This is a genomic window from Methylobacterium sp. WL119, from assembly GCF_008039875.1.
Classification (GTDB): Bacteria; Pseudomonadota; Alphaproteobacteria; order Rhizobiales; family Beijerinckiaceae; genus Methylobacterium.
On record NZ_VRUU01000045.1, the window covers coordinates 1 to 41,528 of the forward strand.

Here is a 41,528-nt window from a genome sequence, read left to right on the forward strand (position 1 = left end):
CTCCGGATACGGCGCTCCCCTCTCCCCCCCTGCTCCGCAGGGTACCCTCCCCCGCAGAGGGGGGAGGGAGAACGCCTGGCGGCCAAATCGCCGACGGATTTCCTAGCTGATACGATTCGCGAGACGACCGAGGCCGGCGGGGAGATCGAGGTCATCCGCATCATCTCCGCCCGCAAGGCCGATCGTTCGGAAAGGCGACGCTATGAACACGAAGCTGGTTAGCTACGAGATCGACCTCGCCAATCCGCCGACGCTGAGCGAGGCGCAGACGGCGGAGCTGGAGGCCCTTGCGGCGAAGCCGGACGCGGAGATCGACCACAGCGACATCCCGACCCTGACGGAGGCGTTCTGGCAGAACGCCGTGCGCAACCCGTTCTACCGCCCGGTCAAGACCTCGACGACGGTGCGGATCGATGCCGACGTGCTGGGCTGGCTGCGGGCGCCCGGGCGCGGCTACCAGACCCGCATCAACGCGATCCTGCGCCGCGAGATGCTGGCGGCGTTGAGGAAGGGCTGAGGCCCTCACTCCGCCGCCTCGCGCGCGGCCGGCGCCTGGCCGGCGCCGTAGGAGCGGGTCGGCGCGACGAAGCCGCAGGACGTGCCGTCCACGACCTTTACCTGATCCTCCCACGGCAGCCTGTACCGGCCGGCGGCGAGGTCGTGCATGTAGGTGTAGGGGCAGTCCTGCGCGCCGCCCTTCACCGCCGTGTAGCCGCGGTGGCCGAGCTGGTAGATGTTGTTCTCGACGCCCCAGTGGATCCGCGCCTCGCGCACGAGGTCGGGCCGGACCTCGGCGGTGATGATCTCGTCGACGCGGCCGGTGGTGCCGTGGGCGAGGATCGCCCCGTCGAAGTTGCAGACCATGCCCTCGCCCATCGAGTCGAAGGTGCCGTCCGAGCCGCACAGGCAGACGTTGGCGGTGACCATCAGGTTGCAGAAGGCGTTCGACTGGTTGGTGAAGCGCCAGGATTCGCGGATCGGCGCGGTGTAGCCGGCCGTGCGGATCATGATCTCGGCGCCCTTGTAGGCGCATTCGCGCGCCATCTCCGGGAACATCCCGTCGTGGCAGATGATCAGGGCGAGCTTGGCGCCCTTCGGCCCGTCGATCACCGGGATGCCGAGGTCGCCGGGCTCCCACGGCTCCACCGGCACCCAGGGGTGCATCTTGCGATAGTACAGCTTCACGTCGCCGGCATCGTCGATGATCAGGCCGGTGTTGTAGGGCGCGCCGTGCGGGTTGAGCTCCATGATGGAGAAGCAGCCCCAGATCCGGTTGTCGACGCAGGCCTTGCGGAAGGCGGCGACCTCCGGCCCGTCCATCCGGCACATCAGCTCCGGCCGGGTGTCCATCGACAGGCCGTGGAGCGCGTATTCGGGAAACACCACGAGATCCATGCTCGCCATGTTGGCCCGCGCCTTGGCGACCATCGCCACGATCCGGTCGGCCTGCGCGCCCAGGTCGGCCGGCGTCTCGACCTTCGGCAGCTTCAGCTGGACGAGGCCGACGACGACGCCGTTCGGGGATTTGTTCAGCCCACCGAGACCGTTCATGCGAAACCTTATTTCGAGAGGGAGAGCTCGCCCGGCGCGCCGGCCAGCGCCCGGTCGGGCGACGAGGTGGCGATCAGCAGGGCCAGGGTGAGGACGTAGGGTGCGGCGTAGTACAGGTAGTAGCCCTGCGTGACGCCGACCGATTGCAGCGCCGGCCCGAGCGCCCCGGCGCCGCCGAACAGCAGGGCCGCGGCGAAGCACGCGAGCGGGTTCCAGCGGGCGAAGATCACCAGCGCCACCGCCATCAGCCCCTGGCCCGAGGAGATCCCCTCGTTCCACGAGCCCGGATAGTACAGCGACAGGTAGGCGCCGCCGATCCCGGCGAGCACGCCGCCGGCGGCGGTCGCGAAGAGCCTCACGCGGTCGACGTCGTAGCCCATGGCACGCGCCGCGTCGGCGCTGTCGCCGACGACGCGCACGATCAGCCCGGCCTTGGTGTTGCGGAACGCCCACCACAGGAACACCGCGAGCGCGGCGCCGACGAGGAACAGCACGTTGACGCGCAGCGCCGCCTGGATCTGCGGCACGTCCGACCAGAACCCGAACGGGATCGCCGGAAGCGGCGGCGCCGAGGGCTGGATGAAGGCCTTGCCGAAGAAGAAGGCCAGCCCGGTGCCGAACAGCATCAGGGCGATGCCGACCGCCACGTCGTTGACCCGCGGCAGGCGGCAGACGAACCCGTGCAGCAGCCCGAAGGCGCCGCCGGCGAGCCCTGCCACCGCGACGCCGGCCCAGGGCGAGCCGGTGAGCACCGCGGTGGCGTAGGCCGACATCGCGCCGAACACGAGGGTGCCCTCGAGGCCGAGGTTGATCCGCCCCGAGCGCTCGGTGATGGTCTCGCCGAGGCTGACGAACAGGAACGGCGTCGAGACGCGGATCGCGCCGCCGACCACCGCGATCAGGACGCTCCAGAGCCCGAGATCGCCGCTCATCGCCCGCCCTCCGCCGCGCTCATGCGGGAGCTCATGCGGGCGCTCCCGCCGGCAGCGCGGCGGCGGCGCGCTTGGTGGCCCACAGGTGCGGGCTGAACAGGTGCAGGCGCCCGTAGAGCGTCTCGCTGGCGAGCACCACGAGGAACAGCAGCCCCTCCAGCACCAGCACGGTGGCGTCGGGCAGCTGCATCCGGCGCTGGATCAGCCCGCTCGACGCCTCGATCCCGCCGAGCAGGAACGCGACCGGCATGATCGCGATCGGGTTCTGGCGGGCGAGGAAGGCGACGAGGATGCCGGTGTAGCCGTAGCCGGCGGCCAGCGTGCCGTTGGCGGTGCCCTGCACTGCGACCACCTCGAAGAACCCGGCGAGCGCCGCGAAGGCGCCGCCGAGGGCGGTGAAGCCGACGATCAGCCGCCCGACCGGCAAGCCCTGGATCTGGGCGGCGCGCACGTTGCCGCCGGCGATCCGCGCGGCGAAGCCCAGCGTCGTGCGGTCCATCAGCACGTAGGCGACGAGGCAGGACAGGACGCCGACGCCGAGGCCCCAATGCACCCCGATCCCCGGCATCGGCGCGAGCATGAAGGCGTCGCCGACGGGCAGCGTCGAGGGCTTGTTGAGGCTCGCCGGATCGCGCAGCCAGCCCTCGATCAGGTGGTTGGAGAGCGCGATGGCGATGTAGGACAGCAGCAGGCTCGAGATCGTGGCGTTGACGCCGCGATAGGCCTGCAGGAAGCCGACGGCGCCGATCCAGACCGCGCCGACCAGCGCCGCGGCGAGCGCCATCAAGGGGATCGCGAGCGCGGGCGGAAGGGCTGCCAGCGGCTGGGCCGCGGCGGCGGCGCTGAGGCCGCCCAGCACGATCGCCCCCTCCCCGCCGATCACCACGAGGCCGAGGCGGGCGGGCAACGCGACGCAGAGCGCGGCGAACAGCAGGGGCGCGGCGCGCTGCAGGCTGTTGCCGAGCGCGAAGGACGAGCCGAAGCCGCCGCGGTAGACGATGTCGACGAACTGGAGCGGCGACTTGCCCAAAGCCGCCAGGAACAGCCCGAACAGGACGAAGCCCGCGAGCGCCGCGCCGACCGGGATCAGGAACGCCTCCGAGCGCCGCGCCAGCCAGGCCCGGGCCTGAAGGCCGCGCGCCGGCGGATCCGCCGTCTCGACCGGTGCCACAGCGGCGTCCGCGACCATCCCGCACCTCCGAACCGGTTCCACCATCCTGCGACGCGTGCGGCAGGAAGCGTGCCAGCCCCGCAACCGGGCCGGTGCAAGCCTTCGCCGTCCCTTCCCTCCCCCTCTGCGGGGGAGGGAGAGCGTCGAACCGTGCCTCAGACCGAGCCCTTCACGCCCGCGACCAGGTAGTTCGTGCTTTCCAGCTCGGCCGCCTTCTCGGGGTAGCCCTTTCCGGCGGCGAGGATCTCCTTGCCCGCATTGTCCTTGAGCGGTCCCTTGATGATCTGGTAGCCGCCCTTCATCATCTCGGCCTTGACCGCGTCCGCGTTCTTGCGCGCCGCGTCGCTGACGCCCGGGCCGTAGGGGCTCATCTTGACGTAGCCGTCGGCGAGGCCGCCGCGGACGAAGTTCTCCGGCACCTTGCCGGCCTGCATCGCCTCGACGAAGCCCTTGTAGATCGGCAGCCAGTTCCACTCCGCCCCGGTGAGGTACTTCTGCGGCGCCAGCGGCGACTGGTCGACGTGGTAGCCGCAGACGAAGGCGCCCCGGCGGGCGGCGGTCTCCACAGTCACCTTCGGGCTGTCGACGTGGCAGGTGACGACGTCGGCGCCACCGTCGATCAGCGCGTTCGTGGCCTCGGCCTCCTTGACCGCGAGCGACCATTCGCCGGTGAAGATCACCTGGCAGGTGATCGACGGGTCGACGCTCTGCGCGCCGAGCAGGAAGGCGTTGATGTTGTTGAGGACCTGCGGGATCGGCTTGGCGGCGACGAAGCCGAGCTTCTTCGACTTGGTGGCGTGCCCGGCGGCGATGCCGTTGAGGTACTGCCCCTGCGCGATGTAGCCGAAATAGGAGCCGGCGTTCTTCGGGTCCTTGTCGGTCCACAGGCCGCCGCAGTGCCGGAACTGGATCTTGGGGTTCTTCTTGGCCTCGGCGACCATGTAGGGGCTGTAGTGGCCGAACGAGGTCGGGAGCAGCAGCGTCGCCCCGTCGAGGTTGATCATGCTCTCCATGGTCTTCTCGACCGCGTTGGTCTCGGGGACGCGCTCCTCCTCCGTGACCTCCAGGCCGGGCATGCCCTTCAAAGCCTTGGCGGCGAGGGCGTGGGCCTGGTTGTAGCCGTAATCGTCCTTCGGCCCGACATAGATGAAGCCGGCGGTGAGCGTGCCGGCGGCGCGCGCCCGCGAGAGGGGCGTCAGCGCGAGCGCGGCGGCGCCCCCGAGGAGGTGCCTGCGCGAAAGCGAATGATCTGCCAAGGCCGTCTGCTCCGTCCCGAATGCGGGGCGAAGTCTAGGCTTGGCCGCAACACCGGCGAAGCCGAGATTTTCGGCATCGTCGGCGTCGTCGCGGCTCAGCGCGACGCCTGATCGACTTGGATCAGGCGCCTAAAATCGGTCCTGCCACTGCGAATCTTTTCGGCAAAGCTCGTGGCGGCGTTCGGACCGACCTCAGCGGCTGCGATAGGCCCGCGCGTCGCGGCCGTCGCGCAGGGAACCGGTGACGAGGCCGTCGTCGACCCCGTAGACGCTCCGCGCGTCGCCACGCGGGGTGCGGCCCGCGGCGTCGAGGGCGTTCGGGATGGCGGCGCGGCCTTCGAGGCCGCCGGGCGCGAGCGCGGGCGGGATGCCGGCGGGCGCGTTGTAGCTCTGGGCGAAGGCGGTGGTGGACAGGGCGAGCCCGAGGGAGGCGGCGAGGATCAGACGTGCGGTCATGGGAGGCATCCGAGGTTCGATCGGTCGGCGACCCCGTGGTCGCCGACGCTCTCGGATCTAGATTTTCACCAGACCTGCCTTTGGAAAGGGCCGTGAATGCTGAAGTTTTAGCCTGATTTCCAGGGAATACCCGCCGCGGGCGGATCGAACGGGCCGGCTCGGCCGAACTCTAAGATTAAAAGACGCATTGAATCAAATACTTAACAGAGAAATCGGTCGCCGCTGCCCTGTTATTCGGCATCTGGCACGCTTCTTTCGCGGAGCGTGCGGTTCGGCACCCGGCTCGTCGCTGCGGGTGCCGGGCTAGCCCCGGCCGATGGTCGCCACGATCTGCCCGTGCGGCTCGTCGGTCGGCAGGAACACGGTGTTGGCGTTCGCAAGCCCGAACGGCGCCAGGTTGATCGGGATGTAGTGCTTGTTCGGCATGGCGAACCCGATCTCGCCGACCTCGGGAATCGCGGCCAGCACCGTCTCGCCCATCCGGTACATGCTGTCCTGCACGCCAAGGCTGTAGGTGGTGCCGAACACGGTGAGCAGGTGGGTGAGGATGTCGGCGTTGGCGGCGGCGTAATCGGCCGGCGGCCGCGTCCAAGTCCAGGTCGCGTCCATGGCGGTGGCGGCGATGCGGTCGGTGGTGTCGGGCAGGGTGCGGTAGCCGTCGTCGACGAAGTCGGACCAGCCCGATTGCGTGGTCTTCATGAAGGTGAAGTTGCGCAGGCCCGATTGCAGCACGCGCGCGCCCCGGCTCGCGACGAGCCGGACGAAGCCGGTGCCGTTGGCGTCCAGCGTGAAGGTGTGGCCGTGCGGCTCGCCCGCGACGGCGTAGCGGAGCCAGCGCGTCTCCAGCCCCTCGATCGTGACCTCCTCGATCTGGGGATAGGTGTCGAGGAACACCGCCGCGACCGCCTCGACGAAGGCTTCCTTGTCGAGGGACAGGTTCTTGGCCGCGGTGACGTTGACGATGTTCTTGACGCTGTCGGTGGCGACGCAGGCGCGGTTGTCGCCCGCGGTCCAGGCGGCGTCGAAGGCGCCCTTCATCAGCACGGTGAGGGTGAGCTCGCGCGGGGTGTGGTGGTCGCCCTCGCGGGTCAACCGCATGACCCGGACGCGGCCCTTGCCGTAGGTCGAGGCGATGAGCGGCATGGAGGTCTCCGGTTCGGCTGGAGGTTCGTCGGAGCGTCTTCGCCGGATCGCGCGGACGGGCGCGATCCGGCGACGGGCGTCAGTGCTCGGAGGCCGCGGCTTGGCGCAGGGCCGCGTCGCGGGCGTCGGCCGTGCTGCCGAGGCCGTTGAAGAACAGGTTGAGGACCACCGCGGCGATCGCGCAGAGCAGGATGCCGGATTCGAGCAGCGGATGCAGCGCGTGCGGCATCTGCTTGAAGAAGTTCGGCGCGACGAGCGGGATCATCCCGAAGCCGACCGAGACCGCGACGATGAACAGGTTGTTGCGGTTGCGGGCGAAGTCGACCGCGCCGAGGATGCGCGCTCCGGTGGCGCCGACCATGCCGAACATCACGAGGCCGGCGCCGCCGAGCACGCATTGCGGCACCGCCTCGACCAGGGCGGCGAGCTTCGGGATCAACCCGAGCCCGAGCATGATCACGCCGCCGACCACGGCGACGTAGCGGGTGCGCACGCCGGTGACGCCGACGAGGCCGATGTTCTGCGAGAACGAGGTGTAGGGAAACGTGTTGAACACGCCGCCGATGATCGTGCCGAGTCCGTCGCCGCGCAGGCCCTTGGTCAGGCGCCTCTCGTCGACCGGGTCGGCGCAGATCTCGGCGAGCGCCAGGAACATGCCGGTCGACTCGATCATCACCACGATCATCACGATGCACAGCGTCACCACCGAGACCGGATCGAAGGTCGGCAGCCCGAAGGCGAAGGGGCGCACCACGTCGAACCACCCGGCGGTAGCAACGTGCGAAAGGTCGACCAGCCCGAAGAAGCCGGCCGCCAGCGTGCCGACGACGATCCCGATCAGCACCGAGGCGGAGGCGACGAAGCCGGTGCCGTAGCGGGTGATCGCCAGGATCACGCAGAGCACGAAGGCGGCGATCCCGAGGAAGACCGGCGCGCCGTAGCTCGGGTTGCCGACCCCGCCGGCCGCCCAGTTCACGCCGACGCGCATCAGCGAGATGCCGATGACGAGAATGATCGTGCCGGTGACCACCGGCGGGAATAGCGGCAGCAGCCGCCCGACGAGCGGCGCCACCAGGAACGCGACCAGCCCGGCAGCGATCACCGCGCCGTAGATGCCGGTGAGCCCGATCTCCGGGCTCGCGCCCATGGCGATCATCGGCGTGACGGCGGCGAAGGTCACGCCCATCATCACCGGCATGCGGATGCCGATGCCGGGCAGGCCCCAGCTCTGCACCAGGGTGGCGAGGCCGCCGGCGAACAGGTCGGCGCTCACCAGCATCGCCACCTGCTCCGGCGCCAGCTTCAGGGCGCGCCCGACGATCAGCGGCACCGCGACGGCGCCGGCATACATCACCAGCACGTGCTGGAGGCCGAGGAGCCCGAGCGCGAGGGCGCCGACCCGGGCGACCGGCGCGGTGGCGGGCCCGAGCGGCACCGGACCGCTCTCGGGCAGGACATCCGGGTGGGCCGTGTTCGACATCGGCGAACGCTCCAGCAGGCCGCCGGATCGGTCCGGCTGCCGAGGACAGATCCTCGCGCAAGGCATGTGCCAGCGCAGGCCCCGCAGGGGCGGGCGATCGCGCGGCCGACGCGCCCGACGGACGCGCCGCTTGGCCCGTTGCCTGCTACCCTCGGCCGCGAGACCCGACGCGCGAGGCCCGATGACGATTCCCCTGGCCGACCTGAACGCGATGGCGGAGGCCGACTTCGTCGCCGCCCTCGGCGCGGTGTTCGAGCACGCGCCCTGGGTGGCGCAGCGGGCGGCCGCCGCGCGCCCTTTCGCCACCGTCGACGCGCTGTACGGCGCGATGCGCGCCGCGGTGGAGACGGCGCCCGACACGGCGCGCCTCGCGCTGCTGGCGGGCCATCCCGAGCTGGCGGGCCGCGCGGCGCGCGACGGCGCCATCGCCCCCGATTCGATCGCCGAGCAGGCGGCGGCCGGGCTCGACCGGATGTCGGACGCGGAATACGCGCGCTTCGAAGCGCTCAACGCGGCCTACCGCGCGAAATTCGGCCTGCCCTTCATCCTGTGCGTCAAGCGGCACGGGCGCGCCGCGCTGCTCTCCGCCTTCGCGACGCGTCTCGACTCCGACGCCGCGACCGAGCGGCGGACCGCCGAGGCCGAGGTCCTCCGCATCGCCGCGATCCGCCTGAACGCGCTGGTCTCCGGCGAGGGGCCGCTCAGGACGATGGGGCGGATCTCGACGCACGTGCTCGATACGGTGAGCGGGCGCCCGGCGGCCGGCGTCGCGGTGAGCCTCCACGAGATCGTCTCGGAGACCGAGACGGCCCTGGTGGCGCGGGCCGTGACCAATGCCGACGGGCGCACCGACGCGCCGCTCGTCGGCGGCCGGCCGGTGCCGATCGCGGTCTACGAGCTGCGCTTCGCCCTCGGCGACCATTACCGCCGGCTCGGGCTTTCGCTCGCCGAGCCGCCCTTCCTCGACGTCGTGCCGCTGCGCTTCGGCGTCGCGGAGCCGGAGGGGCACTACCACGTGCCGCTGGTGGCGACGCCGTGGAGCTTCCAGACCTATCGCGGAAGTTGAGCCGCACCGCGGAAAATCGTCTTCCTGGGGCGCACCGCGGCGGGGTTCGCGCGTTGTCGGCGCAGATCCCACGAGGAGCCGCCATGCTGCGTTCCGCCCAAGTCCTGATCTTCTCGCTCTGCCTCGGCTGCGGCTTGGCCGGCGCGGCCTCGGCCCAGTCCGTCGGCGCCCCCGCCGGGCGCGTCGCCGCGACCGCCCCGGGCGGCACGGTCGGCAAGGCCGGGGCGCGCAACCGGATGGAGGCGATCCGCAGCGGCGACGCCTACGGCCGGCGCCGGATGCGCCACCACCGCCGCCACCGGCGCTGAGCCGCCCGCGCCCCTCACGCGATCACGGAGAACCCATCGATGCGCCTCGCCACCCTCACGGCCCTGACCCTCGCCGCCGGCCTCGGCCTCGGCGGCTCCGCCTTCGCCCAGTCGACGGGCGCCCCTGCGGGGCTCGACCCCGCGACGGCGCCCGGCGGCACCGAAGGCCGCGCGGGCCCGCAGAACGAGATGAACGCCGTCCGCGACGGCGACGCGGTGGCGGTTCCGCCGCCGGCGGGCGGCGTCACGACGGAGGCGCCGCCGCGCCGGGACGACGTGCCGCCGCGGCCCCGCTACTGAACCGGACGCGCGGGCGGCCCCCCGCTCGCGCGCCGGAGACGGCGGCCCGCTACTGCGGCAGCTTGTCGTCGATGCCCTTCACGTACCAGTTCATGCCGAGGATCATCGGGTCGGGCGCGTCCTCGCCCGCCTTCACCGCGACCGTGCCGTCCTGCTTCGTCACCGGGCCGGCGAAGGGGTGGACCTTGCCCGACGCGATGCCGGCCTTGGTCTCCTCGGCCATCGCCTTCACGTTGTCCGGCATGTTGGTGAAGGGCGCGAGCACGACCATGCCGTCCTTGATGCCGCCCCAGGTGTCGTGGCTCTTCCACGAGCCGTCGAGCACCGCCTTGGCCTCGCCGATCACGTAGCCGTCCCAGTCGTCGGTGATCGAGGTCAGCTGCGCCTTCGGGGCGAAGCGGAACTGGTCCGAGGACTGGCCGAAGGCGAGCTTGCCGGCCTTCTCGGCCTCCTGCAGCGGGGCCGCGGAATCGGTGTGCTGGGTCAGGATGTCGGCGCCCTGCGCGAGCAGGGCCTTGGCGGCCTCCGCCTCCTTGCCCGGGTCGAACCAGGTGTTCACCCAGACGATCTTGAGCTTGACGTTGGGGTTCACCGACTGGGCGCCCAGCATGAAGGCGTTGATGCCGCTCACCACCTCGGGGATCGGGAACGAGGCGATGTAGCCGACCGTGCCGGACTTCGAGAGCGTGCCGGCGATCTTTCCGCAGACGTAGCGGCCCTCGTAGAAGCGGGCCGAGTAGGTCGAGACGTTGGCGCTGCGCTTGTATCCCGTGGCGTGCTCGAACTTCACGGTGGGGAATTTCTTGGCGACCTTCAGGGTCGGCTCCATGAAGCCGAACGAGGTGGTGAAGATCAGCTTGGCGCCCGAGCGCGCCAGCTTCTCGATCGAGCGCTCGCTGTCGGCCTCGGGCACGCTCTCGAGAAACATGGTCTCGACCTTGCCGGGCATCGCCGCCTCGAGCGCCTTGCGGCTGAGGTCGTGCTGGTAGGAATAGCCGTAATCGGCCACCGGGCCGACATAGACGAAGCCGACCTTGAGCTTGTCGTCGGCCCGCGCGGCGGGTGCGAGCAGGAGAGCAGCCAGGATGGCGCCGGTGATCGTCCGCATGGTCGTCGATGTCCCCAAGGTCGATACCCCCAACATGGCCCCCGCCTTCTAGCGGTGGGGCGTGAATTCGCGGCCCAGGGCGGCGGGCGCCAGCGAGCCGCCCTGGCGCCGCCCGAGGGACAGCAAGACCAGGGCCAGGATCGTCGCAACGTAGGGCAGCGCCGACAGCGCCTGCCCCGGCAGGCCGAGGCCCGCGGCCTGGGCGTGGAGCTGGAGCACCGTCGCGCCGCCGAACAGCAGCGCCCCGGCGGCCACCCGCAGCGGGCGCCACGAGGCGAACACCACCAGCGCCAGGGCGATCCAGCCGCGCCCGGCGGTCATCCCCGGCGACCAGAACGGGGTGTAGGCGAGCGACAGGTAGGCGCCGGCGAGCCCGGCGCAGGCGCCGCCGAACAGGACCGCGAGGACGCGGACCTTGCGCACCGGCAGGCCGAGCGCGTGCGTCGCGGTGTGGTCGTCGCCGATGGCGCGCAGCACCAGCCCGGCGCGGCTCCGGCCGAGGAACCACCACACCCCGAGCACCAGGGCGACCGCGACGTAGACGAAGGCGTCCTGCCCGAAGAGCAGGTCGCCGACGAGCGGCAGGTCGCTCAGCCCCGCCAGGTGGAGGTGGGGCGCCGGATCGCGCTTCATCCCGACGTAGCCGGTGCCGACGAGGCCCGAGAGCCCGAGGCCGAGGATCGTCAGGGCGAGGCCCGAGGCGACCTGGTTGGCGGCGAGCCCGACCGTGAGGATCGCGAACAGCCCCGACAGCGCGAGCCCGGCGCCGGCGCCGCCGAGCGCGCCGGCGAGCGTCGAGCCCGTCTCGGTGGCGACCGCGAAGCCGGCGGCGGCGCCGAGCACCATCATCCCCTCGGTGCCGAGGTTGAGCACCCCGGAGCGCTCCGCCACCAGCTCGCCGATCGCGGCCAGTATCAGGGGCGTGGCCGCGGTCAGCACGGTGACGAGCACCATCTGGACGATGTCGAGGGTCATGGCCGCCTTCTCACCATGCCCGGCGCCTCACGCGGTCCGCCGGGGGCCGCCCGGCACGAGCCGGACGCGGTAGCGGGCGAGCACGTCCGCCCCGAGCACGAAGGCGAGCAGCAGCCCCTGGAACGCGCGGGTGAGGTCGAGCGGCAGCTTCAGGTCGATCTGGGCCGACTCGCCGCCGATCGTGGTCAGCGCGATCACCCCGGCGGCGACCAGGATTCCGGGGGGGGACAGCCGCCCGAGGAAGGCGACGATGATCGCGGTGAAGCCGTAGCCCGGCGAGATCGTCGGCTGCAGCTGGCCGATCTTGCCGGCCACCTCGCAGATGCCGGCGAGCCCGGCCGCCGCCCCCGAGATCGCGAAGACGGCGAGCGTCAGGCGGGCGTCGCTGAAGCCCGCGAACCGCGCCGCGCGCGGCGCGGCGCCGACGACGCGAACCTCGAAGCCGAACAGCGTCCGGGCGAGGACGAGCGTCGCGACGATCACGGCGGCGAGCGCGATCAGCACGCCGGCATGCAGCGTGTCGCCCTCCATCAGGTAGGGCAGCCGCGCCGCCGGATCGAACGGCACGCTCTGCGGGAAGTTGAAGCCCGCCGGATCGCGCAACGGCCCGCGGGCCATGTAGTCGAGCAGCAGCTCCGCGACGTAGACCAGCATTAGGCTGGTCAGGATCTCCGAAACGCCGAGGCGGACCTTCAGGAGCGCCGGGATCATCGCGTAGGCGAGGCCCGCCAGCGTGCCGGCGGCCAGCATCGTCGGCAGGATCCAGGCCGTGAAGCCCTCCGCCCCTTGCGTCGCGACGCCGATCCAGCCGCCGGCCAGGCCGCCGACCACGAACTGGCCCTCGGCGCCGATGTTCCACAGGCTCGCCCGGAAGCAGAAGGCCAGCCCCGTGGCGACCAGCGCCAGCGGCGCCGCCTTCAGCGCCACCTCCTGCAGCGACCACACCTCGCTCAGCGGGATGACGAAGTAGGTCGTGAACGCGGCCCCCGGCGCGACGCCGAGCAAAGCCACCGCGATCCCGCCGACGAGCACGGCGCCGGCGAAGGCGATGACCGGCGACAGCGCCGAGAGCACGGCCGAGCGCCGGGCGCGCGGGCTCAGATCGAGGCGCATGGGAGGCTCTGAACAGTCGGAAAGAATCGCGGGCGGCTCCTCCCTCCCCCCTTTGCGGGGGAGGGCGGGCCTCGCGTCAGCGAGGGTCGGGAGAGGGGAGCGACGGTGCCGGACGCGGCGCTCCCCTCTCCCCCCCTGCTGCGCAGGGTACCCTCCCCCGCTTCAGGGGGAGGGAACAACGCCGCAGCTTCACGCATGCGATCCGCCCATTAGCAAGCCCACCGCCTCGCGGGTCGTCTCGCCCGCCGGGACCGGCTCGGAGAGGGTGCCGGCATGCAGCACCGCGATCCGGCTCGCGATCTCGAACAGCTCGTCGAGGTCCTGGCTGATCACCAGCAGCGCGGCGCCGCGGGCGGCGAGATCGATCAGCGCCTGGCGGATGCGGGCGGCGGCCGAGGCGTCGACGCCCCAGGTCGGCTGGTTGACCACCAGCACGCCGGGCTCCGCCTGGATCTCGCGCCCGACGACGAACTTCTGCAGGTTCCCGCCCGACAGGGTGCCGGCGGCGGGGTCCGGGCCGGCCTTGCGCACGTCGAAGGCCGCGATCACGGCGGCCGCGAGCGTGCGCGCCGCCCCGCGCCGGAGCAGGCCGAAGCGCGCGAGCGGCGCGGTGGCGTGGCGCGAGAGCACCGCGTTCTCGGACAGGCTCATGCCCGGGGCGGCCGCGTGGCCGTTGCGCTCCTCGGGCACGAAGGCCGCTCCGCGCCGGCGCCGCGCGTTGATGTCGAGCCGCCCGACGGCCGCACCGTCGACGACAACCGCCTCGGCCCGCGCCGCGGCGGTCTCGCCCGAGAGCGCGGAGAAGAACTCCGCCTGCCCGTTGCCGGCGACGCCGGCCACGCCGAGGATCTCGCCGCCCCGGACGGTGAGGCGGATGTCGGCGAGCGCGGTGCCGTGCAGGCCGGGCGCCGGCAGGGACAGGCGATCGAGGACAAGGCGCGGCGGGCCGAGCGCGGCGCCGGCGCGGCCGGTCACCGCGCCGACCTGCGCCCCGACCATCAGGGCCGCGAGCGAGCGGGCGCTCTCCCCCTGCGGATCGCAGGCGCCGACGACGCGCCCGTGGCGCAGGATGGTGGCGCGGGTGCACAGGCGCCGCACCTCGTCGAGCCGGTGCGAGATGTAGAGCAGCGCCCGGCCCTCGTCGCGCAGCCGCTCCAGCACGGAGAACAGCTGCTCCGCCTCGCCCGGCGTCAGCACCGAGGTCGGCTCGTCGAGGATGACGAGGCGCGGGTCCTGCAGCAGGCAGCGCACGATCTCGATGCGCTGGCGCTCCCCGGCCGAGAGCGACCAGACCGGCCGGGCGGGATCGAGGTGCAGGCCGTAGGCCGCCCCGAGCGCGGCGATCCGCTCGGCAAGCGCCCTGCCCGAGAGGGTCTTCGGCATGACGAGGGCGATGTTCTCGGCCACCGTCAGGTTCTCGCAGAGCGAGAAGTGCTGAAACACCATCCCGATGCCGATGGCGCGCGCCGCCTCGGGGTCGGGCAGCTGCACGATGTCGCCCTTGTGGGTGACGACGCCCTCCGTCGGCTCCAGCAGCCCGTAGAGGATCTTCATCAGGGTCGACTTGCCGGCGCCGTTCTCGCCGAGCAGCGCGTGGATCTCGCCGGCGCGGATCTCGAGGTCGACGCCGTCGTTGGCCTTGAAGTCGCCGAAGCGCTTGACGATGCCGTAGGCCCCGTAGAGCGGCGCGGTGCCGGCGGCGGGCGACGGCACGGCCGCCATCAGGCGCCGCCGAGGAGGCTGAGGGCGAGCCGGCCGTGGTCCTCGCGCAGCTTCCGCGTGTCCATGCCGACGGGGTTTCCGTCGACCACCCGCCACCGGCCCGCGACCATCACCCGGTCGGCGCGGTGCGCGCCGCACAGCACGAGCGCGGCCAGCGGATCGTGCGCGCCGGAGAAGCGCAGCGCGTCGAGGGTGAACAGCGCAAGGTCGGCCTCGCGGCCCGGCTCGATCCGGCCGATGTCGTCGCGCCCGAGGCAGCGGGCCGAGCCCTCGGTCGCCCAGCGCAGGGCGTCGAGATGCGTCACCGCTTCGGCGCCGTAGGTCAGGCGGTTGATCATCAGGGCGTGGCGCACGCCCTCCATCAGGTTGGAGCTGTCGTTCGAGGCCGAGCCGTCGACGCCGAGGCCAACCGGCGCGCCCGCCGCCTCCAGCTCGCAGGTGCGGCACTGCCCCGAGGCCAGCGTCATGTTCGAGGTCGGGCAGTGGCAGACGCCGACGCCGGCCTTGCCGAGCCGGCGCACCTCGTCGTCGTTGAAGTGGATGCCGTGCGCGAGCCAGGCCCGCGGGCTCATCCAGCCGACCTCCTCGAGGTAGTCGACCGGCCGCTGGCCGAACATCTCCAGGCAGTAGGCGTCCTCGTCCAGCGTCTCGCCGAGATGGGTGTGGAGCTGGCAGTCGTGGCGGTCGGCGAGCGCCGCGCTCTCGCGCATCAGCCGCTTGGTGACGTTGAAGGGCGAGCACGGCGCCAGCCCGATCCGCACCATCGCGCCGGGCTTCGCGTCGTGGAACAGGTTCAGCACCCGCTCGCTGTCGGCGAGGATGGTGTCGTCGTCCTGCGTCAGGCAGTCGGGCGGCAGGCCGCCGTCCTTCTCCGACAGGCTCATCGAGCCGCGGGTGACGAAGGCGCGGATGCCGAGGCTGCGCGCCTCGTCGACCTGCACGTCGACGGAATCCTCGAGCCCCTTCGGGTAGAGGTAGTGGTGGTCCCCCGCCGTGGTGCAGCCGGAGAGCAGCAGCTCGGTGTAGGCGAGCCGCGTCGCGAGCCGGAACGCGTCGGGGGTGATCTTGTCCCAGACCGTGTAGAGCGCCTTCAGCCACGGGAACAGCGGCTTGTTGATCGCCAGCGGGTGGGCCCGCGTCAGCGTCTGGAAGAAGTGGTGGTGGGTGTTGATCAGCCCGGGGATGACGACGTGGCGCGAAGCGTCGAAGGTCTCGTCCACCGGCGCGGCGGGCTGCGCGCCGGCCGCCACGCGCTCGACGATGCGGCTGCCCTCGACCACGATGCCGCCGCCGGCGTCCTCGGCGAGGATCGCCAGCGGATCGCGAATCCACAGGCGCCGGAGCGTTTCGTCCCCTCGGGGCCTGGCGTCGGATCCCGTCATGCCGTCTCCCATCCCGTCACGGTCGTGCGATCGGCGATCCAACCGGCGATCAGAAGATGTGGAACGCGACGCCGGCGAGGAAGCTCTTCTCTTCCGTGCCCTTGAACGTCGCCGTCTCGACGTTGCCGAACTTGTTCAGCCAGTACTGGAAGCCGATGAAGGCGTCGACCTTGTTGGGCTGGTCGTAGATCAGCTTGCCCACGTCGAGCACCAGGTTCGTGCGCGACAGGAATTCGAGGCCGCGCTTCGGGTTGAAGGCGAAGTCGGCCACGTTCTGCACGCCGCGGCCCTTGGGCAGCACGATGTTGTTGAAGCCGGTCAGGCTCAGCGGCAGGTTGGTGAAGGCGAGGGGGAAATTGTAGACCACCTCGAATTCCGGCACCACGTCGAAGCTCTGGTCGCGATCGGGCTGCAGGTTGAAGCCGTTGCGGTTCCATTCCTTGTAGGCGTGGACCGACAGGTTCAGGAATCCGGCCGGCACGTCGAAGGAGAAGTTGAGGCCGCCGACCACGTCGCGCTTCTTCGAGCCGAACGCGTCGTTCTGCGAGTTCGCGTCGAAGCCGAAGGCGAGGGAGATGTCCTTGACGATGCCCGGCAGCGTGAACGCCTTGGAGTTGGTCAGCGCGTTGAGGCTCAGGGTGCCGCGATAGAGGCCGTAGGCTTCGGTGTTGCCGTAATCGGCGAAGAACGGCGCGCCGACGCTGCCGGGCGGGTTCGTGGTGCCGGCCGGGAATTGCGAGCCCGACTTGAGGATGTCGAGCGAGAAGAAGTTCGTGCCGTAGGCCCAGGCGTCGGCATGCGAGATGTTGTAGATCTGCTTGGGCGCCTCGCGGCTGACGAACGAGCCGTCGGCCTTCTGGATCTGGACGCCCGGCGACACGGTCGGGAACTGGTAGCGATAGCTGAACTGCGTGTCGGCGAAGAGGAAGAACGGCGCCTCCTTGGCCGGAGCCTCGACGGGCGCCTTGTCCTTCTTCGCATCGAGATCGGCCGCCGCGCCGTATCCCACCAGACCGAGCGACATGGCCGCTGCAACGAGTCCCCGAGCGATCATGTCTGCCCTCTCCGTGCCGAAAATCCGGTGAGCAGGCAGCAACCGATATGCCAGCGCGTGCCACCTGGGCGAGAGGCGGCGGCCGAGTCATAATTCGGCAACAGGTTTGCCGGCCGAGCGCAGGCGCCCGCTCCGGCGGGTGCGGCGGCGGCGACCCTGAAACGCGCGACGCGGCGGCCGGGCTCGCACCTCCGGCGGCGCGTCGTCCGCCGACGAACGCGCCACCGCCCATGACGTCGGCAGCATGCGCACAACATTCGAGCAATGTCGGGCAGTATTTGCGGATGCATTCCGCGCCATCGCCCGACATCGTCGCGTCGTGCGCCGCCGAGCCGGCCGCAGGACGGGAGATTCGCGCCGATGGTGACCGTGGATGCCGAGCCGGGCCCGCTGGCGATCGACCTGGCGACGACGGCGCTGGTGATCATCGACATGCAGCGCGACTTCCTGGAGCCCGGCGGCTTCGGCGAGAGCCTCGGCAACGACGTCTCGCTGCTCGCCGCCGCCGTGCCGCCGGCGCGGGCGCTGCTGGCGGCGGCGCGGCGGGCCGGCCTTCTCGTGGTCCACACCCGCGAAGGGCATCGCCCCGACCTGTCGGACGCGCCCGCCGCCAAGATCGCCCGCGGCACGCCGTCCGCCCGCATCGGCGCGCCCGGGCCGATGGGGCGCATCCTGATCCGCGGCGAGCCCGGCCACGACATCGTCGCCGACCTCGCGCCCGCCCCCGGCGAGCCGGTGGTCGACAAGCCGGGCAAGGGCGCGTTCTACGCCACCGACCTGGCCGAGATCCTGGCCGCGCGCAGCGTCGCCACGCTGCTCGTCTGCGGCGTTACCACCGAGGTCTGCGTCCACACCACCGTGCGCGAGGCCAATGACCGCGGCTACCGCTGCCTCGTGGTGTCGGATGCCTGCGGCTCGTACATCCCGGCCTTCCACGCGGCCGGCCTCGCGATGATCGTGGCGCAGGGCAGCATCTTCGGATGGGTGTCGGATTCGCATCGCGTCGTCGCCGCGATCGCCGCCGGCCGCACCGCATGATCGACCACGCCCCGAGCCGCCAAGCTTGGCCCGGTTATTGCCCGGCGAGCGCGACAGATGAAGCAGGAGTTCGTTGGATGCGTACGGTCTTGGCAAGCACCCTGTGTCTCGCGTTGCTGACGACGTCGGGCCTCGCGCAATCCTACACCGCGCCCGCGCCGACCGACGTCCCGTCAAGCGGCACGAAGAGCCTCAACAAGGCCGACCGCAAGATCGCCTGCACCCAGGAAGCCGACCGCCGCAACATGCGCGGCCTGAGCCGGCAGCAATATCGCGCCGCCTGCCGCAACCGCCCGATCCCGCGGGGCTGAGCGGCCGCGCCTTGCCGAGCGGGCGATCGGGTTCTATCCGCGCCGGGCCGTGACCGATCCACGCCCGAAGCGAGTGCCCCGGTGGACGCCCCGACACGCTACGCGCTCTACGTCACGCCGGAGCCCGGATCGGCGCTCGCCGCCTTCGGCGAGGCGGTCCTCGGCGATGCGCCCCTGCCCGGATGGGACGCGGCCGCGCGCGCGGCGCTCGCCGCCGTCACCGCGGCGCCGCGGGTCTACGGCTTCCACGCGACGCTGAAGGCGCCGATGCGCCTCGCCGCGGGCCGGACCGAGGGCGACCTCCTCGCCGCCTGCGCGGCGCTGGCGCAGCCCCGCGCGCCCCTGGCGGTCGGGCCCCTCGCGGTGACCCTGCTCGGGGACTTCGTCGCCCTGGTGCCCACCGCGCCGCCGCCCGGGCTCGGCCTGCTCGCGGCCGAGTGCGTCGCCGCCCTCGACCCGTTCCGGGCCGGTCTCACCCAGGCCGAGCGGGCGCGCCGCCAGCCGGAGCGCCTCGACGCGCGCCGCCGCGCGCTCCTCGACCGCTGGGGCTATCCCCACGTCTTCGAGGCCTTCCGCTTCCACATGACCCTGACCGGCCGCCTCGCCGGCGACGCCCGCGAAACCTGGCGCGCCCGCCTCGCGGCGGCCTGCCCCCCGACGTCGCTGACGATCGACGCGATCACGCTGCTGCGCCAGGACGGCGCGGCGCCGTTCCGCCTCCTGCGCCGGATCCCGTTCGCTGCGTAGCCGCACGGCGCGCCCGTTCACGACGAAACCGCGGGTCGCGGCGCGGCTGTCATCCTATCGTCGCGCGCGACGGGTCTACCGGCGCATCCCTCGCGGCGGACGGCACGCATGCTCATCGTCGATAGCCTCACGCGGCGCTACGGACCGCGCCTCGCGGTCGACCGGATCTCGCTGCGGATCGAGCCGGGCAGCTTCGTCGGGGTGATCGGGCGCTCGGGCGCCGGCAAGTCGACCTTCCTGCGCATGCTCAACCGCCTCGCCGAGCCCTCGGCCGGGCGGATCCTGTTCGACGGGCTCGACGTCACCGCGCTCCGGGGGCGCGACCTGCGCCGCTGGCGCGCCCGCTGCGCCATGGTGTTCCAGCAGTTCAACCTGGTCGGCCGCCTCGACGTGCTGACCAACGTGCTGATGGGGCGCCTCGCCCACGCCCCGAGCCACCGCGCGCTCCTGAAGCTGTGGTCGGCCGAGGACCGGGCGCGGGCGCTCGCGGCGCTCGAGGCGTTCGACATGGCGGGCTTTTCCGCCCACCGCGCCGACCAGCTCTCGGGCGGGCAGCAGCAGCGGGTCGCGATCGCCCGCGCGCTGGTGCAGGAGCCCGACATCATCCTCGCCGACGAGCCGGTGGCCTCGCTGGACCCGCGCAACACCAAGCTGGTGATGGATGCGCTCGCCGACGCCAACCGGCGCCTCGGCATCACCGTGCTGTGCAACCTGCACTCGCTCGACCTCGCCCGCGCCTATTGCGACCGGCTCGTCGGCCTCTCCGACGGCCGCGTGGTGTTCGACGGCGGCGCCTTCGACCTCACCGAGGACGTCGCCAAGCAGCTCTACGGCCTGGAGGCCGGCGAGGTGATGGACCGGGCGCCGCACGCGGTCGAGCCCGCCGCCCTCGTCGCCTGACCCCAGACGAACCCCGTGCCACGCCCCTTCCCGGAGATGATGATGCTCGACCGTCGCACCCTCGTCGGCGCCCTCGCGGGCGGCCTGGCCGCGCTCGCCCTGCAGCCCGCCCTGGCTCAGGATTGGAAGGCGACGGTGCCCGAGATCACCCTCGGCGCGATTCCCGTCGAGAACGCCACCGGCACCACCGACCGCTACGCGCCGCTCGCCGCCTACCTCACCAAGGCGCTCGGGGTGCCGGTGAAGCTGCGGGTCGCCAACGACTACGCCGCGGTGATCGAGGGCCAGCGCGCCGGCAACATCCAGATCGCCTTCTACGGCCCGGCCTCGTTCGCCCGCGCGGTGATGACGGGGGTGAAGGTCGACCCGATCGTCAACCAGAAGCACGATAACGGCGCCTCGGGCTACTACTCGGTGCTCTACGTGCGCGCCGACAGCCCGTACCGGACGATCGCGGACCTGAAGGGCAGGAACCTCGCCCTGGTCGACCCGAACTCGACCTCCGGCAACCAGGCCCCGCGCTTCTTCCTCAACAAGAGCGGCCACGACGTCGACGCGCTGTTCGGCAAGACCGTCTACGCCGGCAGCCACGAGAACGCGGTGCTGGCGCTGACCCAGGGCACGGCCGACGCCGCCGCCAACCTGTGGAACTCCGAGACCGATTCCGTCGTCACCCGCATGGCCGCCAAGGGCATGCTGAAGAAGCCCGACGGCACGCCGCTGAGCCCGTCCGACTTCCGCATCGTCTTCAAGTCCGCGTTCCTGCCCGAGGGCCCGTTCGCGATGCTGTCCAGCCTGCCCGCCGACCTGAAGCGCAAGATCGTCGAGGCCTTCGTCGCGCTGCCGACCGCCGACAAGGCCGCCTTCGACCGCCTCTCCGACGGCAAGGACCTCGGCCTCACCCCGGTGACGCTGGAGGATTACCAGCCGATCATCGAGATGCTGAAGTTCAACGACGCGCAGCGCCGCAAGTCCTGATCCCGGGACCGGACGGGTCGCCGCCGTGAGCGGGCGGATCGCGCCGCTGCCGCCCGAGCGGGCGGCGGCCCTGGCCGAGGCCTACGGGCGCGCGGTCGCGTCGACCCGGCGGCGGAGCCTGGCATTCCTCGCGGTCGTCGCAGGGCTGCTGGTCCTGTCGGGCCTGATGGCCGAGGTGCGCCCGCTGGTGCTCGCCGACAACATCGGCAACCTCACCGCCTATCTCGGCCGCATCCTGCCGCACCTGACGCTCGCCGACCTGCGCGGCGACCTCGCCGAATGGTACTGGGGCCTGCCGAAATGGGCGGCGCTCCTCGGCGAGACCCTGCTGATGGCCTATCTCGGCACGCTGCTCGGCGGCGTCGGCGCCTTCCTGCTGTGCTTCGGCGCGGCCGCGAACCTCGCCCGCACCCGCGCCGGCCGCTTCCTGACGCGCCGCGCCCTCGAGGTCCTGCGCACGGTGCCCGAGATCGTGTTCGCCCTGCTCTTCGTCATCGCCTTCGGCCTCGGCCCGATGGTGGGCGTGCTGGCGCTCGCCCTCCACACCACGGGGGCGCTCGGCAAGCTGTTCTCCGAGGTGGTCGAGAACATCGACATGAGGCCGGTCGAGGGGCTGACCGCATCGGGCGCCTCGCGGATCCAGGCGATCCGCTTCGCGGTGCTGCCGCAGGTGCTGTCGAGCTTCGCCTCCTACGGGCTGCTCCGCTTCGAGATCAACGTGCGCGGCGCCGGGGTGATGGGCTTCGTCGGCGCCGGCGGCATCGGCCAGGAGCTGCTGGTGGCGATCCGCAACTTCTACGACGCGGACGTGAGCGCGATCCTCCTGATGATCGTCGCGACGGTGATGGCGATCGACCTCGGCACCGAGCGGCTGCGCCACCACCTCATCGGGGCGGAGGGCGCGCGATGAGCCGGCCGCCGCGTCCCGTGGACGTCGCCGCCCTGCGCCGGCGCCACCCCGACGCGTTCCGAACCGCGTGGGGCGCGCGGCTCGCGACGCTCGCGACCCTGGCCGCCCTCCTCGGGCTCGCGGCGTTCGCGATGGTGCGCCTCGACTTCTCGGCCACCCGCATCGTGAGCGGCCTCGGGCGGCTCGCCGAGTTCTCGCTGATGATGCTGCCGCCCTCGGCCGGCGGCCGCTTCCCCGATTTCCTGCACGCGCTCGGCGAGACCCTGGCCATCGCCTTCCTCGGGACGCTGGCCGCGGCGCTGGTCGCCTTCCCGCTGGCGCTGCTCGCGGCCCGGAACGTGGTGCCGAACCCGTTCGCGCATTTCGCGGTGCGCCGCGGCCTCGACGTGGTCCGCTCGGTCGACGTGCTGATCTGGGCGCTGGTCTGGATCAACGTCGTCGGGCTCGGGCCGTTCGCCGGTGCGCTGGCCATCGCCTGCTCCGACGTCGGGGCGCTCGGCAAGCTGTTCTCGGAGGCGGTCGAGACCGTCGATCGCTGCGACGGCGAGGGCGTCGCGGCCTCCGGCGGCGGCGCGCTCCACCGCATCCGCTTCGGCCTCGTGCCCGCCGTCCTGCCGGTGCTCGGCAGCCAGGTGCTGTACTTCTTCGAATCGAACACCCGATCGGCGACGATCATCGGCATCGTCGGCGCGGGCGGCATCGGCCAGTACCTGAGCGAGCTGATCCGGGTGCTCGAGCTGCAGCAGGTCGCCTGCCTCGTGCTGATGATCCTCGTCGCCGTGGCGGCGATCGACGCCGTGTCCGGCCGGCTGCGCCGGGCGCTGATCGGCGGGCCGGCGCGGTAGGCCGGGTGCCGCTTCCCTACAGAAAGCGGCCGGGGTCGAACGGCGCCAGCGGGATCTCGGGCGCCTCGCCGCCGACGAGCTGGGCGACGAGGCGCCCGGTGCGCGCCGACCCGACGAGGCCGACATGGCCGTGGCCGAAGGCGTAGACCACGTCCCCGGTGCGGCGGGCGCGGCCGATGCAGGGCCGCCCGTCCGGCATGCTCGGGCGATGGCCGAGCCACATCCGGATCCGCTCGGCCGGCACGGTCGCGGGCAGGTCCGGGAACATGCCGGTCAGGTGGTCGCGCAGGATCTCGGCGCGCTTCCAGTTCGGCGCCGCGTCGAGCCCGGCGAACTCGACCTGGCCCGCCGCGCGCAGGCCGCCGTCCATGGCGTTGACCACCATCTTGGCGTCCGAGGCCATCACCGGGGTGCGCGGCCCCGCCTCGGCACCGGCGATCATCACGTGGTAGCCGCGCTCGCTCTCCAGCGGCAGCCGGTCGCCGAGGCTCGCGGTCAGCGCGCCCGAGCGGGCGCCGGCGGCGACCACCGCCCGGTCGCACGGGATCGCGCCGGCCTCGGTCTCCACCGCGACGAGCCGACCCGCGTCGAGGCGGAACCCGGTGGCGCGGGTGCGGGCGTAGGTCGCGCCGCGGGCGCGGGCGAGGTCGGCGAGCCCGGCGACGTAGCCGCCCGGGTCGCGGCAATGGCCCGCCTCCTCGACCATCACCCCGAAGGTGTAGCGGCGATGCAGGGTCGGCTCGCGCTGGCGCAGCTCGTCGGCCGAGAGCTCGAGCCATCGCACGCCGACCGCGCGGCGGATCGCCCAGGCCGCGGCGTCGGCCGCGAAGGCCGCCCGGTCGGGATAGACGTGCAGCAGGCCGCGCCGCTCGATCAGGTGGCCGAGGCCGGCCTCCTCGGCGAGGCCGGCATGGAGGCGGGGCGCATCCGCCAGCAGGGTGCGCATCGCCCGCGCCGTCTCGGCGATCTGCCGCCCGGTGCGCGCCGCCCAGATGTAGCGCACCAGCCAGGGCAGCACCCGGGGCAGGTAGCGCCAGCGGATGGCCAGCGGCCCGAGCGGGTCGGCGAGGTAGGACGGCACGCGCTTCCAGATGCCGGGCTCCGCCGGCGGGATCACCGAGTGCGACGAGAGCCAGCCGGCATTGCCGTAGCTCGACGCCTGCTCCCCGCCGGGCACGCCCGGATCGACCACCGTGACGCGATGGCCGGCGCGCAGGCATTCGAGCGCGCTCACGGTCCCGACCGCCCCCGAACCGATGATCACGACGTGGCGGGCCGATGGCTCGGTCATGGGTTGCGTATCCTGCCGGGGGGCGCGTGCGCCTCGCATCCGGGGTCAGTAGTCAACCCGGGCACCTGCGAGCAACGCCGCCCTCGGCGGCCCTGCCCATGCCGGGGAGCATAGGGCGTCGCCTTGCGCCGCGACGCGCTTGCTTCGAAGGCTGCCGACGAGGGAAGGGAAATTCCTTACCTCAAGCCGCCGAGGCCGCGATGGGTCCCCTCGTACGAGAGCGCAGCAAGATCACCGCGAAGGGCCAGACGACCGTCCCGAAGGTCGTGTGCCAGGCCCTGGGCGTCAGCTACGGCGGCGAGATCGCCTACGTCGTCGACGAGGGCGGCGTGCGCCTCACCCGCGTCGAGGTCGAGGAGGCGGACCCCGTGATCGAGGGATTCCTGGCCTTCCTCGCCCAGGACATGGCGCGCCGGCCGCAGGCCATCACGCCCTTCCCCGCCGATCTGATGGAGCGCATGTCGGCCCTCGCCGAGGGGATCGACGCCGATCCCGGCGCGGACATCGACGGTCCCGTGGCACTCTGATCGATGACGGTCGTCGGCGCGTGGACGATCTTCGCCCATCCGCTGCTGCTCGACCAGCTCGAGACGCTGACCGCCACCGTGGAGAAGGCCAAGGCCGACGACCCGGACGGGTACCGCAGGACCGCCAACGCGAAGCTGCTCGCGGTCTTGCGGAGATTGATGTTCGAGACCGTCCCGCAGGACCCGTCCCGGGCCGAGTACCGCCAGGGCGACCCCCTCGGCGCGTCCCGAAAGCATTGGTTCCGGGCCAAGTTCGGCAACGGCCGCTTCCGCCCGTTCTTCCGCTACGACAGCCGGACCAGGATCCTGATCTATGCGTGGGTGAACGACGCGGAGACGCTGCGCACCTACGGCGCGAAGACCGACGCCTATGCCGTGTTCGAGCGGATGCTCGACAAGGGCCATCCCCCCGACGATTGGGCGACGTTGCTCGCGGCGGCGTCCGCAGGGCCGCCGAAAGCGCGCCTGAAGACCGCAGCAGCGAAATAGCCGACCGACGGTCCGCAAGGGCGCCCCTGCCGGGCGCTTCGCGCGCAGGAGCGGCACTCAGGCCTGGTTCAGTCCCTCGTCGCGGCCGGCGGCATCGCCGCTAATCCACCACCAGCTCGACCCGGTCGGCGACGAACACGGAGGCCGCGGCCAGGATGCGTTTGCCGGCGGCGTCGACGTTGACGCTGGCGACCGTGAGCAGGGTCCGCCCCGGCGCCACGTCGAGGCGGCTGGCCTCCTCCGCGGTGGCGGTGCGTGCCCCGATCCGCGTCGAGAGGCGGGTGTAGTCGGCGATGCCGAACCCGGCGAAGGCGCGGGTGATCGAGCCGGAGGCGGCGTAGGCCTCGGCGAAGCCGGCGAAGCGCGGCAGCGGCAGGGCGATCCGCGCCGCCGAGATCGGGGCGTCGTCGGCCCGGTGCAGGGTCAGCATCTCGATCACCGGATCGCCGGCCGCGAGCCCCAGGGCCTCCGCCGTCTCGAGGCTCGCTGGCACCGTCGCCGCCGCGACGAGGTCGCCCCAGGCCTGGCGGCCGGCCCGGGTGACGATCTCGGAGAACCGGGTGCGCGGCCCGATCGGATAGGGGATCGGCCCCGGCTCGACGAAGGTGCCGCGCCCCTGCGTCGCCCGCACCAGGCCGCGCTCGGCCAGCGTCCCAAGGGCGCGGCGCACGGTGTGGCGGTTCACCCCGAACCGGGCCGCCAGCGCCGCCTCGGTGGGAAGCTGGCTGCCGGCCGGAAATTCGCCGCCCGCGATCGCGCCGCCGATCGCGTCGGCGATCTGGCGCCACGCGGCCAGGCCCGCGCCGCGCTCGACGGGGCCGGCGCGGGCGGATGTCACCGGGGTGTCGCTCGCCTCGTCCATGACGGATCGCATCGTCCCTTGCGTCCACGATTGGATTTGTCTATATCTATAGACAAATCGGAGGCCTTCGAACGCGAATGCCGCGCGCCAGCCAAACAGCACCCGACCCGGCAACGCCAGAGGTCGAAGCCCGTCGCGCCGCGATGGCGCGTGCCGGGGCGGCCTCGCTCGCCGAGCTCGAGGCCGTTCTCGCCGAGACCGGGCTGTCCTGCGAGGCCGAGGATCTACGCGCGCCCGAGACCGGCCTCGTCATGGCGCGCGGCCGCATCGGCGGCGACGGGCGCGCCTTCAACGTCGGCGAGGCGACGGTGACCCGGGCGGCGGTGCGCCTGTCCGGCGGCGAGACCGGCTTCGCCTACCATCTCGGCCGCGACCGTCCGCGCGCCCGGCTCGCCGCGATCCTCGACGCGCATTGGCAGCACCCGGCGCGGCGCGGGGCGGTCGAGGCCGCCCTGGCGGGGATCGCCGAACGCCGCGCCTCGGAAGCGGCCGCCGCGGCGCGAAAGATCGCGGCGACGCGGGTGAACTTCTTCACCCTGGCGCGGGGCGAGGATTGATGGCGCTCGCCCGCGGCTTCGCCGACCCGGTCCACGACGCGCAAGGGACGTTCCGCACGCTGATGGATGCGCTCGCCCGGCCGGGCCGCATCGGGCGGCTCGCAAGCGACCTTTCTCCGCCCGCCCCCCTCACGCCCGAACTCGCCGCCGTCGCGCTGGCGCTGACCGATGCCGACACGCCGGTCTGGCTCGACGCGCCGCTCGCCGCGAACCCGGCGGTGGCCGCGTTCCTGCGCTTCCACACCGGCGCACCGATCGTCGCCGAGCCCGCCGACGCGGCCTTCGCGCTGATCGCGGATCCTGCCGCCTGCCCGCCCTTCGCGGCGTTCGCGCAGGGCTCGCCCGACTATCCCGACACCTCCGCCACCCTGGTGCTGGCCCTCGACCGCCTGTCCGAGGATGGCGCCGCCTTCAAAGGTCCCGGCATCCGCGGCCGCATCCGGCTCGCCGCCGCGCCGCTGCCGGCGGACTGGCCGGCGCGCCTTGCGGCGAACCACGCCGCCTTCCCGCGCGGGCTCGACCTCGTGCTCACCGCGCCGGGCGTCGTCGCCGGGCTGCCGCGCTCGTCGCGGCCCGTCCCTTCGGCCGCCCCTTCGCCCGTCCCTTCGGAGGCGTAGACCGATGTACGTGGCGGTGAAGGGCGGCGAGGCCGCGATCGACAACGCCCACCGGCTGCTCGCCGAGACGCGCCGGGGCGACCCGTCGGTGCCCGACCTCACCGTGGCGCAGATCCGCGAGCAGATGCGGCTGCTGGTCGACCGGGTGATGACCGAGGGCTCGCTCCACGATCCGGATCTGGCCGCGCTCGCCCTCAAGCAGGCCCGCGGCGACGTCGTCGAGGCGGTGTTCCTGGTCCGCGCCTACCGCACCACCCTGCCGCGCTTCGGTGCCACCCTGCCGGTGGAGACCGCGGCGATGGCGGTGGCGCGCCGGGTCTCGGCGACCTTCAAGGACCTGCCCGGCGGGCAGGTGCTCGGCCCGACCTTCGACTACACCCATCGCCTGATCAATTTCTCGCTCGCCGAGGGCATGGTGCCCGAGCCCGGCGCGGAGGCCGAGCCCGGCCCGGACGCGGCCGCCTGCCCGCGCGTGACCGACTTCCTCGGCGAGGCCGGCCTGATCGAGCCGTCGCCCCGGGACGAGGGCGCCCCCGTCGGCGACCTGACCCGCGAGCCGGTCGACTACCCGGCCGACCGTGCGGTCCGGCTGCAGACGCTGGCGCGGGGCGACGAGGGCTTCGTGCTGGCGCTGGCCTACTCGACGCAGCGCGGCTACGGCCGCACCCATCCCTTCGTCGGCGAGGTCCGCTTCGGCACCGTGGCGCTGGAGCTCGTCCCCGAGGAGCTCGGCTTCCCGGTGCAGCTCGGCGCCGTGGCGATGACCGAGTGCCAGATGCTCGCCCAGTTCCACGGCGGCGGCGACGTCCCGCCCCGGTTCACCCGCGGCTACGGGCTCGTCTTCGGCCAGGGCGAGCGCAAGGCGATGGCGATGGCCCTGGTCGACCGGTCGCTGCGCGCGGCCGAGCTCGGCGAGGCGCTGGTCGCCCCGGCGCAGGACCAGGAATTCGTGCTCGCCCATTGCGACAGCCTGCAGGCGACGGGCTTCGTCGAGCACCTCAAGCTGCCGCACTACGTCGACTTCCAGGCCGAGCTGGAGCTGCTGCGCCGCCTGCGCGCCGAGCACGCCGCGCGGACGGGAGAGTCCGGGCCGGACGAAGCGCTTCGGGAGGCCGCCGAATGAGCACGCCCGCCGCGCGGCCGGAGACCGGCTACAACTTCGCCTACCTCGACGAGGGCACCAAGCGGATGATCCGCCGGGCGATCCTCAAGGCGATCGCGATCCCCGGCTACCAGGTGCCCTTCGCCGCCCGCGAGATGCCGATGCCCTACGGCTGGGGCACCGGCGGGGTCCAGGTCACCGCCGCGATCCTGGGGGCGTCCGACGTGCTCAAGGTGATCGACCAGGGCGCCGACGACACCACGAACGCGGTCTCGATCCGGCGCTTCTTCTCGGCCACCGCCGGCATCGCCACCACCACGCGGACGGTGGAGGCCACGGTGATCCAGACCCGCCACCGTATCCCGGAGGCGCCGCTGAGGGAGGGCCAGGTCTTGGTCTACCAGGTGCCGATCCCGGAGCCCCTGCGCTTCCTCGAGCCGCGCGAGACCGAGACGCGCCAGCTCCACGCGCTCGCCGAGTACGGGCCGATGCACGTCAAGCTCTACGAGGACATCGCCCGCCACGGCCACATCGCCACCACCTACGCCTACCCCGTCGAGGTCGCGGGCCGCTACGTCATGGACCCGTCGCCGACGCCGAAGTTCGACAACCCGAAGATGGACGACTGCCCCGCCCTGCAGCTCTTCGGCGCCGGCCGCGAGAAGCGCATCTACGCGGTGCCGCCCTACACGCGGGTGCGCAGCCTCTACTTCGAGGACCATCCCTTCCAAATCCAACGCTTCGACCGCCCCTGCGCCCTGTGCGGGGCGGACGACGCCTACCTCGACGAGGTCGTCCTCGACGATGCCGGCGGGCGGATGTTCGTCTGCTCCGACACCGATCATTGCGAGGACCGGCGCCGGTGCGGGTTCGGGCCGGCGGCTCCCCCTCCCCCCTCTGCGGGGGAGGGGGAGCCGCGGAGCGGGTCGGGAGAGGGGAGCGCGGTATCCGGCACTGTCGCTCCCCTCTCCCGACCCTCGCTCACGCGAGGCCCACCCTCCCCCGCACCCAAGTCGGGCCTGCCCGACTTGGGCACACGGTGTGCGGATCTCGGGCAAGTCCGAGATCCGCCGGGGGGAGGGAAGAACGGAGCGGAGGAACGATCATGACCGCCCCCCTGCTCACGGTCTCCGGCCTGACCAAGCGCTACGGCGCGCGCACCGCCTGCGACGGCGTCGGCTTCACTTTGGAGGCGGGCGAGGTGCTGGCGGTGGTCGGCGAATCCGGCTCCGGCAAGTCGACCCTGCTCGGCCTGGTCGCCGGCGAGGTCGCGGCGGATGCGGGCTCGGTCGCCTACCGGATGCGCGACGGCGCCAGCCGCGACCTCGCGACCTTGAGCGCGGCCGAGCGCCGGGCGCTGATGCGCACCGACTGGGGCTTCGTGCGCCAGGACGCGTCGCAGGGCCTGCGCATGGCGGTCTCGGCCGGCGGCAACGTCGGCGAGCGGCTGATGGGCGTCGGCGAGCGCCATTACGGCCGCATCCGCGCCACCGCCCTCGACTGGCTCGGCCGCGTCGAGATCGCCGCAGACCGGATCGACGACCCGCCGACGCGGTTCTCCGGCGGCATGCGCCAGCGCCTGCAGATCGCCCGCAACCTCGTGACGAGCCCCCGCCTCGTGCTGATGGACGAGCCGACCTCGGGCCTCGACGTCTCGGTGCAGGCGCGCCTGCTCGACATGGTCCGCGGGCTCGTGGCCGAGCTCGGGCTCGCGGTGATCATCGTCACCCACGACCTCGCCGTCGCCCGCCTGCTCTCGCACCGGGTGCTGGTGATGCGCCACGGCCGGGTGATCGAGACCGGGCTGACCGATCAGGTCCTCGACGACCCGCAGGCCGCCTACACCCAGCTCCTCGTCTCCTCGGTGCTCGCCGCATGACCCCGCCGCTGATCGCCTTCGAGGACGTGGGCAAGCGCTTCACCCTGCACCTGCGCGGCGGCACGATGCTGCCGGTGATCGCGGGCGCGAGCCTCGCCGTCGCGGCGGGCGAGTGCGTGGTGCTCGGCGGCGCGTCCGGCACCGGGAAATCCTCGCTCCTGAAGATGGCCTACGGCAATTACCGCTGCGAGCACGGCGCGATCCGGATCTGGGACGGAGCCCGCACGGTGGACGTCGCCACGGCCGAGCCGCGCGCGATCCTGGCCCTGCGCCGGCACGTCGTCGCCTACGTCTCGCAGTTCCTGCGCGTGATCCCCCGCGTCGGCGCCCGCGCGATCGTCGAGGCGGCGGGCATCGAGGGTGGCCTCGACGCCGATGTGGCGCGCGCGCGCGCCGCGGCGCTGCTCGCGCGCCTCGACCTGCCCGAGCGCCTGTGGGACCTGCCGCCGGCCACCTTCTCGGGCGGCGAGCAGCAGCGGGTGAACATCGCCCGCGGGTTGATCGCCGACCGGCCCCTCGTGCTGATGGACGAGCCGACCGCCTCGCTCGATGCCCGCAACCGCGACGTCGTGATCGCGCTGATCCGCGAGAAGCGGGCGGCGGGCGCGGGCATCCTCGGCATCTTCCACGACGCCGACGTACGCGAGGCGGTGGCGACGCGGATCGTGGACGTGGCGGATTTCCGCGCGCCGATCGCGGCATGAGAGGGCGCGGCATGAACGGGCGCGGCATGAGCGGAGACGGCGGAGCGATGGCGGACCGGGTCGAGATCCTCGAGAACGCGCGCCTCGTCCTGGCCGACCGCGTCGTCGACGGCTGGCTCGCGATCGTGGACGGCCGCATCGCCGAGCACGGCGCGGGCCGGGCGCCGGAGCGCGGCCGGGACCTCCGCGGCGACCACCTCGTCCCCGGCCTGGTCGAGCTGCACACCGACCACCTGGAAAGCCACTACGCGCCGCGCCCCGGCGTGCGCTGGCATCCGCTGGGCGCCGTGCTCGCCTACGATGCGCAGATCGCCGCCTCGGGGATCACCACCGTGTTCGATTCGCTGCGCGCCGGCACCGACCCGGACGGCAGCGGCCTCGGCTCCGAGCTCGACGCGCTGGCGCAGGCCATCGCCGACGCGCGCGCCGCCGACCTGTTCCGGGCCGAGCACCGGACGCACCTGCGCTGCGAGATCCCGTCGGCCGACGTGATCGACACCGTCCGCGCCTTCGTCCGGCGTCATCCCGTCGGCCTGATCTCGCTGATGGACCACACGCCGGGGCAGCGGCAGTTCCGCGACATGGCGAAGTATTATCAATATGCCGGCCGCGGCGGCCGGCCGATCGAGGCGATCCGGGCCGGCACCGAGCGCAAGATCCGCGACGGCGCCGCGCTCAACGCCCGCAACCGCCCGATCCTCGTGGCGCTGGCCCGGGAGCAGGGCATCCCGCTGGCGAGCCACGACGACACGACGCTGGCCGACGTCGCCCAGTCGCGGGCCGAAGCGGTCGCGCTCGCCGAGTTCCCAACCACCCGCGAGGCGGCCGAGGCTTCGCACGCGGCCGGCATCACCGTGATGATGGGCGCGCCCAACCTGATCCGCGGCGGCTCGCATTCCGGCAACGTGGCGGCGCACGCTCTCGCCGAGGCCGGCCTGCTCAGCATCCTGTCCTCCGACTACGTGCCGGCGAGCCTGCTGATGGCGGCGTTCCAGCTGCCCGAGCGCGTGCCCGGCATCGACCTGGCCGCCGCCATCGCCACCGTCACCGCCAACCCGGCCCGCGCCACCGGCCTCGACGACCGCGGCCGGATCGCGCCCGGCCTGCGCGCCGACCTCGTCCGCGTGCGGACGGCGCAAGGGGTGCCCGTCGTCCGCGAGGTCTGGCGCGCCGGCGCGCGGGTGGTGTGATGGCGGGCGGCTTCGTCCTCGTGGTCGGCCCGAGCGGGGCCGGCAAGGACACGGTGATCGCCGCCGCGCGGGCGCAGCTGGCCGGCGACCCGCGCTTCGTCTTCCCGCGCCGCCTGGTGACCCGGCCGCCCTCGGCGCACGAGGACAACGCCGAGATCGCCGAGGCGGAGTTTTCCCGCGCCGCCGCGGCCGGCGCGTTTCCCCTGCATTGGCGCGCGCACGGCCTCGGCTACGCGATCCCGGCCGAGGCGCTGACCGAGGCCGAGCAGGGGCGGGTCGTGGTGTGCAACGTCTCGCGCCGGGTGATCGAGGCGGCGCGCCGGACGCTCCCCGGCGTCCATGTCGTAGCGATCACGGCCGCCCCCGAGATCCTGGCCGCACGGCTTGCCGCCCGCGGCCGCCCCGAGGACGGCGACCTCGCCGCGCGCCTGGCCCGCGCGGTCCCGGCGGAGGCCGACGACACCGTCGCCAACGACGGCGACCGCCGCGTCGCGGCGGCCGGCTTCGTCGCGATCCTGCGCGACCGCGCCGGACGCCGCTGACCGTCTCGACGCGGCGGCCGGCGACGCGCCGTGGCCGCCGGCGAGAGCCTGGACAGGTCTTTCGATGGGCAGGCAACCAAGCGGCGGTCGATCGGTTATTCGGGCCACCATCTGCATTGGGAAAGAAGTCGACGCCATGCCGAACCGTCTCACCCTCACCGCCGGCCTGATCGCCGCCGGCCTGCTCGCCGCTCCGCTCGGCCTGACGCATGCGGCCAGGGCCGAGTCCGACCAGAAGGAGTTCCAGCTCGCCAAGACCACCAAGGTCGGTCTCGCCCAGGCGCTGACCACGGCCGAGGCCCAGGGCGAGAAGGGCCGCGCCATCGACGCGGATTTCGAGAAGGCGGACGGCAAGAACCCGACGCATTACAGCATCAAGGTCGTCTATCCGGACGGCAAGCTCGTCGAGTACGGCATCAATGCCGACAGCGGCGCGCTCTACAAGACCGAGAACCAGCCGATCGAGCGGTACTTCACCCGCCTCAAGCCGGCCGATTTCCAGAACGCCACCACGTCGTTGAAGGACGCGCTGACGATCGCCGAGCAGAAGGCGGGCGGCGGCAAGGCCTACGAGGCCGAGGTCGAGCGCGACGGCAAATCGGTGCAGTACGAGATCAAGGTGGCGCTGGCCGACCGCGAGCAGACCGTGAAGGTCGGCCCGGACGGCAAGGTCGTCGGCGACTGATCGCCCCGGTGCGCGGCGCGGCGCCGATCGGTGCCGCGCCGATCCGCGGATCGTGATACGGGGTCTGCCGGAGGCCGGATCGATGGCGGACCCCGAGCTCAGATCTGAACGGCCGCGAGCCATGCTGCGATGAACCCGACCGCCGTCGCCGTCATGCTCGGCATCGCCACGGGCGCGATCTCCCTGCTAGTGTTCGCGATCGTCGACGGCCACCCGCTGCTCCTGGCCAGCATGGTCGCCGTGTTCATCGCGATGTTCGTGCGCTGGGGCTGACGCGCCCCCTCGTCCCGGCAGCCGTCGGCTTCGAAGACCCCGTCGATCCACCGATCTGTGGGTGCGGCGTCGGCCGCGACAGGGCGGAGCTTCACAAGGCTGTCACGCTGCTATTAGACTAAGCCCCGATGGAGAGGGCCTTTTCGTCACTTCGCGAAGGGCTGGGATCGACCGGATTGGCACCCGGACCCCGCCGCGAGCCGGATGTATCCGCCCCAGCCGGTCGCCGACCGCGCCCGGCGCGCCACGCGTGTCCCATGCCTCCGGCCGAGACGGTGCCGCCGCCGGGCCGCCGGATCCCGCGCCCGGACGCACGAGAGCCCCATCCCCCCGTCGACCCTGTCCTCGGGACAGCGCGCAATGTCGATCTCGCGCGTTGTCCCGTATGGCTTTCGTTCGAAGAGTCGCGCCGATGATGGATCTCCAGACCCTCGTCCTCAACGCGGATTACCGGCCGCTCTCCTACAACCCGCTCTCGTTGTGGAGCTGGAAGGACGCCTTCACCGCCCTGTTCCTCGACCGCGTGACGCTGGTGGCGAGCTACGACGTCGAGGCGCGCAGCCCGAGCCGGGCGCTCCGGGTGCCGAGCGTGGTGGCGCTGAAGAACTACGTGACGCTGGCCCGCAGCCCCGCCTTCACCCGCTACAACATCTACCTGCGCGACAGCTTCTCGTGCCAGTATTGCGGCCTGCGCCTGCCCTCGGGCGGCCTGACCTTCGACCACGTCAACCCGCGCTCCCGCGGCGGGCTCTCCACCTGGGAGAACGTCGTCGCCGCCTGCAGCCCGTGCAACCTGCGCAAGGCGAACCGCACCCCGCACGAGGCCGAGATGCCACTGCTGACTGAGCCGCGCCGCCCGACCCGCTACGAGCTGCACCACCGCCAACCCGAGTTCGACCACCGCGACTACCACCACACCTGGCTCGACTACCTGTACTGGGACAGCGAGCTGGAGAGCTGATCGGGAAAGGAGCGCGCATCCGGTCTCATCGGCACCGGCCGATGGGACCGCGTGGAGCGTGCGTCCTGAGACGCGTTCGGGCCGGTTCCCTGGCCGTGATCGGGCTCCGAGACGGGAGCGCCGAGGCCGATCCGGGCGCCGCGCGGCCATGTCGACTTCACGAGGTCGTCGGTGTAGGGGCCCCGCTCCTGCGCGAAAGCTGTATCGGCACGGCCGAGAACGGCCAGGACGGCAACCCAGCAAAGCCGCTGCACCCGCATCATCCGAGTTTCCTCCGAGGTCGAGGGCGAACCCTGAGCTGACCGGGTTCGGCCGAGCGGATCGGCAGCGGTTCCGTCGCCCCCCGGAGGCCGGGTCCGGTCGCGCACCGAGCGAACCGCGGCGCGGTGGCGCGCGTTCGAGCATCGACCGGACCGATCCGGGACGACCTCGAGGATGGAACCGGCATGGCAGAACCGACCCGCATCGTGATCGTCGGCGGCGGCATCGCCGGGATCACGGTGGCGACCGGCCTCGGCCGCCGCCTCGGCCGGAGCGGGGCGGCGCAGGTCACCCTGGTCGACCGGGCCCTGTCCCATGTCTGGAAGCCGATGCTGCACACCTTCGCCGCCGGCACCGCGCTGCCGGACCGGCAGAAGCTGAGCTTGCTCGCGCAGGCCAAGGCCAACCATTTCCGCTTCCGGCTCGGCTCGCTGCAGGCCGTCGACCGTGCCGCGCGGCAGCTGACCCTCGCCCCCTTCGTCGCGGAGGGCGACGGAGCGGCCCTCGCGCCGACGCAGCTCGGCTACGACGTGCTGATCCTCGCCCTCGGCAGCCGCGCGAACGATTTCGGGACGCCGGGCGTGGCCGAGCATTGCGCCACGATCGACGACCTCTCCGACGCGGAAGCGCTGCACCGGCGCCTGCGCGGGCAGGTGCTGGCGGCGCTGCGCTCGGAGGCCAGCCTGCGGATCGCCATCGTCGGCGGCGGCGCGACCGGCGTCGAGTTCGCGGCCGAGCTGAAGCACGCCGTCGACGTGATCGCCGGCTACGGCACCGGCGCCTTGCGCGAAAAGCTCCGCCTCACCCTGATCGAGAGCGGCCCGCGCCTGCTCGCCGCCTTCCCCGATCGCGTCTCCCGGGCCGCGGCGGCCACCCTGGCCGACCTCGCGGTCGACGTGCGCACCGGCGCCCTGGTGACCGGCGCCGACGCCGCGGGCTTCACGCTGAAGGACGGCGGACGGATCGAGGCCGACATCAAGGTCTGGGCCGCCGGGGTGCGCGCGCCCGCGGTGCTCGCCCGGATCGAGGGGCTCGACCGGTCGCGCACCGGCCAGCTCGTGGTCGGCGACACCCTCCAGGCCACGCGCGACCCGGCGATCTTCGCGCTCGGCGACTGCGCCGCCTGCCCGCAGCCCGGCGCGGGGCATCCGGTGCCGGCGACCGCGCAGGCGGCCCACCAGCAGGCCCGGCACCTCGTGCGCCATTTCGAGGCGTGGCGGCGCGGCGGCGCGATGGCGCCGTTCCGCTTTCGCGACAAGGGCGCGCTCGTGTCCCTGGCCGACTACAACGGCTGGGGCACGCTCGGGCGCTACACCTTCGGCGGCGGCCGCCTGCGCGGCCTGTTCGCGCGGCTCGCCCACGACCTACTCTACCGCCGGCACCAGGTCGGCCTGCTCGGCCCGTTCCGCGGCGCCCTCGCCTGGCTCGCCGACGACCTCGCCCATGCCGTCGGGCCGCCGGTGCGGCTGGATTGAGACGCCCGGCTCCGGGATCGGCCGGACGGGCACGTCCCCGTGCGACGTCGAGCCTGCCGTCGGCCGGCCGCATTCCGGCGTCGGACCGGCTTATGCCGGCCGCTCTCCATCGTGCGGAGACGGCGCGATCAGGCCGGCCGAGCGGAGGGTGGATCGGGGCCGGACCGGGTGCCGCGGGGGGGGCGTGTCGCGGGTCAGCGGTCCAGGGGCTGGCCGTCGCGGGGCGTGATGCCCTGCGAGCGCAGCTGTTGGTTCTGCTCGTTGATCTGGATCGGGTCCACGCGACGCTGCGGCGCGCCCGGCAGCGTGATCGACGGACCGGCGACCGATTGCGCGGCAGCGGAGGGCGGGCACAGCAGCTGGCAGATCGGCACGTTGTCGGCGGTCGAGGAGCATCGCGCGACGGCGGTTCCCTGGACACAGGTGCAGCTGCACAGGGCGAGCGCCGGGACGGGCGCGATCGTGATGGCAAGCGCGAGGATGACGGTTCGCATGTCGCTGGTCCTGGGTGGCGCCGCCGGAGCCTAGAGCATCATTTCGCCCGAGGCGCCATCATCCGCCATCCGCGCGGCCGACGGGGATCGGAGCCCGAGGATCGCACGGACCGACGCGGCGCCGGCATCTCGTGGAGCGATCCGCGACGCCGGTCGCCGAGGCGCTTCCGAGGATCGAACGCCTGCTGGGTCCGACGACCCGCCCCGAGCCGTCGTGACGATTGGTGGGCGGTGACGGGCTCGAACCGCCGACCCTCTCCGTGTAAATCAGATGTTTGGAGAGATAGCGACGCCATCGGCCGCTTATTATTTGCCAGTGGCGCTTGTTGCCTCTTACGTTTTTGCTGATACCCTCTCCTTCGAACGCGGCGGCCACGAGGGCGCGCGTACTGGCTGCTTACAATACGCTTACCAGCATGCGCCTCACCAACCAGTCGGCAGCGGCCCTGAAGGTGCCGGAAGGCAAGCTCTACGTGCTGGCCTTCGACGACGACCTGCCGGGCTTCGGCATGCGGGCTAATGCCGGCGGGTCGCGGGTCTGGATCGTCCAGTACCGGAACGCCCTGGGACAGTCGAAGCGGGAGAGCCTGGGCCGGGTCGGCGTGCTGTCGGCGGCCGATGCACGCCGCGCCGCCGCGGAGAAGCTGGCGCGGGTCCGGCTTGGCGGAGATCCTGGCGCCGAGCGCGAGCAGGCGCGCAAGCGAGCCGCCGTCACCGTCGGGTCGAAGGTCGACGCCTACCTTGAGAGGCTGTCGGATCGCATCCGGGCGACCGGCCTGCGTGAGTCGACGCGATACATGCGGCTGTCCTGGTCACCGCTGCATCGAATCCCCGTTGCCGAAGTGACGCGCGCCATGGTCGCCGAGCGGCTGAACGTGATTGCGAAGACCTCGGGCCCCTACGCAGCGAACCGGGCGCGCACGACGCTCTCGGCTTTCTACGGATGGCTGATCGAGGAAGGCCTAGCCGACGTGAACCCGGTGGTCGGCACGCGGAAGCCGATCCAGGATGAGAAGCGGCAGCGCGTGCTAAAGCCGGAGGAGATCCGCGCTGTCCTTGGCGCGCTGCCGGCGGGCGACTTCGGCCGCGTGGTGCGCCTGCTGCTGCTCACGGGCCAGCGTCGCGACGAGGTAGCGGACATGGCCTGGGCGGAAGTCGATCTGGCAGGGGCCCTATGGAGCATGCCGGGCGAGCGGACGAAGAACGGGCTTGCGCATGACGTGCCGCTGTCCGCCGCGGCGCTGGCGATTCTGGCAGAAGCGCCACGGATCGAGGGGCGTGATCTCGTGTTCGGTTCCGGTGCCGGCGGCTTCCAGGGATTCACCAGGGCGAAGGCGGCGCTCGACAAAGCCTGCGGCGTGACAGGGTGGCGGCTTCACGATCTACGCCGAACGGTTGCCACCGGCATGGGCAACCTTGGGGTGCTTCCGCACGTGGTCGAGGCGGTGCTGAACCACATCTCGGGCACGAAGGCCGGTGTGGCCGGCGTCTACAATTATGCCCTCTACAACCCAGAGAAGCGGACGGCCCTAGATCTTTGGGGACGGTACCTTGCGACTTTCGATCCATCGATCCAATTCGCCGCGACGGACACCGTAGCAACGTTCGCTAATTTGTAGAAGTGGTGGACCGTTACCTCGACGGCACATTTGGCGCAAAGTCGTCGATGAAATGCCAAGCTCGCGTGAAACATCAGTAAGCCGAATGACAAAACGGGATGGGTCTGCGGCCTGCATTATGCCTTCCTATTCCAAATATAAATCCAGGCCTTCCTTACGAGATCGGCGGCATTCCTTGAAGAACGAGTAAACGTAAGAGGGGATAGCATTGCTTGCGCTCGGCGACCGTGTATCAAGGCACTATCGAGCCGCGGTCGGAGGCCGGCTCGATGGCGCTAAACCATCATGCCTACGGTGACCTCCGTGTCTTGTAAGCTCCCTCAGCCGGGCGCAAACGGCGAGGATTGTCAAGCAGCATCTTGCAGAACGTCGAGATGACTAGTTCGTCGAATAAACCGCTTCATTGTAGGCGCTCGTGCAATTGAGCGATCAGATATCAACGTGTCAATTATCACGAATCGCCGGCTTCGTTGATCCTCGGTGCCGGCCCGGTCATCGTCGCCATCCGAGGCTTAAAGCCGGGCTCTTTGCGCAACACGCTCTCACGCCCTTCCAGACCACAAACGCGTTCTTACACCCTCCACCCAAAGCAGATGGGGTGGATGGCTCCCGCTCCGACTGACGGCATCTCGGTGCCAAGATGTGGTTGCTGTCAAAGCAGCAGCCACGCAGATGCAGGAGCCATCCCCATGGAGATCACCACCGTCGGCATCGATCTGGCCAAGAGCATTTTCCAGGTTCACGCCGTTGATGCAGCTGGGCACGTCGTCGTTCGCAAGGCGCTACGCCGGGCGCAGGTCGTGCCGTTCTTCGCCAAGCTGCCTCGATGCCTGGTCGGCATGGAGGCGTGCGGAACGTCCCATCACTGGGCCCGGGAACTGACGAAGCTCGGCCATGAGGTTCGGCTGATGCCGCCCGCTTACGTGAAGCCGTATGTGAAGCGCGGTAAAACCGATGCGAACGATGCCGCTGCCATCTGCGAGGCGGTGACGCGCCCGAGCATGCGCTTCGTGCCGGTGAAGTCGACCGAGCAGCAGGCAGCGCTGGCGCTGCACAGGACGCGCGACCTGCTGGTCAAGCAACGTACGCAGTTGGTGAACATGATCCGCGGCCTGCTCGCCGAGTTCGGGATCGAGATGGCGCGGGGCCTGCGGCACGCGCTCGAACTGGCAGCCCGGCTCTCGGCCGGAGACGCAGCCGAGGTGCCACCACTGGCGCAACGCGTGGTGACCGGGCTGGCCGATCAGATCGGCGCCGTACAGATCCATCTCACCCGGCTGGAGAAGGAGTTGTTGGCCTGGCATCGGGACAGCGACCTGTCACAGCGCCTGGCGACGATCCCCGGTGTCGGCATCGTCTCGGCAACGGCGCTGGCCGCCTCAGTGAGCGAGCCCGAGCGCTTCCGCTCCGGTCGGCAGTTCGCAGCTTCGTTGGGGCTGACACCGCTGCAGAACTGCAGTGGCGGCAAAGAGCGCATGGGCCGGATCTCGCGCATGGGCGACCGCTATCTGCGCCGCCTGCTCGTGGTCGGCATGACCTCTCTGGTCCGGCGCGCGAAGGCTGCGCCGACGTCGGTCGACCCACGGCTGCCGGCGCTGCTCCAGCGCAAGCCAGTGCGCGTGGTAACCGTTGCGGCGGCCAACCGCACCGCACGGGTCGCCTGGGCGATCATGACCCGCGGCGGCACCTACCGCGCACCAGCGGCCACGGCCGCCTGACAGCAGGAAGGGGAGCACTTTTCCGAGTTGCGAGGACGATGAGAGTTGATGGCGAACCGGTCAGACCGGGAGCCGGGACACCCCGCTGAATGTCCAGGGCATCATAGCCCGCAAAGCAGAGTGGGACCCAGCTCGCGGATACCATCAGGGCCAGCAGTCACAAGAACGACTGCATCAACAGGCCGGACACAAGACTGCACCCGACCAACGCGTCAGAAGCTCAATTCGCCGCTTGCAATGCGGGAGCCATCCACACAGGACACTCGCTGTCAGGACAGAGGGGGACCTCGTTCCTTGAACGCTATGTCGGGATCGATTTGATCGTTATCCCGTCATTAGATTTCCAGGCGCACAATCCCGACAAGCACCGTGACTCCGATGGACGATTTTGAGGCGCATAATTCACGCACCCAGGAAACGGTCCTTTTTTCCCAATTAACGAATCGTTTTTCTAAAAATGCTTACGTCTCACAATACGGATCATTTTAAGTAGTTAGAAGGAGATTTTTGATTTTTCTGCGTACTACTGCGATAATTCTGCAGTGGGGTGGGCTATGCTGGATCTGACTGGTTACAAGCTGACGTTTGATGACGAGTTCAACACGCGCAGCATTTCGCAAACCGGCGCCGGTACCACATGGGCTGACATCCGCTCTCAATGGCGCTTCGATGCCAACTCGGATATTGGGTTTGGACATTCCTCTTTCGTGGACCCAGCCTCCGGCTACGACCCGTTCAAAGTTCAAGGCGGCGTGCTGACCATCACCGCCGTTGCAGACAAGACTGCCTCGGGCTATTCGGGCAGTTGGGAGTCAGGGCTAATCAACACGCAGGGTAACTTCTCGCAGACCTATGGGTACTTCGAGATGCGGGCCGATCTTTCAGACGCGAAGGGCGCCTGGGATGCCTTTTGGCTCTTGCCAGACAAGGCTGCGGCCAATCCCAACCACTTGTCTGGCTGGCAGGAACTCGACGTCGTCGAGCACTACGGCGGCAACGACAAAGGTGTCTACAGCACGATCCACACCACGGATCAGACGCCTAACATCCCCTGGCAGCAGAACCGGCAGGTCTACAGCGAGACCGCGCAGGCCAGCGGATATCACACCTACGGAATGGATTGGCAGAAAGACAAAATCAGCTTCTACGTAGATGGAAAGTTCGTTGGCTCGCAGGCAACGCCTAGCGATATGACAGGGCCAATGTATCTGGTGGCTAACCTCGCTACGCAGAATGACGCGGATGCGGCCGGCGTCCCGATCACGACGAAGATCGACTATATCCGGGCGTACTCCAACAACCCAAACGCCGTTGCGGTAACCCAGGATCCTGTATCGGCGCCTGATGGTCAGGATCCCGGTCTTTATGGTGCCACCAGCACTAATCATCCCCTTCCATCCAAGGCAGATTCGACACCTACCTCAACGAGCATTGGTTCGGGCTCGGATCAGCTGATCTTCAAGATCAGCGAGGACGCCTACAAGGGCGACGCGCTCTACACCGTCTCGGTCGATGGCAAGCAGATCGGCGGCACGC

44 protein-coding genes are annotated in these 41,528 nt (G+C 71.4%); 28 read left to right on the top strand and 16 right to left on the bottom strand.

The genetic code is table 11. From position 1 onward, the window contains the following. Positions 1 to 202 precede the first annotated feature (202 nt). Positions 203 to 517, top strand: coding sequence for a BrnA antitoxin family protein (locus FV227_RS16280; protein ID WP_147728577.1), 315 nt, complete (start codon positions 203 to 205; stop codon positions 515 to 517). A 5-nt stretch (positions 518 to 522) separates the two neighbouring features. Here the strand turns inward: FV227_RS16280 and FV227_RS16285 are convergent, their stop codons facing one another. The 7 genes from FV227_RS16285 to FV227_RS16315 form a co-directional block, all read right to left on the bottom strand. Beyond that, positions 523 to 1,551: a formamidase gene (locus FV227_RS16285; RefSeq protein WP_147728578.1), complete on the bottom strand. Its 1,029-nt coding sequence runs from the start codon at positions 1,549 to 1,551 to the stop codon at positions 523 to 525. An 8-nt stretch (positions 1,552 to 1,559) separates the two neighbouring features. Next, positions 1,560 to 2,483, bottom strand: coding sequence for an ABC transporter permease (locus FV227_RS16290; RefSeq protein WP_147728579.1), 924 nt, complete (start codon positions 2,481 to 2,483; stop codon positions 1,560 to 1,562). A 31-nt stretch (positions 2,484 to 2,514) separates the two neighbouring features. Continuing rightward, a complete protein-coding gene (locus FV227_RS16295; RefSeq protein WP_147859445.1) occupies positions 2,515 to 3,672 on the bottom strand; it encodes an ABC transporter permease in 1,158 nt (385 codons plus the stop codon). Positions 3,673 to 3,809: 137 nt separating this feature from the next. Next, a complete protein-coding gene (locus tag FV227_RS16300; RefSeq protein ID WP_147728709.1) occupies positions 3,810 to 4,910 on the bottom strand; it encodes a BMP family ABC transporter substrate-binding protein in 1,101 nt (366 codons plus the stop codon). A gap of 192 nt (positions 4,911 to 5,102) precedes the next feature. Then, the gene (locus FV227_RS16305) at positions 5,103 to 5,366 is read right to left on the bottom strand and encodes a hypothetical protein (protein WP_147728710.1); all 264 of its coding nucleotides are present in this window, start codon (positions 5,364 to 5,366) and stop codon (positions 5,103 to 5,105) included. 303 nt (positions 5,367 to 5,669) lie between these two features. Then, on the bottom strand, positions 5,670 to 6,509 hold the full coding sequence (pucL, locus tag FV227_RS16310) for a factor-independent urate hydroxylase (protein WP_147728711.1): 840 nt from the start codon (positions 6,507 to 6,509) through the stop codon (positions 5,670 to 5,672). A 79-nt stretch (positions 6,510 to 6,588) separates the two neighbouring features. Beyond that, entirely contained in the window at positions 6,589 to 7,989 is a 1,401-nt protein-coding gene (locus FV227_RS16315) for a nucleobase:cation symporter-2 family protein (RefSeq protein WP_147859446.1), read from the bottom strand. Positions 7,990 to 8,170: 181 nt separating this feature from the next. On the opposite strand from FV227_RS16315, the gene uraD reads away from it, so the two are divergent. From uraD to FV227_RS16330, 3 genes are all read left to right on the top strand, one after another. Beyond that, positions 8,171 to 9,055: a 2-oxo-4-hydroxy-4-carboxy-5-ureidoimidazoline decarboxylase gene (uraD, locus tag FV227_RS16320; RefSeq protein WP_147729942.1), complete on the top strand. Its 885-nt coding sequence runs from the start codon at positions 8,171 to 8,173 to the stop codon at positions 9,053 to 9,055. 83 nt (positions 9,056 to 9,138) lie between these two features. Further along, complete coding sequence (locus FV227_RS16325) at positions 9,139 to 9,363, top strand: hypothetical protein (RefSeq protein ID WP_147859447.1); 225 nt, start codon at positions 9,139 to 9,141, stop codon at positions 9,361 to 9,363. A 39-nt stretch (positions 9,364 to 9,402) separates the two neighbouring features. After that, positions 9,403 to 9,663, top strand: a complete 261-nt coding sequence (locus FV227_RS16330; RefSeq protein WP_147859448.1) for a hypothetical protein — start codon at positions 9,403 to 9,405, stop codon at positions 9,661 to 9,663. Positions 9,664 to 9,712: 49 nt separating this feature from the next. On the opposite strand, the gene FV227_RS16335 is transcribed toward FV227_RS16330, so the two are convergent. The 6 genes from FV227_RS16335 to FV227_RS16365 all read right to left on the bottom strand — a co-directional run bounded on the left by FV227_RS16335 (position 9,713) and on the right by FV227_RS16365 (position 17,017). Beyond that, entirely contained in the window at positions 9,713 to 10,771 is a 1,059-nt protein-coding gene (locus tag FV227_RS16335) for a BMP family ABC transporter substrate-binding protein (protein ID WP_147729717.1), read from the bottom strand. Between the two features lie 48 nt (positions 10,772 to 10,819). After that, the gene (locus FV227_RS16340) at positions 10,820 to 11,746 is read right to left on the bottom strand and encodes an ABC transporter permease (protein ID WP_147843783.1); all 927 of its coding nucleotides are present in this window, start codon (positions 11,744 to 11,746) and stop codon (positions 10,820 to 10,822) included. A 27-nt stretch (positions 11,747 to 11,773) separates the two neighbouring features. Continuing rightward, positions 11,774 to 12,859 (bottom strand): ABC transporter permease, encoded by a 1,086-nt coding sequence (locus tag FV227_RS16345; RefSeq protein WP_147859449.1) that lies wholly within the window; start codon positions 12,857 to 12,859, stop codon positions 11,774 to 11,776. 189 nt (positions 12,860 to 13,048) lie between these two features. Continuing rightward, the gene (locus FV227_RS16355; protein WP_187274844.1) at positions 13,049 to 14,581 is read right to left on the bottom strand and encodes an ABC transporter ATP-binding protein; all 1,533 of its coding nucleotides are present in this window, start codon (positions 14,579 to 14,581) and stop codon (positions 13,049 to 13,051) included. Beyond that, positions 14,581 to 15,963 carry an 8-oxoguanine deaminase gene (locus FV227_RS16360; protein ID WP_147729243.1) on the bottom strand — a complete coding sequence of 461 codons (1,383 nt, stop codon included), beginning with the start codon at positions 15,961 to 15,963 and terminating at the stop codon, positions 14,581 to 14,583. Before FV227_RS16360 ends, FV227_RS16355 begins: the two co-directional genes overlap by 1 nt. Before the next feature lie 49 nt (positions 15,964 to 16,012). Beyond that, a complete protein-coding gene (locus FV227_RS16365; protein ID WP_147729244.1) occupies positions 16,013 to 17,017 on the bottom strand; it encodes a hypothetical protein in 1,005 nt (334 codons plus the stop codon). Positions 17,018 to 17,377: 360 nt separating this feature from the next. Here FV227_RS16365 and FV227_RS16370 point away from each other — a divergent pair, with 360 nt between their 5' ends. From FV227_RS16370 to phnE (FV227_RS16400), 7 genes are all read left to right on the top strand, one after another. Further along, positions 17,378 to 18,055 carry a cysteine hydrolase gene (locus FV227_RS16370; protein WP_147859451.1) on the top strand — a complete coding sequence of 226 codons (678 nt, stop codon included), beginning with the start codon at positions 17,378 to 17,380 and terminating at the stop codon, positions 18,053 to 18,055. 77 nt (positions 18,056 to 18,132) lie between these two features. Continuing rightward, complete coding sequence (locus tag FV227_RS16375; RefSeq protein WP_147844746.1) at positions 18,133 to 18,366, top strand: hypothetical protein; 234 nt, start codon at positions 18,133 to 18,135, stop codon at positions 18,364 to 18,366. Positions 18,367 to 18,447: 81 nt separating this feature from the next. Next, entirely contained in the window at positions 18,448 to 19,113 is a 666-nt protein-coding gene (locus FV227_RS16380) for a DUF1045 domain-containing protein (protein ID WP_147859452.1), read from the top strand. A gap of 108 nt (positions 19,114 to 19,221) precedes the next feature. Further along, positions 19,222 to 20,013 (top strand): phosphonate ABC transporter ATP-binding protein, encoded by a 792-nt coding sequence (gene phnC, locus FV227_RS16385; RefSeq protein WP_147859453.1) that lies wholly within the window; start codon positions 19,222 to 19,224, stop codon positions 20,011 to 20,013. A 42-nt stretch (positions 20,014 to 20,055) separates the two neighbouring features. Continuing rightward, entirely contained in the window at positions 20,056 to 20,991 is a 936-nt protein-coding gene (phnD, locus tag FV227_RS16390) for a phosphonate ABC transporter substrate-binding protein (RefSeq protein ID WP_147729660.1), read from the top strand. Between the two features lie 25 nt (positions 20,992 to 21,016). Then, positions 21,017 to 21,901 carry a phosphonate ABC transporter, permease protein PhnE gene (gene phnE, locus FV227_RS16395; RefSeq protein ID WP_147859454.1) on the top strand — a complete coding sequence of 295 codons (885 nt, stop codon included), beginning with the start codon at positions 21,017 to 21,019 and terminating at the stop codon, positions 21,899 to 21,901. Continuing rightward, positions 21,898 to 22,746, top strand: coding sequence for a phosphonate ABC transporter, permease protein PhnE (gene phnE, locus FV227_RS16400; protein WP_147859455.1), 849 nt, complete (start codon positions 21,898 to 21,900; stop codon positions 22,744 to 22,746). The genes phnE (FV227_RS16395) and phnE (FV227_RS16400) overlap by 4 nt, the downstream gene beginning before the upstream one ends. A 16-nt stretch (positions 22,747 to 22,762) precedes the next feature. Here phnE (FV227_RS16400) and FV227_RS16405 read toward each other — a convergent pair whose 3' ends face one another. After that, positions 22,763 to 24,037 carry an FAD-dependent oxidoreductase gene (locus tag FV227_RS16405; RefSeq protein WP_147859456.1) on the bottom strand — a complete coding sequence of 425 codons (1,275 nt, stop codon included), beginning with the start codon at positions 24,035 to 24,037 and terminating at the stop codon, positions 22,763 to 22,765. A 200-nt stretch (positions 24,038 to 24,237) separates the two neighbouring features. Here FV227_RS16405 and FV227_RS16410 point away from each other — a divergent pair, with 200 nt between their 5' ends. Further along, positions 24,238 to 24,564, top strand: a complete 327-nt coding sequence (locus FV227_RS16410) for a type II toxin-antitoxin system PrlF family antitoxin (protein WP_147729540.1) — start codon at positions 24,238 to 24,240, stop codon at positions 24,562 to 24,564. Between the two features lie 3 nt (positions 24,565 to 24,567). Then, a complete protein-coding gene (locus tag FV227_RS16415; protein ID WP_147729539.1) occupies positions 24,568 to 25,053 on the top strand; it encodes a type II toxin-antitoxin system YhaV family toxin in 486 nt (161 codons plus the stop codon). A gap of 100 nt (positions 25,054 to 25,153) precedes the next feature. Here the strand turns inward: FV227_RS16415 and phnF are convergent, their stop codons facing one another. After that, a complete protein-coding gene (gene phnF / locus FV227_RS16420; RefSeq protein WP_147859457.1) occupies positions 25,154 to 25,915 on the bottom strand; it encodes a phosphonate metabolism transcriptional regulator PhnF in 762 nt (253 codons plus the stop codon). Between the two features lie 77 nt (positions 25,916 to 25,992). Between phnF and phnG the strand changes: the two genes are divergently transcribed. The 12 genes from phnG (at position 25,993) to FV227_RS16475 (ending at position 36,161) form a co-directional block, all read left to right on the top strand. After that, positions 25,993 to 26,472 (top strand): phosphonate C-P lyase system protein PhnG, encoded by a 480-nt coding sequence (gene phnG, locus FV227_RS16425; protein WP_281406281.1) that lies wholly within the window; start codon positions 25,993 to 25,995, stop codon positions 26,470 to 26,472. Beyond that, on the top strand, positions 26,472 to 27,089 hold the full coding sequence (phnH, locus tag FV227_RS16430) for a phosphonate C-P lyase system protein PhnH (RefSeq protein ID WP_147859459.1): 618 nt from the start codon (positions 26,472 to 26,474) through the stop codon (positions 27,087 to 27,089). Before phnG ends, phnH begins: the two co-directional genes overlap by 1 nt. Positions 27,090 to 27,093: 4 nt before the next feature. Further along, positions 27,094 to 28,212, top strand: a complete 1,119-nt coding sequence (locus tag FV227_RS16435; protein WP_147729597.1) for a carbon-phosphorus lyase complex subunit PhnI — start codon at positions 27,094 to 27,096, stop codon at positions 28,210 to 28,212. Continuing rightward, positions 28,209 to 29,300 (top strand): alpha-D-ribose 1-methylphosphonate 5-phosphate C-P-lyase PhnJ, encoded by a 1,092-nt coding sequence (locus FV227_RS16440; RefSeq protein ID WP_246686436.1) that lies wholly within the window; start codon positions 28,209 to 28,211, stop codon positions 29,298 to 29,300. Before FV227_RS16435 ends, FV227_RS16440 begins: the two co-directional genes overlap by 4 nt. Then, entirely contained in the window at positions 29,297 to 30,070 is a 774-nt protein-coding gene (gene phnK / locus FV227_RS16445) for a phosphonate C-P lyase system protein PhnK (protein WP_147729897.1), read from the top strand. Before FV227_RS16440 ends, phnK begins: the two co-directional genes overlap by 4 nt. Then, positions 30,067 to 30,774, top strand: coding sequence for a phosphonate C-P lyase system protein PhnL (gene phnL / locus FV227_RS16450; protein WP_147859460.1), 708 nt, complete (start codon positions 30,067 to 30,069; stop codon positions 30,772 to 30,774). Before phnK ends, phnL begins: the two co-directional genes overlap by 4 nt. Positions 30,775 to 30,821: 47 nt before the next feature. Next, complete coding sequence (locus tag FV227_RS16455; protein ID WP_147729705.1) at positions 30,822 to 31,964, top strand: alpha-D-ribose 1-methylphosphonate 5-triphosphate diphosphatase; 1,143 nt, start codon at positions 30,822 to 30,824, stop codon at positions 31,962 to 31,964. Then, positions 31,964 to 32,506 carry a phosphonate metabolism protein/1,5-bisphosphokinase (PRPP-forming) PhnN gene (gene phnN, locus FV227_RS16460; protein WP_187274845.1) on the top strand — a complete coding sequence of 181 codons (543 nt, stop codon included), beginning with the start codon at positions 31,964 to 31,966 and terminating at the stop codon, positions 32,504 to 32,506. Before FV227_RS16455 ends, phnN begins: the two co-directional genes overlap by 1 nt. 136 nt (positions 32,507 to 32,642) lie before the next feature. Continuing rightward, the gene (locus FV227_RS16465) at positions 32,643 to 33,191 is read left to right on the top strand and encodes a PepSY domain-containing protein (RefSeq protein ID WP_147729214.1); all 549 of its coding nucleotides are present in this window, start codon (positions 32,643 to 32,645) and stop codon (positions 33,189 to 33,191) included. Between the two features lie 129 nt (positions 33,192 to 33,320). Then, entirely contained in the window at positions 33,321 to 33,464 is a 144-nt protein-coding gene (locus tag FV227_RS29100) for a hypothetical protein (protein WP_187274846.1), read from the top strand. A gap of 412 nt (positions 33,465 to 33,876) precedes the next feature. Continuing rightward, complete coding sequence (locus FV227_RS16470; RefSeq protein ID WP_147729215.1) at positions 33,877 to 34,425, top strand: HNH endonuclease; 549 nt, start codon at positions 33,877 to 33,879, stop codon at positions 34,423 to 34,425. 446 nt (positions 34,426 to 34,871) lie between these two features. Next, positions 34,872 to 36,161, top strand: a complete 1,290-nt coding sequence (locus FV227_RS16475; RefSeq protein ID WP_147859462.1) for an NAD(P)/FAD-dependent oxidoreductase — start codon at positions 34,872 to 34,874, stop codon at positions 36,159 to 36,161. A 194-nt stretch (positions 36,162 to 36,355) separates the two neighbouring features. Here the strand turns inward: FV227_RS16475 and FV227_RS16480 are convergent, their stop codons facing one another. Continuing rightward, positions 36,356 to 36,655 carry a hypothetical protein gene (locus tag FV227_RS16480; protein WP_147843592.1) on the bottom strand — a complete coding sequence of 100 codons (300 nt, stop codon included), beginning with the start codon at positions 36,653 to 36,655 and terminating at the stop codon, positions 36,356 to 36,358. Positions 36,656 to 37,071: 416 nt separating this feature from the next. On the opposite strand from FV227_RS16480, the gene FV227_RS16485 reads away from it, so the two are divergent. The 3 genes from FV227_RS16485 to FV227_RS16500 all read left to right on the top strand — a co-directional run. After that, entirely contained in the window at positions 37,072 to 38,274 is a 1,203-nt protein-coding gene (locus FV227_RS16485) for a site-specific integrase (protein WP_147859463.1), read from the top strand. Between the two features lie 689 nt (positions 38,275 to 38,963). After that, the gene (locus FV227_RS16495; protein WP_058192496.1) at positions 38,964 to 39,992 is read left to right on the top strand and encodes an IS110 family transposase; all 1,029 of its coding nucleotides are present in this window, start codon (positions 38,964 to 38,966) and stop codon (positions 39,990 to 39,992) included. A gap of 554 nt (positions 39,993 to 40,546) precedes the next feature. Then, positions 40,547 to 41,528 (top strand): glycoside hydrolase family 16 protein (locus FV227_RS16500; RefSeq protein WP_147859465.1); only part of this gene is annotated, 982 nt, incomplete at its 3' end.

Excerpts from the sequence above, each read along its gene's own strand:
- FV227_RS16280 (WP_147728577.1), top strand. The coding sequence starts at position 203 with ATGAACACGAAGCTGGTTAGCTACGAGATCGACCTCGCCAATCCGCCG.
- FV227_RS16285 (WP_147728578.1), bottom strand. The coding sequence starts at position 1,551 with ATGAACGGTCTCGGTGGGCTGAACAAATCCCCGAACGGCGTCGTCGTC.
- FV227_RS16290 (WP_147728579.1), bottom strand. The coding sequence starts at position 2,483 with ATGAGCGGCGATCTCGGGCTCTGGAGCGTCCTGATCGCGGTGGTCGGC.
- FV227_RS16295 (WP_147859445.1), bottom strand. The coding sequence starts at position 3,672 with ATGGTCGCGGACGCCGCTGTGGCACCGGTCGAGACGGCGGATCCGCCG.
- FV227_RS16305 (WP_147728710.1), bottom strand. The coding sequence starts at position 5,366 with ATGACCGCACGTCTGATCCTCGCCGCCTCCCTCGGGCTCGCCCTGTCC.
- pucL (WP_147728711.1), bottom strand. The coding sequence starts at position 6,509 with ATGCCGCTCATCGCCTCGACCTACGGCAAGGGCCGCGTCCGGGTCATG.
- FV227_RS16315 (WP_147859446.1), bottom strand. The coding sequence starts at position 7,989 with ATGTCGAACACGGCCCACCCGGATGTCCTGCCCGAGAGCGGTCCGGTG.
- uraD (WP_147729942.1), top strand. The coding sequence starts at position 8,171 with ATGACGATTCCCCTGGCCGACCTGAACGCGATGGCGGAGGCCGACTTC.
- FV227_RS16325 (WP_147859447.1), top strand. The coding sequence starts at position 9,139 with ATGCTGCGTTCCGCCCAAGTCCTGATCTTCTCGCTCTGCCTCGGCTGC.
- FV227_RS16330 (WP_147859448.1), top strand. The coding sequence starts at position 9,403 with ATGCGCCTCGCCACCCTCACGGCCCTGACCCTCGCCGCCGGCCTCGGC.
- FV227_RS16335 (WP_147729717.1), bottom strand. The coding sequence starts at position 10,771 with ATGCGGACGATCACCGGCGCCATCCTGGCTGCTCTCCTGCTCGCACCC.
- FV227_RS16340 (WP_147843783.1), bottom strand. The coding sequence starts at position 11,746 with ATGACCCTCGACATCGTCCAGATGGTGCTCGTCACCGTGCTGACCGCG.
- FV227_RS16345 (WP_147859449.1), bottom strand. The coding sequence starts at position 12,859 with ATGCGCCTCGATCTGAGCCCGCGCGCCCGGCGCTCGGCCGTGCTCTCG.
- FV227_RS16355 (WP_187274844.1), bottom strand. The coding sequence starts at position 14,581 with ATGGCGGCCGTGCCGTCGCCCGCCGCCGGCACCGCGCCGCTCTACGGG.
- FV227_RS16360 (WP_147729243.1), bottom strand. The coding sequence starts at position 15,963 with ATGACGGGATCCGACGCCAGGCCCCGAGGGGACGAAACGCTCCGGCGC.
- FV227_RS16365 (WP_147729244.1), bottom strand. The coding sequence starts at position 17,017 with ATGATCGCTCGGGGACTCGTTGCAGCGGCCATGTCGCTCGGTCTGGTG.
- FV227_RS16370 (WP_147859451.1), top strand. The coding sequence starts at position 17,378 with ATGGTGACCGTGGATGCCGAGCCGGGCCCGCTGGCGATCGACCTGGCG.
- FV227_RS16375 (WP_147844746.1), top strand. The coding sequence starts at position 18,133 with ATGCGTACGGTCTTGGCAAGCACCCTGTGTCTCGCGTTGCTGACGACG.
- phnC (WP_147859453.1), top strand. The coding sequence starts at position 19,222 with ATGCTCATCGTCGATAGCCTCACGCGGCGCTACGGACCGCGCCTCGCG.
- phnD (WP_147729660.1), top strand. The coding sequence starts at position 20,056 with ATGCTCGACCGTCGCACCCTCGTCGGCGCCCTCGCGGGCGGCCTGGCC.
- phnE (WP_147859455.1), top strand. The coding sequence starts at position 21,898 with ATGAGCCGGCCGCCGCGTCCCGTGGACGTCGCCGCCCTGCGCCGGCGC.
- FV227_RS16405 (WP_147859456.1), bottom strand. The coding sequence starts at position 24,037 with ATGACCGAGCCATCGGCCCGCCACGTCGTGATCATCGGTTCGGGGGCG.
- FV227_RS16410 (WP_147729540.1), top strand. The coding sequence starts at position 24,238 with ATGGGTCCCCTCGTACGAGAGCGCAGCAAGATCACCGCGAAGGGCCAG.
- FV227_RS16415 (WP_147729539.1), top strand. The coding sequence starts at position 24,568 with ATGACGGTCGTCGGCGCGTGGACGATCTTCGCCCATCCGCTGCTGCTC.
- phnF (WP_147859457.1), bottom strand. The coding sequence starts at position 25,915 with ATGGACGAGGCGAGCGACACCCCGGTGACATCCGCCCGCGCCGGCCCC.
- phnG (WP_281406281.1), top strand. The coding sequence starts at position 25,993 with ATGCCGCGCGCCAGCCAAACAGCACCCGACCCGGCAACGCCAGAGGTC.
- phnH (WP_147859459.1), top strand. The coding sequence starts at position 26,472 with ATGGCGCTCGCCCGCGGCTTCGCCGACCCGGTCCACGACGCGCAAGGG.
- FV227_RS16435 (WP_147729597.1), top strand. The coding sequence starts at position 27,094 with ATGTACGTGGCGGTGAAGGGCGGCGAGGCCGCGATCGACAACGCCCAC.
- FV227_RS16440 (WP_246686436.1), top strand. The coding sequence starts at position 28,209 with ATGAGCACGCCCGCCGCGCGGCCGGAGACCGGCTACAACTTCGCCTAC.
- phnK (WP_147729897.1), top strand. The coding sequence starts at position 29,297 with ATGACCGCCCCCCTGCTCACGGTCTCCGGCCTGACCAAGCGCTACGGC.
- phnL (WP_147859460.1), top strand. The coding sequence starts at position 30,067 with ATGACCCCGCCGCTGATCGCCTTCGAGGACGTGGGCAAGCGCTTCACC.
- FV227_RS16455 (WP_147729705.1), top strand. The coding sequence starts at position 30,822 with ATGGCGGACCGGGTCGAGATCCTCGAGAACGCGCGCCTCGTCCTGGCC.
- phnN (WP_187274845.1), top strand. The coding sequence starts at position 31,964 with ATGGCGGGCGGCTTCGTCCTCGTGGTCGGCCCGAGCGGGGCCGGCAAG.
- FV227_RS16465 (WP_147729214.1), top strand. The coding sequence starts at position 32,643 with ATGCCGAACCGTCTCACCCTCACCGCCGGCCTGATCGCCGCCGGCCTG.
- FV227_RS29100 (WP_187274846.1), top strand. The coding sequence starts at position 33,321 with ATGAACCCGACCGCCGTCGCCGTCATGCTCGGCATCGCCACGGGCGCG.
- FV227_RS16470 (WP_147729215.1), top strand. The coding sequence starts at position 33,877 with ATGATGGATCTCCAGACCCTCGTCCTCAACGCGGATTACCGGCCGCTC.
- FV227_RS16475 (WP_147859462.1), top strand. The coding sequence starts at position 34,872 with ATGGCAGAACCGACCCGCATCGTGATCGTCGGCGGCGGCATCGCCGGG.
- FV227_RS16480 (WP_147843592.1), bottom strand. The coding sequence starts at position 36,655 with ATGCGAACCGTCATCCTCGCGCTTGCCATCACGATCGCGCCCGTCCCG.
- FV227_RS16485 (WP_147859463.1), top strand. The coding sequence starts at position 37,072 with ATGCGCCTCACCAACCAGTCGGCAGCGGCCCTGAAGGTGCCGGAAGGC.
- FV227_RS16495 (WP_058192496.1), top strand. The coding sequence starts at position 38,964 with ATGGAGATCACCACCGTCGGCATCGATCTGGCCAAGAGCATTTTCCAG.